The 57671-nt window shown below is 68.6% G+C and carries 47 protein-coding genes (2 of these 47 running past the window's edge); 33 read left to right on the top strand and 14 right to left on the bottom strand.

The genetic code is table 11. The features are described from left to right. Nucleotides 1-124 carry the 3' end of a TOBE domain-containing protein gene (locus ACX1D0_RS12305; RefSeq protein WP_459020440.1) on the top strand. 332 nt of this gene lie to the left of the window's left edge, so the window shows 124 of its 456 coding nt (coding positions 333-456); its start codon lies beyond the left edge, outside the window; it ends in the stop codon at nucleotides 122-124. A gap of 101 nt (nucleotides 125-225) precedes the next feature. Here the strand turns inward: ACX1D0_RS12305 and mmsB are convergent, their stop codons facing one another. The 3 genes from mmsB to chvE form a co-directional block, all read right to left on the bottom strand. Next, a complete protein-coding gene (gene mmsB, locus ACX1D0_RS12300; protein ID WP_459018218.1) occupies nucleotides 226-1401 on the bottom strand; it encodes a multiple monosaccharide ABC transporter permease in 1176 nt (391 codons plus the stop codon). Beyond that, nucleotides 1401-2939, bottom strand: coding sequence for a multiple monosaccharide ABC transporter ATP-binding protein (gene mmsA, locus ACX1D0_RS12295; protein ID WP_459018216.1), 1539 nt, complete (start codon nucleotides 2937-2939; stop codon nucleotides 1401-1403). Before mmsA ends, mmsB begins: the two co-directional genes overlap by 1 nt. A 78-nt stretch (nucleotides 2940-3017) precedes the next feature. Further along, on the bottom strand, nucleotides 3018-4169 hold the full coding sequence (chvE, locus tag ACX1D0_RS12290) for a multiple monosaccharide ABC transporter substrate-binding protein (protein ID WP_459018214.1): 1152 nt from the start codon (nucleotides 4167-4169) through the stop codon (nucleotides 3018-3020). A gap of 286 nt (nucleotides 4170-4455) precedes the next feature. Between chvE and ACX1D0_RS12285 the strand changes: the two genes are divergently transcribed. The 6 genes from ACX1D0_RS12285 (at nucleotide 4456) to ACX1D0_RS12260 (ending at nucleotide 12262) form a co-directional block, all read left to right on the top strand. Then, complete coding sequence (locus tag ACX1D0_RS12285) at nucleotides 4456-5670, top strand: TIGR04053 family radical SAM/SPASM domain-containing protein (RefSeq protein ID WP_459018212.1); 1215 nt, start codon at nucleotides 4456-4458, stop codon at nucleotides 5668-5670. A 276-nt stretch (nucleotides 5671-5946) separates the two neighbouring features. After that, the gene (locus ACX1D0_RS12280; RefSeq protein ID WP_459018211.1) at nucleotides 5947-7527 is read left to right on the top strand and encodes an ABC transporter substrate-binding protein; all 1581 of its coding nucleotides are present in this window, start codon (nucleotides 5947-5949) and stop codon (nucleotides 7525-7527) included. A gap of 70 nt (nucleotides 7528-7597) precedes the next feature. Further along, a complete protein-coding gene (locus ACX1D0_RS12275) occupies nucleotides 7598-8539 on the top strand; it encodes an ABC transporter permease (protein ID WP_459018210.1) in 942 nt (313 codons plus the stop codon). After that, nucleotides 8536-10356, top strand: coding sequence for a dipeptide/oligopeptide/nickel ABC transporter permease/ATP-binding protein (locus tag ACX1D0_RS12270; protein ID WP_459018209.1), 1821 nt, complete (start codon nucleotides 8536-8538; stop codon nucleotides 10354-10356). The genes ACX1D0_RS12275 and ACX1D0_RS12270 overlap by 4 nt, the downstream gene beginning before the upstream one ends. After that, the gene (locus tag ACX1D0_RS12265; RefSeq protein ID WP_459018207.1) at nucleotides 10353-11201 is read left to right on the top strand and encodes an ATP-binding cassette domain-containing protein; all 849 of its coding nucleotides are present in this window, start codon (nucleotides 10353-10355) and stop codon (nucleotides 11199-11201) included. The genes ACX1D0_RS12270 and ACX1D0_RS12265 overlap by 4 nt, the downstream gene beginning before the upstream one ends. A gap of 809 nt (nucleotides 11202-12010) precedes the next feature. Beyond that, nucleotides 12011-12262, top strand: a complete 252-nt coding sequence (locus ACX1D0_RS12260) for a VOC family protein (RefSeq protein WP_459018205.1) — start codon at nucleotides 12011-12013, stop codon at nucleotides 12260-12262. Between the two features lie 337 nt (nucleotides 12263-12599). Here ACX1D0_RS12260 and ACX1D0_RS12255 read toward each other — a convergent pair whose 3' ends face one another. Genes ACX1D0_RS12255 through ACX1D0_RS12240 form a run of 4 tightly spaced genes read right to left on the bottom strand, consistent with a single transcriptional unit; the run spans nucleotide 12600 to nucleotide 16350 of the window. Continuing rightward, nucleotides 12600-13517, bottom strand: a complete 918-nt coding sequence (locus ACX1D0_RS12255; protein WP_459018203.1) for a D-hexose-6-phosphate mutarotase — start codon at nucleotides 13515-13517, stop codon at nucleotides 12600-12602. A gap of 45 nt (nucleotides 13518-13562) precedes the next feature. Continuing rightward, on the bottom strand, nucleotides 13563-14420 hold the full coding sequence (locus tag ACX1D0_RS12250) for a sugar phosphate isomerase/epimerase family protein (RefSeq protein WP_459018201.1): 858 nt from the start codon (nucleotides 14418-14420) through the stop codon (nucleotides 13563-13565). A gap of 23 nt (nucleotides 14421-14443) precedes the next feature. Next, on the bottom strand, nucleotides 14444-15526 hold the full coding sequence (locus ACX1D0_RS12245) for a Gfo/Idh/MocA family protein (RefSeq protein ID WP_459018199.1): 1083 nt from the start codon (nucleotides 15524-15526) through the stop codon (nucleotides 14444-14446). After that, on the bottom strand, nucleotides 15523-16350 hold the full coding sequence (locus ACX1D0_RS12240) for a sugar phosphate isomerase/epimerase family protein (RefSeq protein WP_459018198.1): 828 nt from the start codon (nucleotides 16348-16350) through the stop codon (nucleotides 15523-15525). The genes ACX1D0_RS12245 and ACX1D0_RS12240 overlap by 4 nt, the downstream gene beginning before the upstream one ends. A gap of 289 nt (nucleotides 16351-16639) precedes the next feature. Between ACX1D0_RS12240 and ACX1D0_RS12235 the strand changes: the two genes are divergently transcribed. Both ACX1D0_RS12235 and ACX1D0_RS12230 read left to right on the top strand, forming a co-directional pair. Further along, the gene (locus tag ACX1D0_RS12235) at nucleotides 16640-17809 is read left to right on the top strand and encodes a Gfo/Idh/MocA family protein (protein ID WP_459018196.1); all 1170 of its coding nucleotides are present in this window, start codon (nucleotides 16640-16642) and stop codon (nucleotides 17807-17809) included. Then, nucleotides 17806-18984 (top strand): MFS transporter, encoded by a 1179-nt coding sequence (locus tag ACX1D0_RS12230; RefSeq protein WP_459018194.1) that lies wholly within the window; start codon nucleotides 17806-17808, stop codon nucleotides 18982-18984. The genes ACX1D0_RS12235 and ACX1D0_RS12230 overlap by 4 nt, the downstream gene beginning before the upstream one ends. Nucleotides 18985-19004: 20 nt before the next feature. Here ACX1D0_RS12230 and ACX1D0_RS12225 read toward each other — a convergent pair whose 3' ends face one another. Next, nucleotides 19005-20348 (bottom strand): MFS transporter, encoded by a 1344-nt coding sequence (locus tag ACX1D0_RS12225; RefSeq protein WP_459018192.1) that lies wholly within the window; start codon nucleotides 20346-20348, stop codon nucleotides 19005-19007. A gap of 145 nt (nucleotides 20349-20493) precedes the next feature. Here ACX1D0_RS12225 and ACX1D0_RS12220 point away from each other — a divergent pair, with 145 nt between their 5' ends. From ACX1D0_RS12220 to ACX1D0_RS12205, 4 genes are all read left to right on the top strand, one after another. Next, the gene (locus tag ACX1D0_RS12220; RefSeq protein ID WP_459018190.1) at nucleotides 20494-20736 is read left to right on the top strand and encodes a DUF6458 family protein; all 243 of its coding nucleotides are present in this window, start codon (nucleotides 20494-20496) and stop codon (nucleotides 20734-20736) included. Between the two features lie 175 nt (nucleotides 20737-20911). After that, a complete protein-coding gene (locus ACX1D0_RS12215) occupies nucleotides 20912-22198 on the top strand; it encodes a citrate synthase (RefSeq protein ID WP_459018189.1) in 1287 nt (428 codons plus the stop codon). A gap of 72 nt (nucleotides 22199-22270) precedes the next feature. Further along, complete coding sequence (locus ACX1D0_RS12210; protein WP_459018188.1) at nucleotides 22271-23323, top strand: LacI family DNA-binding transcriptional regulator; 1053 nt, start codon at nucleotides 22271-22273, stop codon at nucleotides 23321-23323. Continuing rightward, entirely contained in the window at nucleotides 23320-24339 is a 1020-nt protein-coding gene (locus tag ACX1D0_RS12205; RefSeq protein ID WP_459018187.1) for a LacI family DNA-binding transcriptional regulator, read from the top strand. The genes ACX1D0_RS12210 and ACX1D0_RS12205 overlap by 4 nt, the downstream gene beginning before the upstream one ends. A gap of 117 nt (nucleotides 24340-24456) precedes the next feature. Here the strand turns inward: ACX1D0_RS12205 and ACX1D0_RS12200 are convergent, their stop codons facing one another. Next, nucleotides 24457-24954 (bottom strand): hypothetical protein, encoded by a 498-nt coding sequence (locus tag ACX1D0_RS12200; RefSeq protein ID WP_459018186.1) that lies wholly within the window; start codon nucleotides 24952-24954, stop codon nucleotides 24457-24459. Between the two features lie 136 nt (nucleotides 24955-25090). On the opposite strand from ACX1D0_RS12200, the gene ACX1D0_RS12195 reads away from it, so the two are divergent. The 8 genes from ACX1D0_RS12195 (at nucleotide 25091) to ACX1D0_RS12160 (ending at nucleotide 35877) form a co-directional block, all read left to right on the top strand. Continuing rightward, nucleotides 25091-25756 (top strand): TetR/AcrR family transcriptional regulator, encoded by a 666-nt coding sequence (locus ACX1D0_RS12195; protein ID WP_459018185.1) that lies wholly within the window; start codon nucleotides 25091-25093, stop codon nucleotides 25754-25756. 155 nt (nucleotides 25757-25911) lie between these two features. Beyond that, complete coding sequence (locus ACX1D0_RS12190) at nucleotides 25912-27765, top strand: glycoside hydrolase family 127 protein (protein WP_459018183.1); 1854 nt, start codon at nucleotides 25912-25914, stop codon at nucleotides 27763-27765. Nucleotides 27766-27791: 26 nt separating this feature from the next. After that, complete coding sequence (locus ACX1D0_RS12185) at nucleotides 27792-29375, top strand: type 2 periplasmic-binding domain-containing protein (protein WP_459018182.1); 1584 nt, start codon at nucleotides 27792-27794, stop codon at nucleotides 29373-29375. Between the two features lie 61 nt (nucleotides 29376-29436). Continuing rightward, nucleotides 29437-30405 carry an ABC transporter permease gene (locus tag ACX1D0_RS12180; RefSeq protein WP_459018181.1) on the top strand — a complete coding sequence of 323 codons (969 nt, stop codon included), beginning with the start codon at nucleotides 29437-29439 and terminating at the stop codon, nucleotides 30403-30405. 9 nt (nucleotides 30406-30414) lie between these two features. After that, nucleotides 30415-31329: a carbohydrate ABC transporter permease gene (locus tag ACX1D0_RS12175; RefSeq protein ID WP_459018180.1), complete on the top strand. Its 915-nt coding sequence runs from the start codon at nucleotides 30415-30417 to the stop codon at nucleotides 31327-31329. Beyond that, nucleotides 31329-31991: a YesL family protein gene (locus ACX1D0_RS12170; RefSeq protein WP_459018179.1), complete on the top strand. Its 663-nt coding sequence runs from the start codon at nucleotides 31329-31331 to the stop codon at nucleotides 31989-31991. The genes ACX1D0_RS12175 and ACX1D0_RS12170 overlap by 1 nt, the downstream gene beginning before the upstream one ends. Nucleotide 31992: 1 nt before the next feature. Next, a complete protein-coding gene (locus ACX1D0_RS12165) occupies nucleotides 31993-34011 on the top strand; it encodes a glycoside hydrolase family 31 protein (protein ID WP_459018177.1) in 2019 nt (672 codons plus the stop codon). A 57-nt stretch (nucleotides 34012-34068) separates the two neighbouring features. Beyond that, nucleotides 34069-35877, top strand: a complete 1809-nt coding sequence (locus tag ACX1D0_RS12160) for an ABC transporter ATP-binding protein (RefSeq protein ID WP_459018175.1) — start codon at nucleotides 34069-34071, stop codon at nucleotides 35875-35877. Here the strand turns inward: ACX1D0_RS12160 and ACX1D0_RS12155 are convergent. After that, the gene (locus ACX1D0_RS12155; protein ID WP_459018173.1) at nucleotides 35867-36574 is read right to left on the bottom strand and encodes a Crp/Fnr family transcriptional regulator; all 708 of its coding nucleotides are present in this window, start codon (nucleotides 36572-36574) and stop codon (nucleotides 35867-35869) included. The genes ACX1D0_RS12160 and ACX1D0_RS12155 overlap by 11 nt on opposite strands. Nucleotides 36575-36696: 122 nt before the next feature. On the opposite strand from ACX1D0_RS12155, the gene ACX1D0_RS12150 reads away from it, so the two are divergent. Together ACX1D0_RS12150 and ACX1D0_RS12145 are read left to right on the top strand one after the other, a co-directional pair. Further along, nucleotides 36697-36930, top strand: a complete 234-nt coding sequence (locus ACX1D0_RS12150; protein WP_459018172.1) for a heavy-metal-associated domain-containing protein — start codon at nucleotides 36697-36699, stop codon at nucleotides 36928-36930. Between the two features lie 9 nt (nucleotides 36931-36939). Beyond that, nucleotides 36940-38781, top strand: a complete 1842-nt coding sequence (locus tag ACX1D0_RS12145; RefSeq protein WP_459018170.1) for a heavy metal translocating P-type ATPase — start codon at nucleotides 36940-36942, stop codon at nucleotides 38779-38781. A 12-nt stretch (nucleotides 38782-38793) separates the two neighbouring features. On the opposite strand, the gene ACX1D0_RS12140 is transcribed toward ACX1D0_RS12145, so the two are convergent. From ACX1D0_RS12140 to ACX1D0_RS12130, 3 genes are all read right to left on the bottom strand, one after another. Continuing rightward, nucleotides 38794-39072 carry a hypothetical protein gene (locus ACX1D0_RS12140; protein WP_459018169.1) on the bottom strand — a complete coding sequence of 93 codons (279 nt, stop codon included), beginning with the start codon at nucleotides 39070-39072 and terminating at the stop codon, nucleotides 38794-38796. 193 nt (nucleotides 39073-39265) lie between these two features. Continuing rightward, the gene (locus ACX1D0_RS12135; protein ID WP_459018168.1) at nucleotides 39266-44791 is read right to left on the bottom strand and encodes an ATP-binding protein; all 5526 of its coding nucleotides are present in this window, start codon (nucleotides 44789-44791) and stop codon (nucleotides 39266-39268) included. A 457-nt stretch (nucleotides 44792-45248) separates the two neighbouring features. Then, nucleotides 45249-46949: a fumarate hydratase gene (locus tag ACX1D0_RS12130; RefSeq protein ID WP_459018167.1), complete on the bottom strand. Its 1701-nt coding sequence runs from the start codon at nucleotides 46947-46949 to the stop codon at nucleotides 45249-45251. 114 nt (nucleotides 46950-47063) lie between these two features. On the opposite strand from ACX1D0_RS12130, the gene ACX1D0_RS12125 reads away from it, so the two are divergent. Beyond that, entirely contained in the window at nucleotides 47064-47792 is a 729-nt protein-coding gene (locus ACX1D0_RS12125) for an SDR family oxidoreductase (protein ID WP_459018166.1), read from the top strand. Between the two features lie 30 nt (nucleotides 47793-47822). Next, nucleotides 47823-48239, top strand: coding sequence for a hypothetical protein (locus tag ACX1D0_RS12120; RefSeq protein ID WP_459018165.1), 417 nt, complete (start codon nucleotides 47823-47825; stop codon nucleotides 48237-48239). Nucleotides 48240-48255: 16 nt separating this feature from the next. Here ACX1D0_RS12120 and ACX1D0_RS12115 read toward each other — a convergent pair whose 3' ends face one another. Continuing rightward, complete coding sequence (locus ACX1D0_RS12115; RefSeq protein ID WP_459018164.1) at nucleotides 48256-49335, bottom strand: LacI family DNA-binding transcriptional regulator; 1080 nt, start codon at nucleotides 49333-49335, stop codon at nucleotides 48256-48258. A gap of 178 nt (nucleotides 49336-49513) precedes the next feature. Between ACX1D0_RS12115 and ACX1D0_RS12110 the strand changes: the two genes are divergently transcribed. The 8 genes from ACX1D0_RS12110 to ACX1D0_RS12075 form a co-directional block, all read left to right on the top strand. Beyond that, nucleotides 49514-50761: an ABC transporter substrate-binding protein gene (locus tag ACX1D0_RS12110; protein ID WP_459018162.1), complete on the top strand. Its 1248-nt coding sequence runs from the start codon at nucleotides 49514-49516 to the stop codon at nucleotides 50759-50761. A gap of 90 nt (nucleotides 50762-50851) precedes the next feature. Continuing rightward, nucleotides 50852-51784 (top strand): carbohydrate ABC transporter permease, encoded by a 933-nt coding sequence (locus ACX1D0_RS12105; protein WP_459018160.1) that lies wholly within the window; start codon nucleotides 50852-50854, stop codon nucleotides 51782-51784. A gap of 1 nt (nucleotide 51785) precedes the next feature. After that, nucleotides 51786-52607 carry a carbohydrate ABC transporter permease gene (locus ACX1D0_RS12100; protein ID WP_459018159.1) on the top strand — a complete coding sequence of 274 codons (822 nt, stop codon included), beginning with the start codon at nucleotides 51786-51788 and terminating at the stop codon, nucleotides 52605-52607. A 98-nt stretch (nucleotides 52608-52705) separates the two neighbouring features. After that, a complete protein-coding gene (locus tag ACX1D0_RS12095; protein WP_459018158.1) occupies nucleotides 52706-53029 on the top strand; it encodes a fibronectin type III-like domain-contianing protein in 324 nt (107 codons plus the stop codon). Further along, nucleotides 53026-55290, top strand: a complete 2265-nt coding sequence (locus tag ACX1D0_RS12090; protein WP_459018157.1) for an alpha-L-rhamnosidase — start codon at nucleotides 53026-53028, stop codon at nucleotides 55288-55290. The genes ACX1D0_RS12095 and ACX1D0_RS12090 overlap by 4 nt, the downstream gene beginning before the upstream one ends. A 54-nt stretch (nucleotides 55291-55344) precedes the next feature. Continuing rightward, entirely contained in the window at nucleotides 55345-56421 is a 1077-nt protein-coding gene (locus tag ACX1D0_RS12085; RefSeq protein WP_459018156.1) for a branched-chain amino acid aminotransferase, read from the top strand. 7 nt (nucleotides 56422-56428) lie between these two features. Continuing rightward, nucleotides 56429-56974, top strand: coding sequence for a hypothetical protein (locus tag ACX1D0_RS12080; protein ID WP_458995337.1), 546 nt, complete (start codon nucleotides 56429-56431; stop codon nucleotides 56972-56974). A 69-nt stretch (nucleotides 56975-57043) separates the two neighbouring features. Then, nucleotides 57044-57671, top strand: partial view of an LLM class flavin-dependent oxidoreductase gene (locus ACX1D0_RS12075; RefSeq protein WP_458995336.1) — the 5' portion only. The gene runs 527 nt beyond the window's last position; 628 of the gene's 1155 nt are visible here — the first part of the coding sequence; the start codon lies at nucleotides 57044-57046; its stop codon lies off the right edge, out of view.

Below are 57671 nucleotides of genomic sequence, written 5' to 3'. Positions count from 1 at the left end.
TGTCACGCTGCACGACGACACCGAGTTGCAGGCATACCTGCATGCCCGCGCGGCGCAGCCCCTGGCTCAGGGGGACCGCGTGCTGGTGACAGTGGACCAGGCTCCGGTGTTGGTCATCGAGTAGAGCCGGGAAGGTCCCGACACGAAGGGCGCTGCGCGCCCCGTCGGCCCACTCAACGCGAAACGGCGCCCGGGGGGACCCGGGCGCCGTATCAGCGTTGAGGATCAGGCCTTGGCGGCCGCGGCCCGACGCTTGTTCCAGATGTCGAACGCCACAGCCAGCAGCAGCACCAGACCCTTGACGATCTGCTGGATCGACGTCTGCACGCCCATCAGCTGCATGCCGTTGCTCATGACGGCCATGACCAGACCACCGATCATGGCCCCCACCACGGTGCCCACACCGCCGGTGACGGCAGCGCCACCGATGAAGCAGGCCGCGATCGCGTCCAGCTCGAACATGTTGCCCGCGCCAGGCTGGGCGCCGTTGGTGCGGGACGAGAACACCACGCCGGCGACGCCGGTGAGGAGACCCATGTGGACGTACACCCAGAAGATGGTCCGCTTGACCTTGACGCCCGAGAGCATGGCCGCGTTGATGTTGCCACCGATGGCGTAGACGTGACGGCCGTAGATTGAACTCTTGGACAGGAACGAGTAGATCAGCACCAGGACCGCCAGGATGATCAACACGATCGGGAACCCACGCGCGGTGGCGAGCTTCCAGGCGAAGAACATGATCACCACGGCCAGCAGGACGAGCTTGGCGACGAAGAGCGGCATGCCCTCCACCTCCTGCTCGTAGCGGATCCGGGCCCGACGGCTGCGCCACTGCGTCCATGCGAAGCCGGCGACGGCGAACACGCCGATGAGCAGCGTGAATAGGTCATAACCCATGCCGCCCAACAGTCCGTTGAGGAACCCGTTGGCGATCCGCTGGTACTCCCCGGTCATCGGCGACAGCGACACCGAACCCAGCACCAGGAAGGTCATGCCGCGGAACAGCAACATGCCCGACAGGGTCACGATGAAGCCGGGGATACCGACGTAGGCCACCCAGAACCCGTGCCACGCGCCGATCATCAGGCCCACGACGAGTCCGGCGAGGACACCGACGAACCAGGGCATGTCCATCTTGATGATCAGCGTGGCCGACACCGCGCCGACGAGCGCGACGACCGAGCCCACGGACAGGTCGATGTGGCCCACGACGATGACGAACAGCATGCCGATCGCCAGGATCAGGATGTAGGAGTACTGCAGGATCAGATTGCTGACGTTGGTGGGATCGAGCAGCATCCCGTTGGTCAGAATCGTGAACAGCGCCACGATCGCGACGAACGCGATGACGATGCCGGATTGGCGGAGGTTCTTCGAGAACAGATCCTTGATTCCGGTCATCAGGCGGCCTCCCTTTCTTTGGTCATGAGCTTCATGAGCTTCTCCTGGTCTGCCTCTGCCCGAAGGAGTTGGCCGGTGATGCGGCCGAAGGCCAGCGTGAAGATGCGATCGCAGATGCCGAGGAGCTCCGGGAGCTCCGAGGAGATCACGACGACGGCCTTCCCGGCGTCAGCGAGCGCGTTGATGATGGTGTAGATCTCGTACTTTGCCCCGACGTCGATGCCACGGGTGGGCTCGTCGAGGATCAGCACCTCGGGGGAGGTCATCATCCACTTGGACAGGACCACCTTCTGCTGATTGCCGCCGGAGAGCTGGCCCACGACGTTCATCACCGTGGGGGTCTTGATGCGCATCTCCTTGCGGTACCGCTCAGCGTTCTTGATCTCCTCATTGGAATTGACGACGCCGTTGCGCGCGATCCGGTCCAGCGACGCCGCCGAGATGTTGCGGCGGATATCGTCGATGAGGTTGAGCCCGTACCGCTTGCGGTCCTCGGTGGCATAGGCCAGCCCCGCCTCGATGGCCTGGTCCACCGAGTGGAGGTGGACCTCCTTGCCCTTGAGGAGGAGCCTGCCGGAGACCTTGCGCCCGTAGGCGCCTCCGAAGATGCTCATGGCCAGTTCGGTACGGCCGGCGCCCATGAGGCCGGCGATGCCGACGATCTCGCCCTTGCGGACGTCGAACGCCGCGTTGTCGGAGACCTTGCGACCGGCGACGGTGGGGTGCAGGACCGTCCAGTCCTCTACCCGCATCATCTCCTCGCCGATGTTGGGCGTGTGATCCGGGAACAGGTTGTCCAACTCACGGCCGACCATGCCTTTGATGATCCGTTCCTGGGTCATCTCGGGGCCCCGCTGCAGCGTCTCGATGGTCATGCCGTCGCGGATCACGGTTGTGGCGTCCGCGATGGCGATGATCTCGTTGAGCTTGTGCGAGATCATGATCGAGGTGATGCCCTGCCCCTTGAGGTGCCGGAGCAGGTCGAGCAGGTGGGCCGAATCTGTGTCGTTGAGGGCTGCGGTGGGCTCGTCGAGGATGAGCAGCTTGACCTGCTTGGAGAGCGCCTTGGCGATCTCCACGAGTTGCTGCTTGCCCACGCCGATCTGGTTGATCGGCGTCACCGGGTTCTCGTCCAGCCCGACGCGGGCCAGCAGCTTGGCCGCCTCCGCGTTGGTCTTGTGCCAGTTGATGCGCCCGCCCTCGACCTGTTCGTTGCCGAGGAAGATGTTCTCCGCGATCGACAGCAGGGGCACAAGCGCCAGCTCTTGGTGGATGATGACGATGCCGGCGTGCTCGGAGTCGTTGATCGAGCCGAAGCTGGACGGCTGGCCCTCGAAAATGATGTCACCCTCGTAGGTGCCGTGCGGGTAGACACCCGAGAGCACCTTCATGAGGGTGGACTTGCCGGCCCCGTTCTCGCCACAGATGGCGTGGATCTCGCCGCGCTTGACCTCAAGCGTGACGTCCGAGAGCGCCTTGACACCGGGGAATGTCTTGGTGATGTTGCGCATCTCGAGGATGGTTGAGGTGTCGTTCATGCGTCGCCTTTCGGGAAAGTCACACTTGGCGAGCGATGGCCCGGCTCGCGGGGAGCCGGGCCATCGTGGGTGCCTCGATCAGGCAACGCCCTTGTCGATCTGCTCCTGGGTCCAGTAGCCGGTGTCGACGAGAGCTTCGCCGATGTTTTCCTGCGTGACGGTGGCCACATCGAGGAGGTAGGACGGGACGACCTTCACGCCGTTGTCGTAATCCTTGGTGTTGTTCGCCTCGGGCTCGTCGCCGGCCAGCAGCGACTGGGCGGCCGTGACGGCCTGCTCGGCCAGCAGACGGGTGTCCTTGAAGATCGTCGAGTACTGCACGCCGTCCTGGATGAGCTTGACGGAGGCGATCTCGGCGTCCTGGCCGGTCACGATCGGGAAGCCGTCAGCGACGGTGCCGGAGTAGCCGTTGTTCTGCAGGGCGGTGATGATGCCGCGGGACAGGCCGTCGTAGGCCGACAGCACGCCGTCGATCTTGGTGTCGCCCTGGTAGTTGGCGGTGAGGAGGTCTTCCATGCGCTTCTGCGCGGTCTCCTGCTGCCAGCGCAGCGTGGCGGCCTGTTCGATCTTCGTCTGGCCGGAGACGACGGTCATGGTGCCGTTGTCGATCTCGGGCTGGATGACGCTCATGGCGCCGTTGAAGAAGAAGTGGGCGTTGTTGTCGTCGAGCGAGCCGGCGAACAGTTCGATGTTGAACGGGCCTTCGCCGCGGGCCTTGAGGCCGTCGATGAGGGATTGGCCCTGCGCGACGCCGACCTTGAAGTTGTCGAACGAGACGTAGAAGTCCACGTTGCCGCTGTCGCGGATCAGGCGGTCGTAGGAGATGATCTTGATGCCCTGGTCGGCGGCGGTCTGCAGCTGGGGGGCGAGGGCGGTGCCGTCGATGGCGGCGATGATCAGGACCTTGACGCCCTGGGTGATCATCTGGTCGATCTGCTGGCTCTGGGTGGGGATGTCGTCGTTGGCGAACTGGAGGTCCACCTCGAAGCCGGCCTCTTCGAGCTGGGACTTGACGGCCTCGCCGTCGGCGATCCAACGCTCTGAGGTCTGGGTGGGCATCGAGACGCCGACGGAGCCGCCCTCTTCGCCTGCGGGGGCGCTGGTGCTGGCGCTGGGGTCAGCGCCACCGGAGGTGGCAGGGGCGGTGGTGCTGCCGGCGCCGCCGCCACCGCATGCGGTGAGGGCGAAAGCCATCAGCACGCCCGCGGTTGCGGTCATGAGCTTGTTCATTTTCATTCGTTCCTCCTGAGAACGTTCACTTCGAGCGGTCCGACGCCGCCCTGTGGGTGCATGTGGAAGCGTGTGGCGGAGCGCTGAACGCGCGGGCTGAACTCGACCGAAGCCCACGGCAGGGGCGGATTTCAGGACGGCGTTGTCGCTCCGTTGGGCCCGAGTCTGTCGGTCGATGGCAGCGCTGTCAACCGATTCGGCAGCCGGACATGGTTGCAGATTTGTAACGATCCGAAAGCGCTCTCAGGTGGTGTTTCGTCGAGGTGGGGTGCCCGGGTGCGTCGAAATGACGGCGTGTAGTATTCGGGCGGTGACTCCGCACCCTGGCACCGTTCCGCACGAGGCCCGCAAGGGCGTCGTCCGCACCCTGCATCACGACGCAGGCGAGCGCCCACACGTGCTCGTGTGGGAGGTGACCCGCGCGTGCCAGCTGGCGTGTCGCCACTGCAGGGCGGACGCCTTCACCCGGGCGGACCCCCGGCAGTTGACCACGGCTCAGGGCAAGGCGCTGTTGGACGACTTCGCCGCCTACGGCACGCCCAAGCCCATCGTCATCCTCTCCGGTGGGGACGCGTTCGAGCGCGACGACCTCGAGGAGCTCATCGCCTACGGCACCGGCATCGGCCTGCCCATCGCGCTGTCGCCGTCGGTCACGCCACTGCTCACCGACGAGCGGCTCGCCTCGGTGCGCGAGGCCGGGGTCAAGGCGTTCTCGCTGTCCCTCGACGGCGCCACGGCGGAGACGCACGACTCGTTCCGCGGCATCGAAGGCACCTTCGACGACACCATGGCCGCCGCCGAGCTCGTCGTGAAGCACGGCTTCCGGTTCCAGGTGAACACCACCATCTGCCGAAACAACCTGCGCGAGCTGCCTCAGCTACTGAAGCGGACCATGGAGATGGGCGCAGGCATGTGGTACGTCCTGTTCCTGGTGCCCATGGGTCGCGGCTCCAACCTCGAGCCGCTCGATCCCGACGAGATGGAGGACGTGCTGCACTGGCTGCACGACGTCTCGGACCGGATCGCGGTGAAGGTGACAGAGGCGCCCAACTACCGCCGGGTCGCCATCCAGCGCGACGACGCCCGCGCGGCCGGCGAGCCGCTGCCGGTGCGCGGCGAGCTGCACGCCTGGCTCACCGCGGAGACCGAGGCCCTGCTGGGCGAGGTCCTCGAGCGCCGGCCGCCGCGGCCACCGATCGGCGTGAACAGCGGTCGCGGCTTCGCGTTCGTGGACCACATCGGCGACGTCTATCCCTCAGGCTTCCTGCCGCACCGTTGTGGCTCGGTGAAGGAGCAGAGCTTCCGCGAGATCTACGCCGAGGCGCCCATGATGAAGGCGTTGCGCGACCCGTCGTCGTACTCGGGCAAGTGCGGGGTGTGTGAGTTCAACTGGATCTGCGGCGGGTCGCGGGCGCGCGCCCACGCCATGCTCGGCGACCCGCTGGCCTCGGACCCCACCTGCGTCTACCAGCCTGAGGCCGCTCCCGCCCCTGAGCTCTGAGGGTCTCGTTGGGGAGCGTTGCCTACGCGCTTCGGGGGTGGGGCTCCTGAGGATCTGCGGTGACGCCCACGCGCGTCGCGGTGCGGTCGTAGGATCAGGATCAGCTGCGGCAACAAGCTGCAACTTGTTGTCGCCCGGGCAACAGAATGGCGTACTTAGCACACCCGCACTGACGGCTCGGCCCCCTGAGTCCTGACACAGCAGCGCGGAGAAGTCCGACAGCTGGTCCCAGACAGGCCTCGCGCCGCAGGGGACCCCTTCTCGAAGGAACCGACAATGAAGTCACGCATTCTCTCGGCCACGGCGCTCGCCGCCGTCGCCGCCCTGGCCCTCGCGGGATGCTCCGCGCCTGCCGACGACCCCGCGCCTGCTGGCGACCCCTCCTCGACCGGCGCGGCGGAGTCGACCACCGCCGGTACGTCCGAACGGGGCGAGCTCCTGACGCTCGGCGTCCTCGACGAGCCCGCCTCCTGGGATCCGGCGCAGGCGCACGTCGGCCACCGTCTCCAGCCCTACCAGACCGTCTACGACTCGCTGATCCTGCGCGAGCCCGACGGATCCTACGCCCCCATGCTCGCCACCGAGTGGGGCTACACCGACGAGACCAACCTGGTGTTCAGCCTCGACCTGCGCACCGACGTCACCTTCTCCGACGGAGCCGCGTTCGACGCGGCGGCCGTCGTGGCGAACATCGACCACTTCAAGACGGCGAACGGCCGCCAGGCCGGCCAGGCCGCCGCGGTGGCCTCCGCCGCTGCCGTCGACGAGGACACCGTGGAGATCACGCTGTCCCAGCCCGATCCCGCGCTGGAGTACTACCTGAGCCAGGCCCTCGGCCTGATGGGCAGCCCCGAGGCGCTCGGCACCGACGAGCTCGACCGCATGCCCGTCGGCACCGGCCCCTACGTCATGGACGCCGCGCAGGCCGTCGTCGGCTCGCAGTACGTGTTCACGGCGCGGGAGGACTACTGGAACCCCGAGTTGCAGAAGTGGGACCAGATCACCCTCAAGCTGCTCGCCGACGTGACCTCCCGCGTCAACGGACTCGTCTCCGGAGAGGTGGACGCCACCCTGCTCGACGCCACCACCTACCAGCAGGCCCAGGGCGCCGGCTTCGAGCTCCTCGAATACGCCACCGACTGGCAGGGTCTCCTGCTCCTCGACCGCGACGGCGCCGTCAACCCCGCGCTGGGTGATGTCCGCGTCCGCCAGGCGATCAACTACGCCTTCGACCGCGAGGCCCTCCTCAAGGAGCTCGGCGGCGGCTTCGGTGACATCACGAGCCAGGTGTTCGGCCCCGACACCAGCGCCTTCCTGCCGGAGCTCGAGGACTACTACACCTACGACCCCGACAAGGCCCGCGAGCTCCTCGCGGAGGCCGGGTACGCCGACGGCCTCACGATCGAGATGCCGATCCTCACCCCCGGTGCCGAGACCATCATGACCTTCGCGACGCAGCAGCTGGCCGACATCGGCATCACTGTCAAGCAGACCTCGGTTCCGGGAGCCGATTACGTCGGCATGCTGGGCCAGGGGAAGTTCGCCAGCGCATGGTTCAGCCTCTTCCAGGGCCCGTCGTGGGTCGCCTACAGCCAGCTGCTCTCCACCGACGCCCTCTACAACCCGTTCGACTCCACCTCGCCCGAGATCGAGGCGGCCGTCGAGCAGCTGCGCCTCGAGGGTGACGACGCGGTTGAGGCCGCGCAGGCCATCAACCGGTACGTGACCGAGAACGCCTGGTTCAGCCCTTGGTTCCGCCCCTCGCAGCTCTACTTCGTGAATGCGGAGAAGGTCAGTGCGGAACCGCAGACGCAGATGGCCGTGCCCTCCATCTACAACTACTCGCCGGCCTCCTGACCGACGTGGCCGGGGGACGGCTCAGCCGTCCCCCGGCGCCCCCCATCCCTGTCTGCAACGGAGCTGACTCATGCTGACCATGATCCTGCGGCGCATCGCGTCTGGAATCGCCGTCCTGTTCGTCGTGGCCGTCCTCACGTTCACGATGCTGTACGCGTCGTCCGGCAACATCGCGCGAAACATCCTCGGCGACCAGGCCTCTGACGAAGCCATCGCTGCCAAGGAGGCCGAACTGGGCCTCGACCAGTCCCTCTCCACCCGTCTCGTGGCGTGGCTCGGCGACGCCGTCCGCGGCGAGTTCGGCAAGTCCTGGTTCACCAACGAGCCCGTCTTCTCGGCCATCGGCAGCCGCCTGCCGGTCACCCTGGTGATGATCGGCATTTCGATCCTCCTCATCGCCCTCGTGGCCACGGGGCTCGGAATGCTCGCAGCCGTACGGCGCGGAGCCGCCGACCGCACGGTCCAGATCGGCGCCGTCATCGGCAACGCCGTTCCCGGCTTCATCATCGGTGTGCTGCTCGTGTGGTTCTTCGCCATCCAGTTGGGCTGGCTCCCCGCGATCTCCCGGATCGCGCCCGGCGCCGACGCGGGGGTGTGGGCCGCGTCGCTTGCGCTCCCCGTCCTGGCCCTTGTCATCAACGGCGTCGCCAGCGCGGCGCAGCAGATCCGCAGCGCCTTCATCAAGCAGCTCGAGATGGACTACGTGCGCACTCTCCGGAGCAGGGGCATCAGCGAGCGAGAGATTCTCTTCAAGCATGTCCTGCGCTCGGCAGCACCCGCCGGGCTCACGGTGCTCAGCCTGCAGTTCATCGGTCTGCTCGGCGGTGTGGTGATCATCGAATCCATCTTTGCGATCCCTGGCCTCGGTCGACTCGCCGTGACCGCCACCACCATGAGCGATCTCCCCTTGGTGATGGGCGTGGTCATCTACACAGTCGTGATCGTCATCCTCGTCAACCTCGTTGTGGACATCCTCAACGGTTGGCTCAACCCGAAGGTGCGTGTCTCATGAGCGAGATCACCCCCACGGTGACGGTGGGGCAGGTGGGCGCGGTCGTCCGGGCCTCCCTGGTGCGCCGCCTCCTCAAGAACCCCATGGGCCTCGCGGCCATCATCTTCCTCGTCGCGGTGACGCTGGTGGCGGTCCTGGCGCCCCTCCTCGCGCCGCACGACCCTAACTTCGCCAGCCTCAGCAACGTGCTGCTCGGCCCCGGTGGGGATTACCCACTCGGCACCGACAGCGCCGGCCGCGACATCGCGTCGCGGTTGATCTTCGGCGCTAGGGTGACCCTGGTGTCCGCGGCCCTGGCCGCCGGGGTCGCCATCGCGGTCGGCCTCCCCTCCGGCCTCATCGCCGGGTACTACGGCGGGAAGTTCGACGGAGTCGCGAGCTGGATGACCAACATCCTGCTCGCCCTGCCCGGCATGATCGTCCTGCTGGCGGTGCGCGCCGCCGTCGGCCCGTCCGTGTGGGTCTCCATGATCGTCTTCGGCCTCCTGCTCAGCCCGGGCTACTACCGCCTGACCAGGACCGCCGTGCAGTCGGTCCGCAACGAGCTGTACGTGGACGCCGCGCGCGTCTCCGGCCTGTCGGACTCCCGCATCATCGCCCGGCACATCTTCGCCGTGGTCCGGGCCCCCATCATCATCCAGACCGCCATGGTCTCCGGTGTGGCCATCTCCATCCAGTCCGCCCTGGAGTTCCTGGGACTGGGCGACCCCACCGTCCCCACCTGGGGCGTGATGGTCAGCGACGGCTTCCGCAGCATCTACCGCCAGCCGCTCAACCTGCTCTGGCCCACGATCGCCATCGCCCTGACCATCGGGGCCTTCGTCCTGTTGGGCAACGCGGTGCGCGACTCGCTCGAGGACCTGGAGAAGACCAAGGCGGTCCGCGCCAAGCCCGTCCCCGACGCCCGCGTGGCTGAGGAACACGCCGCCGGCATCGCCGATGCCGCGCACCACCTGCTGACAGTGACGAACCTCGGCGTCGGCTACCCCCAACCCGACGGCTCCACCAAGACGGTCGTCGACGGTGTGTCCTTCCATGTTGACCGCAACGAGGTGGTCGGCATCGTCGGCGAGTCCGGATCCGGCAAGTCCCAGACCGCGTTCTCGATCCTCGGGCTCCTGCCCGACAACGCCATGATCACCGGCGGCTCCATCCTGTTCGACGGCGCGTACACCGTCGCGCCGGGCGACGACCACGTGCGGCAATCCAAGATGCGCGCCCTGCGCGGCAAGCGGATCTCCTACATCCCGCAGGAGCCGATGAGCAACCTGGACCCCGCCTTCACCGTCGGGTCCCAGCTCTCCACCCCGATGGTGAGGGTGCTGGGCGTCACCAAGGCGGAGGCCAAGCAGCGGGCCCTGGAGCTACTGGCCAGCGTCGGCATCCCCGACCCCCAGCGGACCTACGACGCCTACCCGCACGAGGTCTCCGGAGGCATGGCGCAGCGCGTCCTTATCGCCGGTGCGATCTCCTGCGAGCCGGACCTGATCATCGCCGACGAGCCGACGACAGCGCTGGACGTCACCGTGCAGGCCGAGGTCCTGGACGTGCTCCGCGAGCTGCAGCGCAAGCTGGGCCTGGGGATCATCCTGGTGACCCACAACTTCGGTGTGGTGGCCGACATCTGCGACAGGGTGCTCGTCATGCAGAACGGCCGGCTCGTCGAAGGCGGTCCCGTCAGGCAGATCCTGCGCACGCCCCAACATCCCTACACCCAGATGCTGCTGTCCTCGATGCTCGAGGGCAAGCCGCCGATGACGCCCCTGCTTGGCGCGACCACCCCGAATCCCGACGCCCCCGTGGAGGTGGCCCCGTGAACGCTCCCAAGAAGGAACTCCTCACCGTCGATGACCTCGTGGTGGAATACCCAGGAAAGGGCTGGTTCGCCAAGCACTTCCGGGTGCTGCACGGCGTGTCGATCCGGATCGGGGAGGGCGAGACGCTCGGACTGGTCGGCGAGTCTGGCTCCGGCAAGACGACGCTCGGCCGGGCGGTGCTCGGCCTGGCGCCGGTGACCGATGGCCGGATCGTCTTCCGTGGCCAGGACATCAGCCACGCCAGCCGCTCCGACCGGCGCAAGCTGAGCCAGGACCTGCAGGTGGTCTTCCAGGACCCCTACAGCTCGCTCAACCCGTCGCTCACCGTCGGCGACATCCTCGCCGAACCGCTCGGCATCCAGGGCGTCACCGGCGCCGACGCGCGGAAGAGGGTGCGCGAGCTGCTGGACCGCGTGCACATGCCGCAGGATGCCATGGGACGGCTGCCGCGCGAGTTCTCGGGCGGTCAGCGACAGCGCATCGCCATCGCGCGCGCGCTTGCCCTGCGTCCGAAGCTCATCGTGTGCGACGAGCCGGTCAGCGCGCTGGACCTCTCCACCCAGGCCCGGGTGCTGGACCTCCTGCTCGAGATCCAGCAGCTCACCGGGGTGGCATACCTGTTCGTCTCGCACGACCTCGATGTGGTGCGGCACGTGAGCCACCGGGTCGCCGTGATGTACAAGGGCGAGCTGGTGGAGCAGGGGGAGGCGGAGCAGGTCACGACGCGCCCCGAGCACCCCTACACGCAGAAGCTCCTCCTCGCCTCGCCGGTTCCGGACCCGGACCGACAGGCCATCCGTCGGGAGGAGCGTCGGCGCCACGCCCGTGAGACGGCGGCGGCCTGACCTGACTCAGGTCGGCATGGCCTGCAGGATGCTATCCATGGGGCGGTTTCTGTGTATATGCACAGAAGCCGCTCTCTGGATAGCAAGTTGCAGCCTGACACGGAGCTGAAAGGGCAAAGTGAGGCACCTCGAGACTTCACCCACGGGAGGAACTGCATCCTGGGTGGCGTGCACGAAACGCCGTCGGATCCCGCGTCGGTGCCCGCATAGGTCCCCGAGGGTGCATCGCGACGGCGTGTCGTGCCGATTGGGGGTGGTGCCGATCGACGCGCTGGCCGCCCAATCGGTGCCGGTATTCCTCCCTCGCACTCAGTCCGTGAAGCGGCGCGCCCACAGCCTCCACTGCCACAGCGTGAGTGCCATGAAGATCGCGGTGCCGGCGATCGCACCGATCGGCCTGCGCCTGTGGGCGGCCACCATGGCGCACACGAGTGACTCGCTGGCTACGCCCGACAGGGCCAAGGGGTGTCGGCTCAGACGTCGGATCCCGGGTCCAGGACTCCTCGCCCAGGATGGCCTGCGTCGCAAACGACGACATGTCCTGGGCCGGCGGGGTGATCACCGGTTGACCGCAAACCAGACGCCGATCGGCACGTACAGCCACCAGCGCCGTGTTCACAGCGGAACCAGCAGCAGCGGTGTAGTCAGGAGCCTCGACCAGGCGCTGAACGGATGGGCGTGTCGCCGGAACATGCGAGCGTAGGAGCCGTCGTTGGTGGCCACACCTCCAGCTTGACACCCGATCCCTGTGACGGCCGCCAATCGCACGACTCTGCCGCACACCGTCGGCCCCGCCAGCAGTGGAGGTGATGCTCCGATGGGTAGGGTCCGCTCCAAGTCCGTACCTCTTCCTGCCCGGCGCTGCCCGTGTGGCGTTGGCGTTCTATGCCGACGTCTTCGGCTGCACCGCCCAGCTGCACACACTCGAGGAGTTCGGCAGGACTGACGGTCCGCCGGAGGCGATCGCCCACGGCTTCCTCGCCGATGGTCCGGTCGCTCTCTTCGTCGCCGACGCCACTGGCGATCGGCCGTCGTTCCGTTGCGAAGGCATGATGCTGTGACTGCTCGGCGCCGCCGCCCCCGCGACCCTGCGTGAGTGGTTCCGGGGCCTTGCCCAGGGAGGGCGGGTCATCGACGACCTGCAGTCCAGACCATGGGGCGCCACCGACGGTCAGGTCCTAGACCGGTATGGCCTGCACTGGCTGATCGGGTACGAGGGGGAGGACGTCGCCTGAGCCGCTCGCCGTGACCGCGATGCTGACCGCGGCCCGCCAGGCCGTGCCGCTCTCGAGGCTGACCGACCAGGAACGCCGCGCCCAACCGCCGTCGCCTTTCCTCCACGCCAACCGACGCTGACCGCGGGGCGCCTCTCCAACTCCCAGAGTCAGGGGCGATCTCTCAGTCCAGCGCGTCCACCGTGAGTGCGGCGGTCATCGTGTGGGTCGTGCCCGGGGCTACCGCGATGCGGCCGTCGGCGACGTTGCAGGTCTCGACGCAGATCATTTCGGTCCACTCGTCGTCGCCGAAGTCGGGCATCGCGGCGGCCTTGACCGGGCCGGGATTCCAGACGACCGCGTTGGCGGAATCGATCGCCCGGACGGTCAGCGACCGCGAGCCGGCCGGGTCCTCGACGACGATGGTGCCCGGCTGGGGGACGAGGCGGTCGGTCTCGCCGTGAAGCGTGAGCGCTTCGCCCGTCGGGGGGAGGGTTTCGCCGGTGAGGCGGTCCAGCGACTCCACGGCCTCGATGCCGCGGACCGACACGAGCCGTGCGTCGCCCACCGCCAGGTAGGTGTGGAACGACTCCTCGACGCTCAGAGGCAGGCTCCCCTTGTTCGTCACCTCGAGCGCGAGCCGGAGCCCTGTGCCGACGGTGACGGTGTAGCGGAGCAGCGCCGGGCCGTGATCGACGCCGGGCACGGAGGAGGTGTCGAGAGTGAAGGTGAGGACGACCTCGCCGTCGGCCTCATGGGCCGACTCCAGCTCCCACGTGGCCACGCGCGCGAACCCGTGAAGGGGCGCGGCGCCGTCGGTGGGGTGGGGCCCGAACCATGGGTAACAGAGCGGGACGCCGCCACGGATGGGGGCGCCGGGCGCGAACGCGCTGCGGCGGCTCACCCAGAGCACGTCCCGCTCACCAGCCGGCACCCACGACGTCACGTGCGCACCCTGGAGGTGGACCACCGCCGACGCCGCCGGCGTGCTGACGACCACCCGGCGCAGCCCGTCGGCAGCCTCCTCGAGCTGGACGGAGTCCGGCAGAGCGAGGGTCGCGGTCCGCGACGTCGTTTCGGTGGCCGGGACGGTGGCGCCCATGGAGTTCTCCTGCGGGGGTGGGTGTGGGTGGTGGGGTGACGAGAATCAGAGAAGGTGGCCGTAGCCGAGCTCGACCAGGTTGGCCCGCGAGATGGCCAGCGACTCGAACGGGTCGCGGCCGTAGGTGTCGTCCTGTTCGACGAGCAGGTGTTCCGCACCGCTCGCGATGGCCTGCTCGATGATGGGCTGCCACTCCAGGTTGCCCTCACCCACCTCGGCGAACTGCACCACGCCGTAGAACCCCGACATGAAGCCCGCGAAGTCGCCAGCGGCGATGGCGTCGCGGGCGGAGTCCGGCAAGAGGCCGATCCGGTAGTCCTTGAGGTGGACCAGTCGCACGCGCCCGGCGTACTTGGCGAGCACGGAGACCGGATTGAGGCCGCCACGCTGGACCCAGTGGACGTCCACCTCCAGCCCGATGCTGGGCGCCAGGTCGGCGATGACGTCGAGCATGTAGCGGCCGTCCAGGCGGGCGAACTCGACGTGGTGGTTGTGGTAGTACAGCGCGATACCGTCGTCGGCCAGCCGCTTCGCGTACTCCTCGGCGCTGCGTGCGAAGTTCATGACACCGTCGGGCGAACCCATGGCGTCGATCGGCAGCATCCCGATACGCAGCATGGAGGTGCCGAGCGTGCGGCAGTCGGCGACGATCTTGTCGTAGGTGGTGCTGAGCGAGTCGCCGCCGCCGGGGGGCGGGGTCAGGCCGGCCGACAGCGCCACCATCGTCACCCCCAGTTCGTCCCGGGCCCGCCGCATCTCCGCGACGTTCTCAGGCGTCATGGCCACCTGCGACATCTCGATGTCGCGGTAGCCGACGTCGACCATCCTGCGCAGCGTCTCGAAGGTGCCGTGCTCGACGAACGAGCCCTTGATGGTGCTTGCCTGGACACCGATGCGTGTCATGGAGGTTCCTTTCAGGGGGGTGGTCACAGCTCGACGACTTTGCCGGTCCGTGCGGATTCGTAGATCGCGAGTACGAGCTCGAGGCTCTGCCTGCCGCTGACACCGTCGACCAGCGGGTCGCGGCCCTCGACGACGGCGTCGACGAAGTCCAGCAGCTGAAGCCGGTGGGCCTCGCCCCAGACGTCGGCGGGATCGGCCGGGAGGTCGGAGGCCTCGTCGACGGCGCGCGTGGCCGCGCGCGTGCCCCCGCTGGCCACCTGCTGCGCGTGCGCGGTGGTCCCCTCGCCGCCCACGGTAGGTCCGTCGATCAGCGTCAGGGTCGCGAGGCGGTCGCCGTGGATCACGGCGCCTCCGGCGCTGCCGTGCAGAGAGAGGGACGCGGGAAACCCGGGGTACGCGCTCGTCGACGCCATCACGGTGCCGATGGCGCCGTTGGCGAACGTGAGGGTGGCGCAGACGACGTCCTCGACCTCGATCCGCTCGTGCGTGGCTGTCCGCGCCTGCGCGTACACCGAGACGACGGGGCCGCACATCCAGCGCAGCAGGTCGACGGTGTGGATGCCCTGGTTGATGAGCGCACCTCCGCCGTCCAACTCCCACGTGCCGCGCCATTGGCCCGAGTCGTAGTACTCCTGGGTCCGGAACCACGGGACCCTGCACTCGGCCAGCACCAGGGTGCCGAGCCGCCCCTCGCTGACGGCCTCGTGCACCAGCTGGGCCGCCCGATCGAAGCGATGCTGGGACACGACGGCCAGCGTGCGGCCCGAGGTCCGTTGGGCCGCCAGAAGCCGGTCGCACGCCTCGAGCGTCACCTCCATGGGCTTTTCGATGATGACGTGCTTGCCGGCGAGGAGCGCGGGCACGCCGACCTCGGCGTGGCGTCCGCTGGGAACGCACACCGTGACAGCATCGATGTCGGGGTTACTGAGGATCTCCTCGAAGCTCATCACGGTGAGGCCGAACTCCGCGGCCAGGGCCTCCGCCCGGTCCGGCAGGATGTCGCTGCACGCCACCAGGTCAGCCCGCCCGGCGAGCTGCTGCAGCGCCCTGACGTGCGTCGGAGCGATGGACCCGCAGCCCACGAGGGCGAACCGGACGACGTTCATCGGTACGAGATGCCCTGGGCGTCCAGGATCGCGGTGAACGCGCGCGTGGCCCGGGCGAAGTTGTCCGGCCCGGAGAAGCCGCCGAGGTGGTGCGCCGACGCGAGGTGCGGCTCCATCGAGAAGAACCCGTCGAACCCGTCAGCCGCGAGGGCCCGGATGGTGTCCGGGAGCCGGCCGTCACCGTCGCCGGCCACGACGACCTCGCCGGTGCCGAGCCGGGCGTCCTTGATCTGGATGTAGTCGGTGTAGGGGCGCAGCAGGTCGTAGGCCTCGGGGAAGGGGACCACACCCACCTGCACGTAGTTGGCCGCGTCCCAGGCGAGGCGGAGCGCGGGCGAGTCGACGGCCGTGACGAGGTCGTGCACCCGCTCGGGGATGTCGCCGAAGATGTCCTTCTCGTTTTCGTGCAGAAGCACGACGCCCCCGGCCTCGGCCCGGGCCGCGAGGGCGGCCATGCGTCGGACCACCTCGTCGCGGTGATCCTCGGGCCGCTGGTCGGCGGTCAGGAAGAACGAGAACACCCGGATGTAGGGGGCCCCGAGGTGCTGGGCCACCCACACCGCCCGGTCCATCCGTGCCAGGTGCGCGTCGAAGTCGTCGGTGATGTTGACCTTGCCGATCGGCGAGCCGATGGACGAGACCCGGATGCCGTGGCTGCGCAGGATGTCGCGGGCCCGCTCCACCTCGTGGTCGTCGAGGTCCAGGACGTTGACACCCCAGGCGCTTCGGAACTCGATGAACCTGATGCCGAGCTGGTCCAGGAGGGCGCACTGCACCTCGAGGTCGTTGTCGATCTCGTCAGCGAAACCGGACAGGGTCCACATGGGTGAGCTCCGATCAGGGGGTCTGGGGTGCACCACTGCACCGTCGTGGCGCCCTCCCGCTGGGCGGACCCGGGGTTTCGGGTGGGCGCTGATGACGACGCTACGCACGGAGCTCCTCGTGGCCAATGGATTGCCATATGTTGCCGTGCCATGGTCGTCCCCGAGGCAACTGGGGGCAACACAGTGCGAGGCGTGCCGTTTGGCTGTTCTACTCGTAACCTCGGGTGACCCCCGGACAGCCCGCCGACGTAGGCGGGCGCGGACGCTCAACACGCTCAAGGAGACGCACATGACGAAGCAGGTGAGGCTCGGGATCATCGGGCTGGGACAGCAGGGCGGGCTGTACGCGTCGCTCATCAAGGACGGGCGCGTCCCGCACATGACCATCGGGGCGATCTGCGACACGGACCCCGCCAAGCGCGACCTCGCCCGGTCGACGTACCCCGGCGTCCCGGTCTACGAGGACCTCGACGCGCTGCTGGCCGGCGGTGACGTCGACGCCGTGGTCACCACCACCCCCCACTACCTGCACCCGGAGATGGGGATCGCCGCACTGAAGGCCGGCCTCCATGTGCTGGTGGACAAGCCGGCAGGCGTCTACACCAAGCAGGCCCAGGAGCTCGTCGACTTCGCCGCCTCCGAGCCCGAACTGACCTTCGGGATCATGTTCAACCAGCGGATGAATCCGCTCTACCGGAAGCTCAAGGAGATCGTCGACGGCGGCGAGATCGGCGCCATCCGACGCTCCACCTGGACCATCACCACCTGGTGGCGGCCGCAGGGCTACTACGACTCCAGCGCATGGCGCGCGACGTGGGGCGGAGAGGGTGGCGGCGTGCTGGTCAACCAGGCGCCCCACCAGCTCGACCTGTGGCAGTGGATCTGCGGCGTGCCGCAGACGGTGTTCTCCAAGCTGGGCTACGGCGTGAACCGGAACATCGCCGTCGAGAACGAGGTCAATGCGATGGTGGACTACGGCGACGGGGTGACCGGGTCGTTCATCACCTGCACGTACGACATCGCCGGAACGGACAGGCTCGAGATCCTCGGCGACGCCGGGAAGATCGTCGTCGAGGACAGCAAGCGGGCCATCATCACCAGGCTCCGTAAGCCGGAGCAGGAGCTCTCTGCCGGCATGGGCATGGACGACGTGATGCGACTGTTCACCGGCAAGGTGGACCTCGACACGCTCTACACGCAGGAGACGCTGGAGTTCGAGTCGGTGTTCGGCAGCCAGCACGCCGACGTGCTGGAGAACTTCGCCCTCAACGTCCTCGACGGCACCCCACTGGTCGCGCCGGGGGCCGACGGCATGCACGGGGTCCGGCTGGCCAACGCCATCCACCTGTCGAGCTGGAAGGGCGAAGAGGTCCCGCTGGCGTTCGACGAGGACGAGTACCTCTCGCTCCTCAACGACCGCATCCGCGAGGAGGGTACGTTCGCCGAGCGCACCGCGTGACGATCTGGACGCGCACCTTCATCCTGGCGACGGTGGTGAACTTCCTGGTGTCGCTGGTGTTCTTCATGCTGATGGTCACCATGGCCACCTACGCGGCGGAACGCTTCTCGGCCGCGGACAGCATGGCCGGACTGGCGGCGAGCATCTTCATCGTCGGAGCGCTCGTCGTCCGGCCGTTCGCCGGCCGGTTCCTCGACGTGATGGGGCGGCGCCGGATGCTGCTGCTGGGCCTGGGGGTTTTCACCCTCGCGTCGTTGCTCTACATTCCGGCCGACAACCTGAGCCTGCTGCTCGCGGTGCGGATGCTGCACGGCGCAGGCCTCGGCGCGGCCCACACCGCGATCTCCGCCTCCATCATGACGGTGCTGCCGCGGGCACGCCGCTCGGAGGGCATGGGCTACTTCACGTTGAGCGGGACGGTGGCAACCGCCGTCGGCCCGATGATCGCCCTGGCGGTGCTGCAGTTGGGCGTCGTCGAGTGGCTCTTCGCGCTCTCCACGGCACTGTCGACGGCGGCCCTGCTGCTTGCGCTGGGGCTGAGGCTGCCGGGTCCCGGGGGCGACGGCGCGGAGACCGGGCCAGCCAGCGTTCGGACGGGGGGCTTCATGGAACGGTCGGTGCTGCCGATCGCGTCGATGATGCTCCTGCTCGGTGTTGCCTTCGCGGGCGTTCTGACCTTCGTGTCGACCCACGCCGCTGCGCTTGACCTGGCGGGCGCCTTGGGCGGGTTCTTCCTGGTGTACTCGGCGGTCATCGCGGTGTCGCGGCTGTTCGTCGGACGGCTGCACGACGCGCGGGGCGACAACGTGATCGTGTACCCCGCGCTAGTCAGCATGGCTGCTGGGCTGGTGGTCCTGGCGCTCGCCTCGACCAGCGTCGCGCTTCTTGTGGCAGGGGGGTTGCTGGGGCTGGGCATGGGCACGCTGCAGTCCTCGGCGCACGTCATCGCGGTGTCGGTCGCACCGCTGCACCGGGTGGGGCTGGCAACCTCGACCCTGTTCATCATGATGGACCTCGGCGTCGGTCTCGGCCCCCTGGCTCTCGGCGCCGTGATCGGGCAGTGGGGCCTTCCGGCGATGTACCTCGGGCTCTCCGCGTTGGTCCTGGTCGCGGCGGGGGTCTACCACCTGGGGCACGGTCGGCGCCTCGGCGGGGCCGGAGTGCCGAGCCACTGAACCCGTCGGCGTCACCGGCCTCAGGCCTGGGCGGGCGCCGAGCGTCGTGGCTGCTTCACGAACAGGGCGACGATGAAGCCGGCCAACAGGACCAGGACCACCCCGAGGATGCCCCAGTACTGGCTGGACTCCTCCCCGGAGCCCGTGACGGCCACGCCGACGGCGATGGCGAGCCCGAACATCAGCGGCGCCAGGAAGCTGACCGACCTTCCCGTCGTGGCGTAGAGCCCGAACATCTCCCCGCTCATGCCCTCGGGGATGAGCCGCGCCAGGAAGGAGCGGCTGGCCGACTGCGCCGGCCCCACGAACAGCGTCATGCCCAGGCCGAACGCCCAGAACACGGGCTTGCCGCCGTCGTGGAAGAAGAAGATGCCCAGACCGAGCCCGACCAGCATTCCCAGGGAGATGAGGATGACGGTCTTGGGGCCGAGTTTGTCGTCGAGCAGGCCGAACGCCATCGTCGCGAGGCCGGCGACCACGTTGGCCACCACGCCGAAGATCACCACCTCGCCGAAGGTGAATCCGAACGTGCCGGCAGCCAGCACGCCGCCGAAGGTGAACACGCCGGCCAGCCCGTCGCGGAACAGCGCCGAGGCGATGAGGAAGAACAGGGTGTTGGGACTGTCGCGCCACACCTTCCTGATCGAGCGGAAGAGTGCCACGTAGGAGCCGACGATGCCCAGGGCCGGTGCCACGTGGTCTGGGCGGCGGTCCTTGAGCGCGAGGAAGATGGGGATGGTGAACAGCACGGTCCAGGCGCCACAGATGAGCATGGCGAGCCGGACGTCGTCGGGTGTGAAGTCGGAGCCCAGGACGACGATGATGACGAGCAGGATGGTGATGCCGCCGAGGTAGCCGAGGCCCCATCCCAGGCCGCTGACGCGGCCGACGTTCGACGGCGTGCTGACCTGGTCCAGCGCCGCGTAGTAGTTGACGTTGGCGATCTCGGAGACCACGTTGCCCGCGCCGAGGAGCACGGCGCCGAGCAGGAAGTACTCGGGAGCGGGCGCCACGAAGTACATGGCGGCGCAGATCGCTGCCAGGAGCCACGTCTGCCAGCGCAGGTGGAACATGCGCTTGCCCGTGCGGTCTGCGCCCTGGCCCAGGACCGGTGCCAGCAGGGCGATCAGCAACCCGGCGGACCCCGTCGCCCAGGCCAGCTTCATGGTGACGTCGTCCTTGTCCCCGAAGGCCGCGCTGGTCAGGTAGACGGAGAACACGAAGGTGGTGATCACGGTCGCGAACGGCTGGGTCCCCCAGTCCCAGAACGCCCAGCTCACCACCTTCCCCCGCGGTGCCGGGATGTTCGACAGGGCGCCGGCGTGTGGGAGTCCGTCGACGGCGGGAGGCTGCTGGATCGTCACGCGAGCAATCTATTCCGAAGAGGTCGACGGCGGGTGTCTTCCAGGCAAACGGACGGGTGCTCCGCCCGGCGCGCCTCCTGTTTGAACGAGGCGGGATCTGGGTACGGTGAAGATGTCACATGTGCCCACAACCCAAGGAGTCATCATGCGAATCGGATCGTCCGTCTTCCTCATCGCGCTCGGCGCCATCCTCACGTTCGCCGTCGAGGCCGACATTCCCTACATCAGCCTGGACCTCGTGGGCTACATCCTCATGGCGGCCGGCGTCATCGGCCTGATCTGGGCTCTGCTGGCGTCCAACCGCAGCCGCACCACCGAGACGCGCATCGTGAACGACCCCAACACCGGCGAGACCATTCGTCGCTCGGAGTCCTCGGACGGCATCTGAGCCACCGTCCCAGCAGCCCCCATCCTCAGGGGTGGGGGCTGTTTTGTGTGGTGTCGACAACGGGACTGGACTCTTTCCGGAGGTTCCTTCCAGCGTTGTATGGTGGGGGCGCAGGCCATTGAACAGGCATCGACGGCGCCCATGAAGGTCGCCGGGACCACAGAAAGGCAATCGCATGACCGACAGCGGAGTCCTCAAGTACGGGGATCTCGAACTTGAACTGCCGATCGTGGAGGCCACGCAGGGCAACAACGGGTTCGACATTGGCAAGGTCCTGTCGTCCACCGGCACCACCACCCTGGACCCCGGCTTCGTGAACACCGCCTCATGCACCTCGTCGATCACATTCATCGACGGTGACGAGGGCGTCCTGCAATACCGCGGCTACCCCATCGAGCAGCTCGCCGAGCAGGCCACCTTCATCGAGGTGACCTATCTCCTCATCTACGGCCACCTGCCCTCGCAGGACGAGCTCGAGGAGTTCAACCTCAAGATCTCCCGCCGCATGATGCTCGACGAGCGCATGCGTGAGCTGTACCGCTGCTTCCCCCGCGGGGCCCATCCCATGCAGGTGCTGGCCGCGGGCATCATGGCGCTCGGTTCCTTCCACCGCGACACGCTGTCGGTGCACGACACCAACCAGGTGGAGGAGGCATCGCTCCGGCTGCTGGGGTCCATGCCCACGCTGGCCGCCTACGCCTACAAGAGCTCCGTGGGCGAACCGTTCCTCTACCCGCAGACCAAGTTGGGCTACGTCGAGAACTACCTGCGCCTGTCCTTCGGCACGCCGCAGGAGGAGTACCAGATCGACCCGGACATCGTCCGCGCGTTCGAGACGCTGTTCATCCTGCACGCGGACCACGAACAGAACGCGTCCACATCGACGGTGCGCCTGGTCGGCTCGGCCGACGCCAACATCTACGCCTCGGTCAGCTCCGGCGTCAACGCCCTGTCCGGGCCGCTGCACGGCGGCGCCAACCAGGCCGTCCTGGAAATGCTCTCGCGCATCCAGGACGAGGGGCTGGACATCAAGGAGTTCGTGAGTCAGGTCAAGGACAAGAAGTCCGGCGTGAAGCTGATGGGCTTCGGCCACCGGGTGTACAAGAACTACGACCCCCGCGCCAAGATCATCAAGGGCCACGCCGACGCGCTGCTGCGAATCTCGGGACGCAACAACCAGCTGCTGGACATGGCACTCGAGTTGGAGGAGACGGCGCTCAACGACGACTACTTCATCGAGCGCAAGCTGTACCCCAACGTGGACTTCTACACCGGCCTGATCTACGAGGCGATGGGCTTCCCCTCGCAGCACTTCACCGCGTTGTTCGCGCTGGGCCGGCTGCCGGGCTGGATCGCGCAGTGGCGCGAGCAGCACGCCGATCCGCACCGCAAGATCGGGCGTCCGCGCCAGATCTACGTGGGCGAGACCCAGCGAGACTACGTGCCGATCAGCGAGCGCTGACCCGACGAGCTTGGCCGACGGGCCCATCCCTGCGGGGGTGGGCCCGTCCCCTTTGCCGGCCCGGACTCCGTCATGAGCAACCGGGCTATCCTGAGCGCCATGGCGACGACGATGCGTGAGGTGGCAGCGCTCGCCGGCGTGTCGATCAAGACCGTCTCCCGCGTCGTCAACGGCGAACCACACACCCGTCCCGAGGTGGTTCACCGCGTCCGCGCCGCCGTCGCCGAGCTGGGCTGGACGCCCAACACCAGCGCCCGCAACCTTCGCACAGGACGCACCGGCACCATCGCCATCGCGGTCCCCGGGCTTCGACGGCCCTACCTGGCCGCGTTGGTCGAGGTTCTGGTCGACGAGGTGTCCCGGCGCGGGTTCGACGCAGCCGTCGAGCCCACTCGCGGCGATGCCTTCCGCCTCAGGGCCGTGCTGTCCGCCACGGGCCGGACCCACGACGGCGTGGTGATCATCGGGGACCTGCCCCCGGGGATCGCGGCGTCTGGTGCCGAACCGCCGCCGGTGGTCGTCATCCAGGGCGCGCGCGTCGACGTCGCACTCGACAGGGTGGACGAGGACGTGGCGGTCGCCGCCGCGCTGCTGTCGCGGCATCTGGTGGTGATGGGCAGATCGTGCCCCGTGGTGCTGGGGGCGGACCGCGGCCACGGCCTGGAGCGCGGCGGCGAGGCCACGCGCCCCTCGCAGGCGCTGCGCGCTGCGCTGGCCGCCGTCGACATCGACGTCGAGCAGGTGCCGTTCGTGGCGTGCGGCCCCGCGTTCGACCGGGCTGCCGGCATGGCCGCAGCGCTCACAGCACTTGAGAGGCATCCGGAGGCCGATGCCTACCTCTGCGCCAACGACGAGGTGGCGCTCGGCGCGCTGGTGGCGCTCGCTTCGCGCGGCGTCCAGTGCCCGGAGGTCGTCGCGGTGCTCGGCAGCGGCAACCTCGTCGACGGCCGCTTCTCGTCGCCGTCGCTGACCACGGTCGACCCTCACCCGAGGGCGATGGCCCGGGCGGCGCTGGATCTCCTTGCGGACCGGATCGAGGGCCGCCAGCACGAGGGACCGCGGGCCGTCACCATCCCGGTGGATCTTGTTCGGCGCGAGTCCACCATGGGACGGCGCAGGCCGTGACCCCGCGCCCTACTCTGCAGGACGTCGGTGCCATCGCGGGAGTGTCCGCCAAGACGGTCTCGAACGTGCTGCTCGGGCGGCCCAACGTGTCGGAGGTGACGCGCGCCCGGGTCTGGGAGGCGGTCGCCGCCACGGGTTACGTCGTCAACGCAGCCGGGCGCGGGCTCGCGTCCGGACGCACGGGCCGCATCGCGCTCGTGGTGCCCAACCTTCACCAGCCGTACTTCGCCGAGATGGCCGAGCGCCTCATGGCGGAGCTCGCCCCGCGCGGGCTGACCTCGACCCTGATCATCGCCCAGGCCGGGGCGGACGAGCGGCGCGTCGTCGTCGGCGACGCCGCCCCGGGCGTGGATGGTGTGATCATCCTGCCGCACGCCTTGAGCTGGGAGATGCCCGACGTCGCGCCGCCCCGTCCGGTGGTGCAGCTGGGTGGCGCCAGGACCGCCGGCCTTGACTGGGTGGCGATGGGCGAGCGCATCGGCATGCGACTCGTCACCGAGCACCTGCTGGCGCAGGGGCACCGTCGGTTCGTGGCGCTGTGGAACGGCGAGATCGGGGTGGATCCTAGTGAGCGGTTCGGCGGGATCCTCGACGCCCTGGGAACCGTGGGGTTGGGCCGCGACGACGTCACCATCGTCACCGGATCGGATTGGGACAGGCGGGAGTCCGGTTACGAAGCGATGGCCGGACTGCTGCGCACCGGTCAATCGTTCGATGCCGTGGTCAGCGTCAACGACGCCTTGGCCGTCGGCGCGATGCGGGCGTTGCGCGACGCCGGGTTGCGCATTCCTGAGGATGTCGCGGTGACGGGCTTCGACGACACCGAGGAGGGCGCCTTCCTCCTGCCTGCTCTCACCTCCGTGTCTCCCGAGGCCGCCGCGATGGCGGGCCACGCGGTGCGGCTGCTCGTCGACCGCCTCGACGGTTACGCCGGCCCACCCCGCGAGGTGCACACCGGCGCGCACCTCGTCGCGCGCGCGTCGACGGGACATCCTCCCGGAGGACCAGGCGACTGAGGTGCCGAGCCCGGTCGATCCGGCTGCTCACTCCTCAAGCGATGATCTGGCTTGCGATCTGAATGATCCATGGCCTGCTGATGGACTGATCCGGGTGCTGCGACGTGTGTTGGCCGCTCATGGTTCAGAGACCGAGGCGGGCTCGGCGGCACGACGCCCGCGTGGGGGGACGCTGGCGAGCAGGGCCCACCCGAGCCAGGCGTGTGCGGCGGAGAAGACCACGCCAGCGAGCTGACCTGCTATCGGCACGAACGGAACCGCGAAGGCGGCAACGAGCAGAGTGGCGACGGTGAGCAGTGTCCCGGTGCTGCCCGGCAGGACCTTTGCCTTCTCGACGGCAATGCCGACGACGACCATCCCGACCAGCCAGAGAGGAATCACGCCTCCGGCCAGCCGGAAAGGTGCCGAAGCCAGCAGGGGGCCGTCGAGGTCGAGCAGCGCAGCGTCCTCCTGTGCCAGCACCGGGAAGACCAAAGCCTCGGTCAGGAAGAGGCCGGCTCCGACGACGATGCCGGGCACGGCCAGCACCGTACCCACGATGCCAAGCCTGCCCCACGCTGTGCCGTGGCGGACCGCCAGGCCCGCCAGACCGAACAGCGTCAGGATCAACGTCATCACCGTCACTATGTGAATCGTTGCCCACAACGGCAGACGCGACGACTCGGCAAACCCTGTGGGTACATCTTGGCCTCCACTAAAGTTGGTAACTAGTGAGTGTCACTAGTCAATTTCTTCTATAGTGATCACAGCCATGACCGAAGTCAAGAGTTTTCCTCGAAAAGAGCGTGCCGCCCGCACCCGGCTCAAGATCGTCCAAGCGGCGACGCAGGAGTTCCGCAGGGGCGGCTATCACGGCACCACGATGGCCGCTATCGCCAAGGCGGCGGGGGTCGCTGTGCAGACGGTCTACTTCGTCTTCCATACCAAGGCGGCGCTGCTCACCGCGGCGATCGACTCGGCCGTGATGGGTGAGGAGGAGCCTGTCCCGCCCGAGATGACGCCGTGGTGGCGCGAGGCGACCACGACCATGGATGGCCCCCACGCGATCGGCTTGTTCGTCGCCAACGTCGCCACGATCCTGTCCCGGTCGGCCAGCCTCGACCGAGTTGTCCTGGCAGCCTCGACGACCGATCCCGAGATCACCGATGTGATCGCACACCACGACGCCCTCCGGGTTCGGAGTTACCGCAGCTACGTCGACGCCCTCGCCGCCAACGGGCTGCTCAGGAACGGACTCGACCCGACGGAGGCCACCGAGGTGCTGCTCACCCTTGTCGGCTCTGACGTCTTCCTCAACCTCACCGAGCAACGTCATTGGTCCGTCGACAGGTACACCACGTGGACGACCGACACTCTGTCCACCCTGTTCCTCGAGCGCCCCGGTAACCCGCCACTACCCGCGCAGGCACCTGTGTAGCGAAGCCCGCAGGGCTCGGGCCCCCTGGTGCGTTGACGCCGCCGATGAGAGTCTTGATGGAACTGTGATCTTGCCCATTCTTGTCCCGCTCTTGACAACGCTGAATCAAGGACGCATGATCCTCCTAAGAGATTTCATCGTTGAAAGGGTCACAGGTGACCATCTCGTACTCGCCGCCCCTCGTCGCCCCCGCGGCGCCCGTGGCGGCATCCTCCCGCCTCCCCATGGCGATCTCCGCGGTCCGCCTGGACCCCGCCTCGCGTCTGGGCGCCTGGCAACAGCGCAACGCCTCCGCGACCATTCCGCACTGCATCGCCCAACTGGAGGAGGCCGGAAACCTCGACAACTTCCGCCGGGTGATCGGCGAGTCCGAGTCCGAGTGGCGCGGCTTCTGGTTCGCCGACTCCGACCTCTACAAGACCATCGAGGCCGTCGCCTGGGAGATCGCCCGCACAGGCACCACCGAGTTCGACGCCTGGCTCGATGACGTGATCGGACTCGTCGCCCGCGTGCAGGAGCCGGACGGCTACGTGATGACCTGGATCCAGGGCGTGCACCCGGAGAAGAAGTTCAACGAACTGGACTGGACACACGAGATGTACGTGCTCGGCCACATGGTCCAGGCCGCCGTCGCCCTGGCCCGTGCCGGGCGCCGCGACCTTCTCGACCTCGCGATCCCCTTCGTCGACCTCGTCGACGCGACCTTCGGGCCGCAGGCGGACCAGGTGGGCTACTGCGGGCACCCCGAGCTGGAGACCGCGCTGGTGGAGCTGTACCGCCACACCGGGGAGCGCCGCTTCCTGGACCTGGCCCGCCATCAGGTGGACCATCGCGGCTCCGGCCTGCTCAAGGTGGGTTCCCTCGGCGCCCGCTATTTCCAGGACCACGCGACGGTGCGTGCGTCGACGAGCGCAGTCGGCCACGCCGTCCGCCAGCTCTACCTCAACGCCGGTGTCACCGACCTGGTCCTCGAGGGCGGCGACGATGAACTCCTCCACGCGATGCGCGCGCAGTGGGACAGTGCCCACGAGCGCAAGATGTACATCACGGGCGCCTTCGGATCACGGCACCGCGACGAGGCCTTCGGCGACGACTACGAGCTCCCCTCGGACCGCGCCTACGCGGAGACCTGCGCCACCATCGCCGACCTGCACTGGAACTGGCGGATGTACCTCGCCGAGGGTGGTTCCCGTTACGCGGAGACCATCGAGCGGGAGCTCCACAACGCGCTGGCGGCGTCGCTCGACGAGACCGGCACCCGGTTCTTCTACTCCAACCCCCTGCAGCTGCGCCCGGACCGCTACTCGGAGGAGAACGCCCCCCGAGAGCGCACCCCCTGGTACGCGTGCGCCTGCTGCCCGCCCAACATCGCCCGCGTCTTCGCGCAGCTCAGCGGCTACGTCGCCTCGGTCGATGGCGACGCGCTGGCCATCCATCTCTACACGGCCTGTGAGGTCGACATCCCTCCCGCGCTCGGTGGCGGCACCGTGACGGTGCGCACCAGTTACCCCGACGACGGCCGCGTCGAGATCTCCGGCCCGGCCGGCCTCACCGTCGCGCTCCGGATCCCCAGCTGGGCAGTCGCGGCCACCGTCGACGGCGCCCCCGCCACCCCCGATGCTGACGGCTACTCCAGGGTCACTCTCCCGGACGGCCCGCTGGTTCTCGAGCTGCCGATGGCTCCCCGCTGGACGCAGGCCAACCACCGCGTCGACGCGGTCCGTGGCTGCGTCGCCCTGGAGCGCGGCCCCCAGGTGTACTGCGTCGAGCAGGTGGACCTCCCCGACGGGGTCCGCCTGGACGACCTCGTCGTCGACCCCACCACGCCGCCCCTCCAGTCCGACGACGGCCTCGAGATCGCGGTCACCCCACGACTGCAGCAGGGCCCGCTCTACGGCGAGCCCTCCACGGTCGCCACCGGGGAGCTCGTCACCGTGCGCGCCATCCCCTTCCACACCTGGGGCAACCGCGCCTCCGGTGCCATGCGCGTTTGGCTCCCCAGCGCGTGACCTCAACGAAGAGAGGAAACACCGACATGAAGATCAGGAAGATTGTCGCTGCCACCGCGGCCCTGGCCACCAGCGCAGTGCTGCTGGCCGGCTGCGGCGGCGAACAGCAGGACCCGGAGACGCTGCGGATCCTGGCCATCAAGCATCCCCTGACCAAGCCCATGGCCGAGATGGAGTGGGTGAACAAGATCCAGGAGGCCACCGGCGCCACCATCGAGTGGGAGGAGGTCGCGGCGGACTGGCCCGAGAAGAAGGCCACGATGCTCGCCGCGGGTGACGTCCCCGACATCATCATCGGCGGCAACGCCATCACCGACACTGACCTTGCCACCTACAGCTCGCTGTTCCTCAACCTGGCCGAGCACATGGAGGCCATGCCCAATGTCGCCGCCATGTTCGACTCGGATCCCCGCCTGGAAGCGTTGGCGACCCTGCCCACCGGTGAGGCCTACGCGCTTCCGTCGTACAAGCGGTTCTGGCCCCTGGCGATCACGCACCAGTACATCAACCAGCAGTGGCTGGACAACCTCGGCCTTGAGGCACCCTCCACGTGGGACGAGCTGTTCGAGGTGCTCTCGGCGTTCAAGACGCAGGACGCCAACGGCAACGGTGACCCGAACGACGAGATCCCGTGGGACTGGTCGCCTGTGGGAACCGGTGGTTTCGGCTACTTCCAGCCCTCGGCCCTTCTCGGCTCCACCGGCCTCCCGATCAACAACGGCGGCGGCCAGGGCTACTTCGTCGAGGACGGCGAGGTGTCCAACTTCATGGTCGACGAGCGCTATCGCGACCTCGTCTCCTTCCTGCACAAGGCCTGGGCCGCGGGCCTGATCAGCGAGCAGGCGTTCACTCAGGACTACTCCGCCTACCAGTCGGTCGGCCGCGGCAACGGCGACGATGCGGCCGTCGGCTTCTCATGGGGGTGGACCTCGTCCGACCGCTTCGGCGCCCAGCTGGCGCCCCAGTACGCCGCGCTGCCCCAGCTGCAGGCGGAGGCCGGTCAGTCCGAGCCCGTGACCTGGAGCTACGACGACGAGAACTACACCGCCAACCACATCATCGTGGCCGCCGAGTCCAACAACCAGGAATTGGCGCTGAAGGTGGTCAACGAGTTCTACGACCAGACCCGCTCCGTCGAGGTGCTGTTCGGCGACATCGGCGAGTACGTGGAGGAGACCGGCGACAACGCCTACAAGGTGCTGCCGCCCTCCGACGGCACGTCCGATCCGTCGTCCTGGAAGTGGACCAACACCATCGCCGACGCCGGTCCGTTCTGGATTCGCGAGTCGATCGAGCTGGAACTTCCCACTGACGTCGCGGAGGCCGTGGAGCAGTCGGTTCCGCTCCAGCCGGCCCTGGACGCCGTGGATCCCGAAGCCGACGTCTACCCGTTCAAGTTCGTCAAGATGACGGCCGAGGACCTCAACACGCTCAACCTCAACAACACCAACGTGCTGTCGCTCACCATGGCGAAGTTCGCCGAGTGGGTCACCCAGGGCGGCGTCGAGGACCAGTGGGATGACTACGTCACCCAGCTCGACGGGCTCGGCATGCCTGAGAACGTGGAGATCTACCAGCGCTACTACGACGAGTTCGTCGCCAACCAGTGATCGGCCGACCAATGGGCGCCGAACTCCGGCGCCCATTGGTCCCACCCCTAAGGACCGAATCATGACGACACTGACCCGCGAGGCCACCACGGTTCTCGCGCCCGGGGCACGGCCCAAGCTGTCCCCTCCTGCCAGGCTGCGGCGCCACGTCTCGCGGCAGTGGCAGCTATGGGTGATGCTGCTGCCCGCCATCGCGTTCGTGGGGCTCTTCTCCTACGTGCCCATGTACGGCATCCAGTTGGCCTTCCGCGAGTTCGACTTCCAGGCCGGCCTCACCGGCGGCGACTGGGTGGGCCTCAAGTACTTCGTCCAGTTCTTCGAGAGCCCCCTCTTCTGGAACCTGCTGCGCAACACCTTCGTGATCAGTTTCTCGACCCTGGTGTTCGGCTTCATCGCCCCGATCATCCTGGCTCTCGTGGTCAACCAGATCTTCCGCCCGGGCCGCAAGCGGTTCATGCAGACCGCCACCTACCTGCCTCACTTCATCTCCGTCGTGGTGATGGTGGGCATGCTGCAGGTGTTCCTCAACCCGACGTCGGGCGTCGTCGCGCGGCTGTTCTACTTCCTCGGCTTCGAGGGCAACTTCCTGGGCGACACCGCCTCCTTCGTGCCGGTGTACGTCATCTCCGAGGTGTGGCAACACGCAGGCTGGAACTCGATCATCTACCTTGCCGCCTTGTCCTCGATCGACCCGCAGCTCTACGAGGCGGCCCGCGTCGACGGCGCCAACCGCTGGAGACTGATCCGCCACGTCGACATCCCTGCCCTGGTGCCGACGATGATCATCCTGCTCATCCTCACGATGGGCGGCATTCTGGCCACCGGCTTCGAGAAGATCTTCCTGATGCAGAACACGCTGAACCTGCCGGTCTCGGAGGTCATCGCCACCTACGTCTACAAGATCGGCATCGTCAGCAACCAGTTCAGCTACGGCACCGCCATCGGCCTGTTCAACACCGCCATCAACTTCGCGTTCCTGGTGGGCGCCAACTGGCTCGCCAAGCGTTACTCCAACACGAGCCTCTGGTAGGAGCGGATCATGTCAACAACCCGATTGGCGCGGCTCAGAAACCAGAGCCCCAGCGACACCCTCTTCGTCGTCACCCTCGTGGTGGTGTGCCTGGCGATCCTCTTCGCCATCATCTACCCCGTCTACTTCGTCCTCATCGCCTCGATCAGCGAGCCCCGGCTCGTCTCCACAGGGCGGGTGGTGTTCCTCCCCGAGGGCATCAACTTCTTCGGCTACGCCCAGGTGTTCGCCGATACCCGCATCTGGATCGGCTACCGGAACACCATCGTGTATGCGGTGGTGGGAACCGCGCTGAACCTGCTCGTCACCCTGCCGGCCGCGTACGCGCTGTCCCGGCCGGAGTTCCGGCCGCGACGGTTCCTCACGCTGTTCTTCGCGTTCACCATGTTCTTCAGCGGCGGGCTCATCCCCACCTACCTGCTCTACCGCGACCTCGGGCTGATCGACAACTGGCTGGTGTTCATCCTCCCCGGCGCCGTCAACGTCTACAACCTCATCATCGCGCGCGCGTTCTTCGAGAACTCACTGCCCAACGAGCTCTACGAGGCTGCCATGCTCGACGGCCTCAACCACTTCCAGTACTTCCTGCGGGTGGCGCTGCCGCTGAGCAAGGCGATCATCTCCGTGATCGGCCTCTACTACCTGGTGGCCCGATGGAACGACTTCTTCACGGGCCTGGTGTTCGTGCGCACCTACGACAAGCAGCCCCTCATGATCGTGCTGCGTGACATCCTGCTGCAGAATCAGGCGTTCGCCGGGGGAGCGGGAACCGCCGGCGGGACGGGCGGCGCGTACGGGCAGGACTACGCGGACCAGATCAAGTACGCCGTCATCGTGGTGGCCACGCTGCCGGTCATCGTGGTCTACCCCTTCATCCAGAAGTACTTCGAGAAGGGCGTCATGATCGGGTCGGTGAAGGGCTGATGCGCCGCGTCGTCGGCTGGCACACCGGCCTGGGGGAGACCACTCTTCGCCTGTCCCTCATCAATCTGCTGTGGATCGCCTTCACGCTCGCCGGCGCCGTGGTGCTCGGGATCTTCCCGGCCACGTCTGCCGCGATGGGGGTGCTGCGTCGCGACGCGATGGATCGGCGGGCCGAAGCCGGCGGGGCGCCTGCGACGCCCCGCGCACCGCTGCACCGCGAGTTCGCGGACCTGTGGCGCCGGGAGTTCCGAAGCGCCAACGGGCTGGGCTGGGTGGTCACCCCGGTGTGGGCGCTGCTGGCCTACGAGTACTGGATCCTCGGCAACTTCCAGCTCGGCCTGCCCGGTGGAGCGGTCGAGGCCGTCCTCCTGCTGGCGATGCTGGTGCTGTTCGTGATGACCAGCAACCTGTGGGTGCTCCAGGCCCACTTCGCGGAGGGTCCCTTCGCCCTGCTGCGGCGAAGCCTCATCCTGACGGTGGGCCGGCCGGCCTCTGCGCTGCTCGTGGCCGCCGGGGTGCTGGGGGTCGCGGCGGTCTACGTGATGATGCCGGGGCTGGGCGCCGTCTTCGGCATCGCGGCGGCCGCCTTCCTGGCCACCGGCCACCTGTGGGGGGCCGGGATCCTGGCCCCGTCGCCGTCGCACGCCGCGTCGGGGGTGTGAGGTGCTCGAGGTCCGCGACTGCGGGTTCCGGTGGCTCGGCGGTGGCGAGTCCCTGACGGTCGAGGCGTGGGGTGAGGGCTCGGTGCGCGTGCGGTCGGCCATCGGAGAGGTGGGCGACGCCGACTGGGCGTTGCTCCCCGGTCCCGCGGCTTCGGCCGAGGTCGTCGTAGACGGCGACACCGCGACTCTGACCACCGGCGGGCTCACCGTGGTGGCGCACCAACACTCCGGGCTGGACTGGCAGTACGGCCAGACCCGGTTCGACTGCCGTCTCGAGTTCCGCGACAGGGACGGCCGGCTGCTGTTCCGCGAGGTGACCTCAGGTGGAGCGCTCAAGCGCGACGCCCGGCGCTACGAGCCATTGCCGGGCGGAGGCTACCGTGCGACGCTTGCGCTGGAGGCGCCGTCGGACGAGCGGCTCTGGGGAATGGGGCAGTACCAGGACGGCGTCGGCGACCTGAAGGGATCCACCCTCGAACTCGCCCACCGCAACTCCCAGGCGAGCGTCCCCTTCGTCCTGTCCAGCGCCGGCTACGGATTCCTCTGGCACTGCCCTGCCATCGGCCGGGCCACCTTCGCGGCCAACCGGACCGAGTGGGTGGCCGAGTCCGCCACCCAGCTGGACTACTGGGTGGTGGCGGCCGACACTCCGGCCGAGATCCACCGTCGCTACGCCGACGCCACCGGGCACGCGCCGATGATGCCCGAGTTCGGGCTGGGGTTCTGGCAGTGCAAGTTGCGCTATGCCAGCCAGGACGAGCTGCTCGAGGTGGCGCGGGAACACAAGCGTCGCGAGCTGCCGCTGGACGTGATCGTGGCCGACTTCTTCCACTGGCCGCACATGGGCGACTACCGCTTCGACGACGAGTTCTGGCCAGACGTCGAGGCCATGACGGCCGAGCTGGCCGGCCTCGGCGTCGAGCTGATGGTGTCGGTGTGGCCGCAGGTGTCGCTGGAGTCCGAGAACTTCGACGAGTTGGCCGAACGCGGTTACCTCGCCCGCACCAACGCCGGCATCGACGTCCAGATGTGGTTCCAGGGGCCCAGCCGGTTCGTCGACGCCACCAACCCGGGGGCCAGGCAATGGCTGTGGGACACCTGCCGGCGCAACTACGCCGACCGCGGGGTGCGGCTGTTCTGGCTCGACGAGGCGGAGCCGGAGTGGGGCGCCTACGAGGCGTCTGCCTACCGGTTCCATGCCGGCCAGGCGCTCGCGGTCGGCAACCTCTATCCGGCTGCGTTCTCGCGGGCGTTCGCGGAAGGCCAGGCCGCAGACGGCGTCGACGGGGTGGTCAACCTCGTCCGGTGCGCCTGGGCCGGCTCCCAACGCCACGGGGCCCTGGTGTGGTCCGGTGACATCGCGTCCACCTGGGCATCGCTGCGCGCCCAGATCACTGCAGGCATCCACATCGGGGTGGCCGGCATCCCGTGGTTCACCACCGACATCGGCGGCTTCTACGGCGGCCACGTCGACGACCCGGCGTTCCACGAGCTGCTCGTGCGCTGGTTCCAGTTCGGCACCTTCCTGCCGGTGATGCGGCTGCACGGGGACCGGGCGCCGGGTGTCGCGGTGGTCGGGGCCGACGGTTCGGCGCGCCTCCCGTCGGGCGCTCCGAACGAGGTGTGGAGCTACGGCGAGGAGGTCTACGGTGTCCTGCGCGAGCACCTGTTCCTCCGCGAGGCGTTGCGTGACTACACCCGCGCCGCGATGGCCGAGGCGCACCGCGACGGCCAACCCGTGATGCGGGGGGTGTTCCACGGCTTCCCCGACGACGACGTCGCCTGGACGCTCACCGACCAGTTCCTCTTCGGGCCGGACCTGCTGGTTTCTCCGGTGGTGGAGCAGGGGGCGAGGTCGCGGCGCGTCTACCTTCCTGCCGGAGCGACCTGGACCTCCCTGGCCACCGGGGAGCGCCTCGACGGCGGGGCCTGGGTGGACGTCGAGGCTCCGCTACGCGCCATCCCGGTGTTCGCCCGGAACGGCTCCTGCGCCCACCTCGTGGGCCGACGGTGGGGCTGAGCGGCCGCTTCGGCGCCCAGAGTCGACGCGGGTAGAGTGCCCCCGAAGGAGTCATCCGTGCGCAGCATCGTCACCATCATGGCCACAGCCAGAGAGCTGTGGCCCCTCTACCTCACCGTCACCCTCGGCGCGATCGCCACCTCCGCCACCGCGCTGCTGACGCCGTTCGTCATCGCGCGGGCCACCGACACGGTGGTCGACATCGCGGAGGGTCGAGGCGGGACCGTCGCGGACCTCATGTGGCTGGCGGTGGTGCTGCTGATCATCGCGCTGGCCAACTCGGCGATCACCAACGTCTCGGGCTACTTCGGCGACCTGATGTCCGTGCGGCTGCGCGCCATCCTCTCGGCCAACTACTACCGCAAGCTCCTGCGCCTCCCGCAGCGCTACTACGACAACGAGCTCACCGGCACCATCATCTCCCGGCTCAACCGCTCCATCACGTCGATCACAGACTTCCTCCAGACCTTCAGCAACGGCTTCTTCCCGACGGTGGTGACGCTGCTCGCGGTGCTCGTCATCACGGCGTTCTACTCGCCGTGGCTGACGATCCTGCTCATCCTCATCTACCCGACCTTCGTGTGGCTGACGGCCAGGACGTCGACGAAGTGGCAGGTGTGGGAGAAGCAGAAGAACGACCACTACGACATCTCCGGCGGCCGCTTCTCCGAGGTGATCGGGCAGATGCGGGTGGTGAAGAGCTTCGTCACCGAGAAGAGCGAGCTGGAGTCGTTCAAAGGCCACTACCGCGACGCCATCGGATTGTCGCGGCAGCAGTCGCGGTTCTGGCACACCATGGACCTCTGGCGCAGGGGGGCGCTGGACGTGGTGTTCTTCGGGATCTACGCCATCATCTTCTACCAGACGGCCAGCGGTCAGTACACCGTCGGCACCATGGTCCTCCTCATCCAGCTCACCACGATGGCGCGCATGCCCGTCACCTCCATGAGCTACTGGGTGGACATGACGCAGCGCGCCGTCGCCGGAAGCCGCGAGTACTTCAAGGTGATGGACGAGACCGACGAGCCCAACAACGCGCTGGAGGCCGCGCCGTCGGCCGTGGTGCAGTGGGTGGAGTCCGATCCCGTGATCGAGTTCGACCACGTGGACTTCGGCTACGGCGACGGTGACGGCACCGACGACCTCGTCCTCAGGGACATCGACCTCACGGTGAACCGCGGCGAGCGGATCGCGTTCGTGGGCGAATCCGGAGGCGGCAAGACCACGCTGGTCAACCTCATCATGAAGCTCTACCCGGTGACCTCCGGGACGCTTCGCGTCCACGGCCAGTCCGTCGACGACGTGCCGACCGTGGCGCTCCGCCGCGAGGTGGGCGTGGTGTTCCAGGACGCCAGCCTGTTCTCCGGCACCATCCGCGAGAACATGGCCTACGGGCAGGACGGGGTCACCGACGAACAGTTGGCGGTCGCGGGGCGGCGCGCCAACGCGATGACGTTCATCTCGCACCTCCACAACGGCTTCGACACCGAGATCGGCGAACGGGGAGTCAAACTCTCCGGCGGGCAGAAGCAGCGGCTCTCCGTGGCGCGGGCCCTGCTCAAGGACGCCCCGATCCTCATCCTCGACGAGGCCACCAGCTCCCTGGACACCAAGTCCGAGCGCGCGGTGCAGGCCGGGTTGGAGGAGCTGATGGAGGGCCGGACCACGCTGATCATCGCCCACCGGCTCTCGACGATCTCGACGGTGGACCGGATCGTGACGCTGCGCGACGGCCGCATCGACGAGATCGGTACCCCCGCCGAGTTGGCCGCCACCGACGGCATCTACGCCGAGCTGCTGGCCCTGCAGGGCTCCACGCGGAAGGCGGACAAGGCCCGCCTCCTGCGCTACGACATCACCCAGTAGCGTCGGCGCGGCGCTCGAGCGCCTCAGCGTCGAGGATCCGCACCTCGCGGCGGCCCGCCAGCTCCACCACGCCGTCGTCGACGAGGTCGCGCAGCCGGCGGCTGAACGTCTCCGGGGTGGTGCCCAGGTAGCTCGCCACGTCCTTCTTCGCCATGGGCAGCTCGACGACCGCGCCCTCGGGGTCGCGGCGGGCCGGGAGGTCCAAGAGGTACGCCGCGACCCTCGCGCCCACGTCCCGCCCCCCGAAGGCGGCCAGCATCCGCTCGGCCGCGGCCAGCCGCTCCGCCTGCATCTGCAGCATCCGCACCGCGATGTCCGGGTAGCGGGCGACGAGGCGCGCGAGGTCGGCGTGGTCGAACGAGCACAGCTCGGCGTCGGTCTCGGCATAGGCGTAGTTGTCCGGGCGGCGTCCCAGGATGAAGGAGGCCTCGCCGACGACACTGCCCGGTCCTATCACCCGCACGACGCGCTCATGGCCCGTGTCCAGGAGGTGCACCACCCGGACGCTTCCGCGGTGGATGACAAGGAGGCGTCTGGTCCGGTCGGTCGGGGCGAGCAGCTGCTCACCGGCGGCGGCCCTGATCGGCCTCGCGAATCCTGCCACCTCCTCCTGCTGGCCGGCGTCCAGCCCGCGAAACACCGGGACCAGCGCCACGCAGGTGTCGCCGGCGTGATGGACCTGCACGTGCTGAGTCATGTCCCCACCCTGCCCCAGGCTTGCCCGCCGCGGCTTGATCCACGTCAAGGAGACGTCGGCGGTACCCCCGTAGCGTCGAGACATCGCCGCATCCAGCGGCATCGACCCTCCAGGAGGAGACCATGTCCACCGCGACCATCACCCACACCACCCTCCGCGCCGAAGGCTTCAGCTGCCCGTCGTGCGTGGCCAAGATCGAGAAGGCACTCAGCGCGCTGCCCGGGGTGACGACGGCGAAGGTCCACTTCGCCTCCTCCCGCATCGAGGTGGATCACGACCTCAGCCGCACCAGCGTCGACGAACTCGTGGCCGCCGTCGCCAAGGCCGGCTACACCGCCCGCCCGTCGGCGTTCTGAGGACCTGCCATGACACTCCTGTCCCACCGCTGGCGAGTGCCGGCGCTCTCCGGGTTCCTCATCCTGTCCTCATGGGTGGCCGGCGCGCTCGCGTGGCCGGCGGCCGACTGGCTCATGCTGACCGCCGCCGTCGTGGCCGGCGCACCGGTGGCCCGATCCGCGGTGCGGGCGCTTCGGCTGCGGGTGATCGGGATCGACCTGCTGGTCGCCGTCGCCGCCGTGGGCGCCATCGCGATCGGCAACTACTGGGAGGCTGCCGCGGTCACGTTCCTCTTCGCCGTCGGCCACGCGCTGGAGGACGCGACCCTGGCCAAGACCCGCTCCGCACTGGCCGAGCTGGTGGCCCTGGTGCCCGACACCGCCACCGTCGTCCGCGACGGTGCCCAGGTGGAGGTGCCGGCCGGTGAGGTGAGGGTCGGCGAGACCGTGGTGGTCAAGCACGGCGGGCGGGTCCCCGTCGACGGAGTGGTGACCTCCGGGCGGGCGGCCGTCGACGAGGCCGCGATCACCGGCGAATCAATCCCCGCCGAGAAGTCCGCAGGGGACTCCCTGTTCGCCGGCACGATTGTCGCGGACGGATTCGTCACCCTCGACGTCACCGGCGTCGGCGCCGACACCACCCTCGCACGCATCGTCCACCGGGTGGAGGAGGCGCAGGACGCCAAGGCCCGCACCCAGCAGTTCATGGAGCGCTTCTCCCGCTGGTACACCCCGGGGATCATCGCCCTGGCCGTCGTGGTGGGGCTGCTCACCCGCGACCTCGAACTGGCCCTCACGCTCCTGGTCATCGGCTGCCCCGGCGCCCTGGTCATCTCCGTGCCGGTGGCGCTGGTGGCGGGCATCGGCCGCGCCGCCCGCGACGGCATCCTCATCAAGGGCGGCGAATTCCTCGAGACTGCAGCCCGCGTCGACACCGTCGCGCTGGACAAGACCGGCACGCTCACCGTCGGCCGGCCCGCGCTGACCGACGTGGTGGCCCGCGGTGACTGGACCGCCGACGAGGTGCTCGGCTGGGCCGCGCGCGCGGAGGCCGGCTCGGATCATCCGCTGGCCCTCCCCGTCGTCGAGGAGGCGGTGGCCCGCGGGCTGGACGTGCCCGCCATCCCCGACGGTGTGCGCACAGTGCCCGGACATGGCGTGGTCGCGATGGTCGGTGGGCGTGAGGTGGCCGTCGGCACCCTCGCGTTGGTCGCGCCGCAGGGCGACGCGTGGGCGGCCCAGGCGGCCGCGACGCTCGCCGACGCCGGCCACACCCCGCTCATGGTGGCCGTGGACGGCGACGTCGTCGGCGCCATCGGGGTGGCCGACGCCGTGCGACCCGAGGCCGCTGAGCTGGTGGCAGCCCTGCACCGCGTCGGTGTGACTCGCGTCCTCATGCTCACCGGCGATCAGGCGAGGGTCGCGGCGGCGGTCGCGGGGACGGTGGGGATCGCCGACGCCCGCTCCGGGCTCCTGCCCGAGCAGAAGCTCGACGTGGTGCGGGCCCTCCAGGCCGAGGGCCGCGTCGTCGCGATGGTCGGGGATGGTGTCAACGACGCCCCGGCGCTCGCCCTGGCCGACGTCGGGATCGCGATGGGGGCGGCGGGCTCGGCGGTCGCGGTGGAGACGGCCGACATCGCCCTGATGACCAGCCGGCTGGACCGGATCCCGCAGGCCATCGGTTTGGCGAAGCGCACCGTGATGGTCATGAGGCAGAACATCGTCATCGCGCTCCTGACGGTGGGGACGCTGCTGGCGGGTGTGTTGTTCGGTGGGGTGACGATGTCGATCGGGATGCTCGTCCACGAGGCGTCCGTGCTGATCGTGATCGTCAACGGCATGCGCCTGCTGCGCCGGGCGCGTGGGGAATGACCGCGCGATCGCTCACCCGGTGTAACGGTCGAGCATGCGGCGGACGTCCCCCACGGTGGAGCCTTCGCCGCCGGTCCAACGCGGCTCGTCGTCCGACAGTAGAGCGAGCATGCCGGTCAGCTCGTCGGTGGCCAGGTGGTGGAGGCGTTCGAGGTCCTTACGTGCCGACGGGCGGGTGGGAAGCGCAGCCTCGACGGCGGCCGCTCCCTCGTCGGTGGTCACGCCGTTGGCCAGGATCCCGGCCCAGAAGAGCCGGGTGCGGGTGAGCTGCCACAAGTCGTCGTCGGTCACGGCCCGAGCCTACTGTCAGCGATGTCCTGAGGCCGGGTGGGAACGTCGTTCACGGTGGTCGACGCGCGCTGCGCGCCGCTGTGGCGGCTCGGCGCGGCTCGACCCGAGGGGTCCGAGGCCTCCGGCGGCAGGGTCGATTTCAGTGGTGGATCCTGGACGGTCTTTCATCCAGGATCCACCACTGAAACGGGGGTCAGCCCCGGTGGGCCTCGATCACCCCAACGATCGCCGGGCGGAGCTCGGACGGGGCGATCACCCGGTCCACCGAACCCACCTGAACGGCCCGATGGATGTTGTGCACGCCGTCGAACTCGGCCGCGATCTCCGAGATCTTCTCGGCGCGGACCGCGGCGCGGACGTCCGACAGCTGCACCTGCAGATCGGCGCGCTGCTCCGGTGCCGCCACGCGCAGACGGGCCTCCAGATCCGCGACCCTCGCGTCCGCGGCCGTCCGCTTCGCCACATCCCCGGCGAACACGACCGCCGCGGCGGGCGCGCCGCCGATCACCGAGGCGAACGAGCCCTCGATGGCCAGCACCGTCATGTTCTCGTTCAACCGCTTGGAGAACACGACGAACGCCCCGCCGTGATAGCGGGAGATGACGACGAACACGATGGGCCCGTCGAAATTGACAATGGCCCGGCCGATCTCGGCGCCGTACTCCAACTGCAGGTTGCGCATCGACTCCGGCGAACCGTCGAAGCCGGACAGGTTCGCCAGCACCACCAGCGGCCGGTTGCCCGACGCCGCGTTGATCGCGCGGGCCACCTTCTTCGACGACCGCGGGAACAGCGTGCCGCCCGTGAATGTGTCAGGGCCGTCGGTGGGAGGGAATCCTGCGCGCGGCACCGGCGTCGACTCGATGCCGACCACGCTCACCGAGTGCCCGCCGATCCGGGCGTCCACCACGACGGCGGTCTCCGCCTCTGCCATGCCCGCCCAGCGCTCGACTCGCGGGTGATCCTGGTCGCAGACCGCCGCGATGACGGTGCGGATGTCGAACGGCTTCTTCCGGTCCGGGTTGTGCTCACGGGAGAAGATCTGGCCGACGGTGGCGAAGTCGGTGCCGATGTTGTGCGGGTAGTCCGACACGTCGCGGTCGACGGCGTCGCCGGTCACCGCCCGACGGGGCCCGGTCTCGCCCGGGGCCACGTAGGTGTGGTCGTAGTGCGAGAGCAGGAGCGCCATCGCCGCGCCCAGGTCCTTGGCCCAGTACTGCGCCTGCCCGTTGGGGCCCATGACGCGGTCGTAGCCGCCGATCCCGAAGTTGTCCTCCGCCGAGACGCCGCCGGAGAAGTCCAGCGACTGCTTGCCGGTGAGCACCATCGCCGAGTCCGGCGTCATCACCAGGATGCCCTTGGTGTGCATGAGCATGGTGGCCTCGGCGTTCCAGTACGGCTGGGCGCCCACGTTGATGCCGGCCACCACGACGTTGATCTCGCCGCCGGCCTGCGTGAACTCGACGATGCGCCGCAGCGCGGCGCCCACCCAGTCCATGTTCTCCGTGCCCGACTCCATCGAGATCCTCGCCCCGGAGCTGAGCGTGAACCACTCCAAAGGGACGCTCGTCTCCTCGGCGAGGTCCAGGGCTGCCATGATCCGCGAGCACTCCGGCTCGGCGACGGCGCCCAGGCCCTTCGTCGGATCGCCCGACAGCACGATGCGCGTGACGCCCTCGGGGTGCAGCGCCGTGGGGGTGGTGACCCGGGCCACGATGATGCCCGCCTTGTTGCGCCCCGGAGCACGGTCCACCTCGACGAGGCGGCCCGAATCGTCGAGGTCGAGCTCGACGAGGGACCCGCCGGGACCCGCGAGGGACGCAGACAGCTCGTACGGGTAGACCAACCCGCGACGGCGGGCGCGCAGCACCTTGCCGGCGTAGTCGTCGAGCGGCTTGAGGGGCTCGGTCGGCGGGGAGCTGACCGTGGTGGTCACCCCGGCGCCCGGTTGGGCGTGGAAGCGGACTGCCAGCGGGATGGTGCGGTCGGGGCGGACGAAACGGCCCTGGCACAGGACCTCCTCGATGCCCGCGCCGTCGGACAGCGGCGTGATCCGGTCCTGCAGCGGCTTGATGTCCTCGATGTCGAGGTCGATCTCCGGCCACACATGCACCCACACGTGATTCATGTCCAGCTTCGAGCCGGCCTTACCCCGCGACGACCGGGTTCGCCGGATGGCCTCGAGACAGTTCGCCACGGCGCGCTCCGCGTGCGGCAGCCCGATCAGCCGGCCCTCCGCGTCGCGCACCACGGCCAGTTGGCGCACCTGCGCCATGGCCACCAGGCGGCGATCCTCCGGGTTGGTCTTGGCGACGCACTCGAACAGCAGCACGTCTACGGGGGCGGGCAGGCGCGTGGTGTCGAAGTCGCGCAGGCGCCAGAGGTCCAGCCGGCGGCCGGCCATCGGCGGAAGTCCGCGGATCTTCTCGTCCTCGACGATCGCGCCCTCCGTGAACCGGAACGTGCGGTACTCGACGGCGCCGTCGGCCGTGCACACGGCCACCGCGACCCGCTGCACCGCCGGGTCCCACGCCCAGGACCGCAGCCTGTCGAGGAGTTCCGCGCCGAGCGCATCGGCGTCGGGGCGCTCCGGCCACAGCACGTACAGCTCGACGACCGCGTCGTACCCGGCCGTCCGACCCGCGATCTGCGCGGCCACCACCTGCTCCAGGGGGCCACCGGAGGCCAGCTCGTCGGCTTGTCCGACGGTGAGGACGATGCGGCGCGGACGCCCGCTCAGCTCGTAGTGACCGAGCACCACCGAGCGCCCGTCCACCGTCAGGCGCTGGACATCGGTCAGGCCGTAGTCGGTGTAGTACTTGCGCAGCAGAACCTCCAGCATCGGTTCGTGCGCGGGAACGCCGCGACCCAGCCGTGCCGCCAGGAAGTTGGCCGTCCACTCGGGGATGGCCGCCAGCCGTGCAATACGTGCGTCGTAGTCAGCAGCATCCGGGGTCGCGGCCAGGGCCTCCACTTCGTCGCCGACGCCCGCGACGATGGCGGAGCGGTCAGCGTCCACCTGCGGCTGGTCGAACCACCGGAAGCGCACCGAGCGGGCCAGGTCCCCGACGGCGGGGAAACGCAGCTGTGTGGCCCGCACGAGCCGCTCCAACTGGGCGCGGGCCGCGACGGCGAGTTCGGCGTCGGGCGCCGGCTCGCTGATCCACCGGTCCAGGATGCCCAGGATCAGCGGTACGTCGGAGGCCACCCGCTTCTGTGCGAGGAAGATCCGGAAGACGGCGGCCTCGAGCGCCGGCGTGCGGTCGAGCGAGTCCACGCCGTAGTGGCGCAGCGCATCGGCGAGGCGGTCGACGAAGTGCCCGGGCAGCCCGGCCCGGTCCGCGTCGAGGGTGGTGAGGTAGCGGTGGAAGTGCTCGCGGTCCGAATGCACCCGCAGCTCGGTGTTGGCCTGTTCGCCCAGCGGGCGGTTGCGGCTGAGCTCGGCGAGGTCGGCCACCAGGGCGAGCAGCTCGGTCTCGGCCGCCACCACGTTCACACCCGCGTCGCGGGCCTCGTCGCGGGCCTCGAGATACCGGCGCAGCGTCGTGGCCGACGGGTCCACGTCGAAGCCCATCAGGGTCGCGGACAGGTCTGAGAGCAGGCGACCGGCCCGTGCGGCGGGATCCGCGACAGGCGGGCAAACCGGGATGTCGACGGGCGGCTTGTCCTCGGCCGCGACCGTGGCGCCGCCGTTGCCCAACGGCTCCAGGCGCACCAGCGGGGCCATGGACTCCACCTGCGAGCCCGTGATCACCATGAGCTCCTTCACGCGCCCGGCGAACGGGGCGTGCACGGCCGTCTCCATCTTCATGGACTCCAGCACCACGACGGCGGCGCCCGCCTCCACCTCGTCGCCCACCTTCACCGGTGTCGCCACCACGAGGGCCGGCGCGGGGGAGCGCAGCACGCCGCCCTCGTCACGCGAGACGCGGTGGGTGACGCCGTCGACCTCGATGAGGTGGATGGGGCCGTGGGTCGCGGTGACGATGCGGTGCCGCTCGCCCCCCACCGTCACGCGGCCGTGGACGTCGTCGAGGCGCTGCAACTCTGCCTCGGTGGCCTGCCCGTCCACGACGACGCGGTAGCGCCCGGGAGCGACGGCGAAGGCGGTGACGCTGTGGGTGGTGCCGCGGAGCTTGAGGTCCACCTGCGCCCCGGACTTGTGCTGCGTCTGCGGGCGGCCGCCGTGCGCGGTGGTGAGCAGGCGGTCAGTCTCGATGGCGGTGCTCTCCTCGTAGGCCTCGATCGCGGCCACCACCAGGGCCACGCCCGCGTGCTCGTCGGCGATGAGCCCGCCGTCGGCGCGGGTGCGGTCGATCCAGCCGGTGTCGGCCCACTGCACCGTCTCGGCGGTCGTACCGGCGGCGGCGCGGCGCGGCGCCTCCTGCCTGGCCGCCCGGCCCGTCACCTCGGGTTGCTTCAGCAGTTCCAGGACGAAGCTCTTGTTCGTGGCGCCGCCCTCGATGACGACGGTGGTCTCGGCCATGGCGCGACGCAGGCGGCCCAGCGCCTCGTCGCGGGTGCGGCCGTAGGCGATGATCTTGGCGATCATGGAGTCGAAGTCCGCGGGGATCGAATCCCCCTCGGCCACGCCGGTGTCGACGCGGATGCCGGGGCCGGCGGGCAGGTCGAGGCGGGTGATGAGGCCGGGAGCGGGGGCGAAGTCGCGGTCCGGGTCCTCGGCGTTGAGCCGGGCCTCGACGGCGTGTCCGAACTCGACCGGCCGCTCGGTCAGCGTGCCGCCGGCGGCCACGTGGATCTGGGCCTTGACCAGGTCGAACTCGTTGGTGACCTCGGTGATGGGATGCTCCACCTGCAGGCGCGTGTTGACCTCCAGGAACGCGAACATCCTGTCCCCGGGGTGGTAGAGGAACTCCACCGTGCCGGCGCCGCGGTAGCCGACGGCCAGCGCCAGCCGCTCCGCGGAGGCCTTCAGCTCCTCGTTCTGGTCGACGGTGAGCAGCGGGGAGGCGGACTCCTCGATGATCTTCTGGTTGCGGCGTTGGATGGTGCAGTCGCGCACGCCGATCGCCCACGCGGTTCCCTGGCCGTCGGCGATGACCTGCACCTCGACGTGGCGGGCGCCGGTGACGAGCTTCTCCAGGAACACGACGCCGGAGCCGAACGCGCGCTCGGCCTCGTCGCGGGTTCGCTGGTAGGCATCCGCCAGTTCCTCGCCGGTGGTGACCATGCGGATGCCGCGACCGCCGCCGCCCGCCGTCGCCTTGAGCATGAGCGGGTAGCCGATGCTCTCGGCCGCCGCGAGTGCCTCGTCGAGGGTGTCGACGCCGCCGCGCGACCACGGCGCCACCGGCACGCCCACCTCCTCCGCGATCAGCTTGGAGCCGATCTTGTCGCCCAGCTTGCGCATCGCGTCGCCGGAAGGGCCGATGAACGTGATGCCGAGGGATTCGACGAGGTCGGCGAACGCGGCGTCCTCCGCGACGAAGCCCCACCCCACCCACACGGCGTCGGCCCTGGCCTCGGTGAGGACGCGGGCTAGGAGCTGGTGGTTGAGGTAGGGGCGCTCCGATGCCGGACCCAGCGGGAGGGCCTCGTCGGCCTCGCGGGCGAACATGGCGGAGCGCTCGGCGTCCGTGTACAGCGCGATCGTGGTGATGGGGTCGCGGTCCGAGTGCTCGGCGTTGAGATCCCTTACCGCGTGGATGAGCCGCATGGCGGCTTCTCCGCGGTTGACGATGGCGATGCGTTGGAACACCGGTTCCTCCTCAAGGTCGACGAGCACCCGCGGGCGACGCACGCAGGGGCTGAGTGTCAATGTCGCACCATGGGGACCTGCTGCGCGACTCGACGCGACGGTGACCGCCGGATTGGGTGTGGGAGCGCGCGCGGCGCTCAACCGTGCGCAGAAATCCTTGTGGGAATCTCACAACAGGGAGCCGATGCCTCCGGCCTGTGGGCGTGAGCGCCATGATGGGCTGCTCTCACGGTGTCGGTCACCATCAGACCGCGCCCGCGGAGGGCCACCACCGGGATGGCAGAGACCACTCTCATCACAGTTGCGGTAATCGTTCCTCCAGGCTGGTGCTCGGCGCCCCGGCGGCCCCGAGACCGTGCCTGGAGGAACAATAACCGCGCGGACAGCCGTGGCCCGCGCGCGAGGGCGACCTCGCAGCCGGGATGGGTGGGTCGCGGCTGCTGAGGTCTTCAGCGGGTCAGAGTCCTTCGCGCTTGGGGATGGTGAGCGCGATGGGCTTGTTGACCTCGGCGAAGAAGTCGTTGCCCTTGTCGTCGACGATGATGAACGCCGGGAAGTCGACCACGTCGATCTTCCACACCGCCTCCATGCCGAGCTCCTCGTATTCGACCACCTCGACGTGCTTGATGCAGTCCTGCGCGAGGCGCGCGGCGGGGCCGCCGATGGAGCCCAGGTAGAAGCCGCCGTGGGTGTGGCAGGCGTCGGTCACGGCCTTGGACCGGTTGCCCTTGGCGAGCATCACCATGGAGCCGCCGGTGCCCTGGAACTGGTCCACGTAGGAGTCCATGCGCCCCGCCGTCGTGGGGCCGAAGGATCCGGACGCCATGCCCTCGGGCGTCTTGGCGGGGCCGGCGTAGTAGACGGGGTGGTCCTTGAGGTACTGGGGCATGGGCTCGCCGGCGTCGAGGCGCTCCTTGATCTTGGCGTGCGCGATGTCGCGGCCGACGATGAGGGGCCCGTTGAGCATGACGCGGGTCTTGACGGGGTGCTTGCGCAGCTCGTCGAGGATCTCGGGCATGGGGCGGTTGAGGTCGATGCGCACGGCCGCGCCCTGGCCGGTGCCGGTGATGCCGTCGGTCTGCGCGTCGAGCTCCTCGTCGACGTGCTCGGGCATGAAGCGGGCCGGGTCGAACTCCAGCTGCTCGATGAACACGCCCTCGGGGGTGATCTTGCCGAGGCACTGGCGGTCCGCGGAACAGCTGACCGCGATGGCCACGGGCAGCGACGCGCCGTGCCGCGGGAGGCGGATGACGCGGACGTCGTGGCAGAAGTACTTGCCGCCGAACTGCGCGCCGATGCCCAGCTTGCGGGTGAGCTCGAGGACCTCGTTCTCCAGCTCGATGTCGCGGAAGCCGTTGGCCGCCATCGACCCCTCCGTCGGGAGCGTGTCGAGGTACTTTGCGGAGGCGTACTTGGCCGTCTTCATGGCGAACTCGGCCGAGGTGCCGCCCACCACGATGGCCAGGTGGTACGGCGGGCAGGCCGCGGTGCCGAGGGAGCGCAGCTTCTCCTCGAGGAACTTCATCATCGACGCGGGGTTGAGCACCGCCTTCGTCTCCTGGTACAGGTAGCTCTTGTTCGCCGAGCCGCCGCCCTTGGCCATGAACAGGAACTTGTAGGAGTTCTCGTGACCCTCGGCGGTATCGGCGTACAGCTCGATCTGCGCGGGCAGGTTGGAGCCGGTGTTCTTCTCGTCCCACATCGTCAGCGGCGCGTTCTGCGAGTAGCGCAGGTTCAGCCTGGTGTAGGCGTTGAACACGCCCTCCGACAGGGGCCGCTCGTCGGTGCCCTCGCTGAGGACCTGCTGGCCGCGCTTGCCCATGATGATCGCGGTGCCGGTGTCCTGGCACATGGGCAGGATGCCGCCGGCGGCGATGTTCGCGTTCTTCATGAGATCCAGCGCGACGAACTTGTCGTTGGGGCTGGCCTCCTGGTCGTCGAGGATGGTGCGCAGCTGCTGGAGGTGCGCGGGGCGCAGGTAGTGGGCGATGTCGTGCATCGCGGTCTCGGCCAGCAGGGTCAGCGCCTCGGGAGCCACCTTGAGGAACCGGCGACCTTCGGGGCCCTCCACGACCTCGACGCCCTCCGTGGTCAGCAGGCGGTAGGGCGTCTCGTCGTGCCCGATCGGCAGCATGTCAACGTAGCGAAACTCCGGCATTGGACCTCCTAGAGAGCGGGTCCGACCAGTTTCTCAGACCGGTGTGGCGCGCCGGGGGTGGGGGTGGGCGTTCGGGGTCTATTGCTGCGCCGACGTGCGGAGTAGCGTCGTCTCATGGCCATGTTCAGGATCGACGGGAAGCGCGCCCTCGTGACGGGCGCCAGCAGGGGGATCGGGTTCGCCACGGCGAAGGCGCTGCGCGAGATGGGGGCCGAGGTCACCATCGCGGCGCGCAACGCGGCCGAGTTGAAGGCGGCCGCGGTGCGGATCGGCGCCTCCTGGGTGCCGGCGGACGTGAGCCATGAGGCTGACGTGCTGCGCCTCGTCGACCGGGCCGGCGATGTCGACATCCTCGTCAGCAACGCGGGCGGCCCGCCGCCGGGGCTGCCCAGCGAGGTCACCGAGGACGCCTGGGACGCGGGGTTCGAGACCACGTTCATGTCGACGGTGCGGCTGGTCGACGGCGTCCTGGCCGGCATGCGGTCGCGAGGATGGGGGAGGATCGTCGCGATCACGAGCCTGACGGTTCGGCGGCCGGCGCTCACGCTCCCGGTGAGCAACGCCATGCGAGCGGCCGTGACCAATCATCTGCGGACACTGGCGATGGAGGTAGCGGCAGACGGGGTGACCTGCAACACTGTCGCTCCCGGCTACACGGCCACCGAGCGGCTGAAGCGACTGCACACCGACGCGGCGGACGCGCAACGGCTGATGTCGACGATCCCCGCGAGGCGCTTCGGGGAGCCGGAGGAGGTCGCGGCGGCGGTCGCGTTCCTGGCCACGAACGAGGCGGCCTACATCACCGGCCAGGAGATCCTCGTCGACGGTGGCTTCACCATCTGATCGAGGGGTGCTGAGCATTAGGCTGGGGGCGTGGCAGAGGAACTCAGCGAGCGGCAGAAGGCGGCCAGGATCAGGCACGAGCTCACCGAGGGGCACGCCCGCGCGGAGGCAGCCCGGGCGAAGGTGCTCATCGACGAGTTCATCGTCGCCGCGCGCGGCCAGGGGCTCGAGCCGCGGCCGCTGCAGGCGAAGACGCTGAGCGGGCACGTGGTGAAGACCGACAAGATGGGGTGGTACCTGCGCACCAACCACTCCGTCGGCATCGACACCGAGGGCAACTACTACTCGCTGACAGTTCCGGGTGGCTGGATGGAACGTCTCCGCGGGGTCAAGCTGGAGCCCACGCTGGCGCCGCTGGTGATCGGGCGAGGTGGCCGCGACGGCGAGACCGGCGACCTGAAGGAGTTCCTGGCCTGGGCGCTCGAGGGCCGGATCCCGCAGGACTGAAGCGCCCTGCTGGGGCTCAGCGGCCGCTGATGCGCCTTCTCATCACCCGCGTCGACGACCGCACCCTCAGTTCCGGCTGCAACTCGCGGTGACGGGCGGTGGTCCGGCCCCCCCGGATGCGCTCCATCAGCAGGTCGATCGCCACACCGCCCATCGACTCTCCGAACTGAGCCACGGTGGTCAGGGAGACCAGCGGGTGGCCGGCCATCCGGATGTCGTCGTAGCCGACGATCGAGACGTCGTGGGCGGTGAGGCCCAGGTCGGCGACCGCCCGGAGCGCGTCGATGGCGAGGTCGTCGTGGCCGGCGAAGATCGCGGTGATCGTCGGGTCGTCGTCGAGGAGCTCGCGGGTGGTCACGTACGCGTCGTCGTAGTCGCCCTGGCAGTAGACGACGATGGGATCGAGTCCCGCCTCCCGGAGCACCGACTCGTAGGTGGAGCGGCGGATCGAGTGCGGCGGCTGGGCGTCGGCCGACTCCCTCGTGACCTTGATCGTGAGATGCGCGATGCGTTCGTGCCCGAGGCTGAGTAGATGGTCCAGGGCCAGTCGCGTGCCGGACTCGTCGTCGTCGGTCACGGTGTCGTAGTTCTCAGACTTGTCGTGGCGGCCGATGAGAACGACGGGGATGTCCCGCGCCAGGTCCTCCAGCCAGTGCGGCGTGACCTCCGGCGAGATCGCGATCAGCCCGTCGACCTGCCTGTCGACGAGGCTCTCAAGGATGGTCGTGCCGCCTGATTCACCCAGCCCGGGCGTGATCACCAGTTGGTAGCCCGTGCCGACGAGTCGCGACGCCGACCCCTGCATGATCTGGGTCAGGAACTCGTTGCCCAGGTTGGGGATCTCCAGGCCGATGCTGAAGCTCGATCCGCGCATCACACGCGCCGCGGTGCGGGGCCGGTACCCGAGCTCCCGGATGGTGGCCTCCACCTTCTCGCGCATGGCGGGGCTGACTCCGTAGGCGTCGCGGATGACCTTGGAGACCGCGCCCTTGGACACACCCGCGGCGCGGGCGACATCGTCCATCGACGGGCGCCGGCGGGGCGAGGCGGGCCTGGCCGACCCTTGATGGTCGTGGACGGCTGTGTCAGAGGTCATGCAGGAATCATAGCAACCGACGTCAACCGGTTTATGTGAACCGGTTGACACATGCGCACACCGGGCGTACGGTTCTCCCAGAGCCAACCGTCGACAGTTTCGTCAATCGGTTGACTCGATCCGACGGGGGTGACCCGCGGTCCTTACAAGGAGGTAAACGCAAATGTCCAGAATGGCCATGAGGAAGGTCGCCCTCATCGCGACCGCGGCAGCAACGGGCTTGGTCCTCGCCGGATGCTCAACCGACGCATCGACCGACGGTGCAGAGGGCGACACCGTGCTCACCATCTCGGGGTGGGCCGACGACAGCACCGCAGCCGCGCTGATCGAGAAGTTCGAGGCCGACAACGAGGGGGTGACTGTGAAGTACACGGGCCTGCCGTGGCCGGGGATTCTCACGCAGATCAACACCGAACTCGTCTCGGGCACCGCGTCCGACGTGGTCGTGGCCTTCCCTGGCACGGGGAACCCGATCACGGTCCAGACCCTCGACAAGGGTGGCTACCTCGCCGATCTCAGTGACTCGCCGTGGGTGTCGAACTACTCCGACTCGACACAGAGCGTCATGGGCAAGGGGGGCACGATCCTCATGGGCGCGAACGCCTTCACCCTGATCCCGGCCATCTACAACTCCCAGGCCCTGGAGGAGGTGGGCGCAGCCGTGCCCTCGACCTTCAGCGAAGTGCTCGACCTGTGCGCGACGGCCGCCTCCCAGGGCAAGGTGGCGTACGCCCTTGCCGCCGTGGCGGGGGGAAACTACCCCCACACCGGATACTCGATGTGGGGCACGATCGGGACCGCGTCGGATCCGGATGCCGGCGCCGCACTGGCCGCGGGTGACCAGTTGTTCGCAGAGTCCGCGTGGACCGACGTGCTGGAGAACTACGGCGAGATGGCGGATGCCGGATGCTTCACGCCTGACGCGACCGGCACCGCCCTCGATATCGCGCAGACGCAGGTGGCCAACGGCGAAGCGCTCGGCATTGTGACGGTCAGCCCTCAGATCAGCACCATCCAGGAGATGGCACCCGAAGGCACCGTCTTCCAGACCGCGCCGTTGCCGGCCACCGACGACCCCTCCGAGACCAAGCTCACGGTCGCACTCGGTGCCGGCTACGCCGTCAACGCGAAGTCGAAGAACATCGACCTCGCCAAGAAGTTCGTTGATCTCTACATGTCCGATGAGGGCCTGCAGATCGCCCTGGAGCAGTCGTCGATCTACCCGAGCGCTCCTGTCGATGGGTGGTCGCCCCCCGACTACCTCGCTGGCGCGGCAGAGTTCGTCGTCAACGAGCAGACGGCTCCCATCATCTACATGGAGGCCACCGTCGAGAAGGCGTACCTGGACGGACTGCAGACCTTCATCAGCGGACAGAACTCAGCCGCCGATCTGCTGGGCCAGATGGACGCCGCCCAGCCCAAGTGAGCTAGCCCCACGCTCGGGCGTGGCGCGCAGTCCGCAACTCGCACCGCCGCGCCACGCCCGGGTCCACCGGTCCGATACAGGAGTCTGATCATGGTCCTCGCACCTGCCGCCATCGGCGAAATCGACGCGCTTGCCTCAAAGCGGCCCAAGCGCCGCTATCGCGGCTACGCACACACCGTCTGGTGGTTCGTGCTGCCTGCCGCGCTCTTTTACCTCTTCGCCGTGGTGGTCCCCAGCGTTCGCGGCGGAGCGTTCGCGTTCACCGACTGGGACGGCGTCACCCCCGAGCAGAACCTGGTCGGGATGGAGAACTTCGTCGCCATGTTCAGCGACCCCAACGCGGCGGTCGCCATCCGCAACACCATGCTCATCGCCGTAGCGGTCACCGTGATCCAGAACCTGCTCGGCCTGTTGATCGCCCTCGGCGTCAACTCCCGCATCAAATCCCGCAACGTCCTGCGGGTGCTGATCTTCGCGCCGGTGGTCATCACGTCGATCGCTGTCGGGTTCCTGTGGCAGAACCTCTACGCACCCAACGGCGGCATCAATGCGGCGCTTGACTCGATGGGGTTGGGGGCACTCAAGCAGAACTGGCTCGGCAATCCCGACATCGCCATCTGGTCCGTCATCGGCGTCGTGATCTGGCAGTTCGTCGGCTATTCGATGGTGATCTTCCTGGCAGGACTGCAGGGAGTCCCCGCGGAGGTGCTCGAGGCCGCTGCCATCGACGGAGCCGGTCCCGTTCGCAGATTCTGGTCCGTGGTCCGGCCGATGCTCGCCCCGGCGATCACCATCAACGTCATGCTCTCGGTGATCGGCGGTTTCAAACTCTTCGATCAGGTGTTCGTGATGACGCAGGGAGGCCCGGGTGGGGCCACCGACACGATTTCGACGCTCATCTACTCGAACGCCTTCCAACTCGGCAGGTTCGGCTATGCGGCCGCTCTCGCGGTCGTCCTCACCATATTCGTCGCGGTGGTTTCGGCCATCCAGTACAAGCTGCTCGCAGCACAGGAGCGTTGACATGTACCGCTACACGTGGCGAACGGCGATCCTCGAAGTGGTCATGATCCTCGTGGGAGTCGTGTTCCTGTTTCCCATCTACGTGCTCGTCATCCTGGCGCTGAAGGCGCCTGAGGATCAGAGCGCCACTCTCGCGCCCCCGGCGCAACCGACGCTGCAGAACTTCGTCGACGCCTGGCAGCAAGGCGCCCTCGGCAACGCTCTCCTGAACAGTGCCATCGTCACGATCATCACCATCGCGTTCATTGTGATCTTCTCGGCGTCTGCGGCCTACCCGCTGTCGCGGCTCGGGGCGCGCTGGTCAAGATTGACCTACCTGGCGTTCCTCGCCGGGCTGCTGCTTCCCGTCCAACTCGCGCTGCTCCCGCTCTACCAGATGATTCGAGATCTCGGCCTCCTCGGCACGCTGGCCGGCGTCATCATCGTGAATGTCGGGCAAGGGATGCCGTTCTCGATCTTCCTCTACGCCGGCTTCATGCGCGAGCTTCCGCCGGACTACGAGGAGGCCGCCTCGCTCGACGGCGCCAGCGCCTTCAAGGCCTTCTGGCAGGTCGTCTTCCCCCTCGTCCGGCCGATCACGGGGACAGTGATCATTCTGAACGCCGTGTTCACATGGAACGATTTCCTGCAACCGCTCCTCTACCTTTCGGGGAGCAATCAGAAGACGATCACCGTCGCCATCTACTCGTTCGTGGGCCAGTTCGGCGCTCAGTGGAACCTGATCTTCGCGGGCATCATCATCAGCATCTTCCCCGTGCTCCTGGCCTACTTCTTCATGCAGAAGTACATCGTCCAGGGATTCGCAGGCGGACTGAAGGGCTAGCTGGTCAGCCCCTTCGCCACTCGACCATCCAAGTCCTGTGGGTGACGCAACCCGATCGCGTCATCCGCCGGATCCCAGACGAAAGAAGTGAACTCCCCATGACCGTCGATGCACCCAGCGCCCGCTATCTCGATTCGACACTTTCCGTCGCAGAGCGGGTCACCGAGACCGTCCAGGTCTACGTCGGCGACGTCGTCACCTGCGGCACATGGACCGACAAGGAGCTCAAGGCCTTCACGCAGGTCGAGCCCGGGCCGGGAGAGCAGGAGGACGTGCTGATGGAACTGCCCATCAGCGCATGCAGCATCGTCAAAGCGCACGGAGCCCGCGTCGTGGAGCCCGGGACGTTCGAACTGCTCGTCGGGCGGAGTTCGAAGGACGCGGACCTCGTGCGCGCCCTCTTCGAGGTGAGCACGTCATGACCGAGCGATCAGGTCGATTCATCGCCGCAGACCTCGAGCCCGACAGCGCCCCTCTGTTCCGGCAGGAGTTCACCCTGCACGAGGGCCATGGCGCTGTGACCTCGGCCACTCTTGCGCTGAGCGCGCTGGGTGTCGTGGAGGCCTGGATCAACGGCACTCCTGTCTCCGCCGATCTCCTGTCGCCCGGTTGGACGAGCTACGAGTGGCGCCTCCACCACGTCGACTACGACGTCAGCAGCCTCATCCAGCGCGAGACCGCCATCGGCATCATCGTCGGAAACGGCTGGTGGAGGGGTCGCCTCGGATGGATCGAGACGCAACGCTATGGCGAGGAGCTCGCCGCCTTCGCGGAGCTGCGGGTCGTGTTCGCCGACGGACACGAGCAACTCGTCGTCACTGACCCCTCGTGGCGGGTCGGCCCGAGTGATGTCGTGGCCAACGACCTCTACGACGGGCAGTCCATCGATGCGTGCCGGCGGGATCCGCAGTGGATGAAGCCGGGCTATGACGATGCGTCATGGGGCAGCGTCCATGAAGTGGGTCATACCCCCGCGCAGTTCGAACTCGATCCCGCGCCACCTGTCCGCCGGATAGCCGAGATCCCCCCGGTGAAGGCATGGGAGAGTTCGTCTGGGAGCGTGCTCCTGGACTTCGGCGTGAACATCGTCGGCTTCCTCCGGCTCACCGTCACCGGGGAACGCGGTTCGATGCTGACGCTTCGTCATGCCGAAGTCCTCGAACACGGCGAACTGGCCCTGCGCACGCTGCGGAGCGCGCAGGCCACCGACCGATTCATCCTCAGTGGCGGGGAGGACACCTTCGAGCCGACTCTCACATTCCACGGATTCAGATACGCGGAGATCGCGGGATGGGCCGGATCTCTCGACGAGCTCTCGGCGGCCGTTGTCGCCGTCGTGATCTCGTCCGACCTTCGGCGCACCGGCACCTTCGAGTGCTCGGTTCCCGACCTCAACCAGCTGCACGCCAACGTGGTGCGCGGGATGCGCGGCAACTTCATCGACATCCCCACCGACTGCCCCCAGCGCGACGAGCGCCTGGGCTGGACCGGCGACATCTCTGCCTTCGCGCCGACGGCGGCGTTCCTCTTCGATGTGAAGGACTTCCTCGCCGACTGGCTCCGGGACCTCGCGCTGGAACAGGCCGACCGCGACGGCGTCGTCCCCTTCGTCGTGCCCGACATCCTCAAGTACGCCACTGGGGCCGAGGCCGGCATCGGCGGCACCGAGGCGGCGGCCTTCTGGAGCGACGCCGCCGTCTGGGTGCCGTGGGCACTCTGGGAGGCCTATGGCGATCCTGCGGTGCTGGAGGAGTCTTTCGACTCCATGACGGCCCACGGCCGGCGCGTGCGCTCACTGCTGTCCGACTCGGGCGTGTGGGACACCGGATTCCAGTACGGCGACTGGCTGGACCCGGACGCACCCGCCGACGACCCCGGCGCCGCCAAGGCGGACAAGGGCGTGGTCGCCACCGCCTGCGCCTTCCGCACGGCCGACCACATCCGTGCGGCGGCCGAAGTCCTCGGCCGCGCCGCCGAGGCGGCGGAGTTCACCCGGATGGCTGCGGGGCTAAGGGCGTCATTCAGCCGCGAATACATCGACGGGGAGCGCATCCTCAGCGACTGCGCCACCGTCTACTCGCTGGCCATCGCGTTCGGCCTCCTGGGCCCGGCGCAGCGCGTGTGGGCAGGCGCCCGGCTCGCCGAACTGGTGGAGCGGAGCGGCTTCCACATCTCGACGGGCTTCGCCGGCACCCCGTTCATCGCCGACGCCCTGACCTCCACCGGCCACGACGACGCGGCCTTCAGGCTGCTCCTGCAGCGGGAGTGCCCCTCCTGGCTCTACCCCGTCACCATGGGCGCGACGACGATCTGGGAGCGCTGGGACTCGATGCTGCCCGACGGCTCCGTCAACCCCGGCGACATGACCAGCTTCAACCACTACGCCCTCGGGGCGGTCGCGGACTGGCTGCACCGCGTCGTCGGAGGGCTGGCACCCCTCGAGCCCGGCTACCGCCGCATCCTCGTCGCCCCTCATGCCGGTCAGGGGATCGACTGGGCGCGCACCGAGCTGGACACGCCCCACGGCGTCGCCTCCGTCGAGTGGGAGCTGTGCGGTGACGAGGTCCGGCTCGGGATCCTGGTGCCTGAGGGCGCGACGGCTGTCCTGCGGTGGCCGGGCACGCCCGACGCCGAGCTTCAGCCCGGGGGTCACTCCGTCGCACGCCCAGCATTCACCGACTGAGCCGAGTGTGGACACCGAGGACGGCGGAAAATGGGGGGTCTACCATCAGTGACCATGGCCATGTTCTCGCTCACCCGCACCACCACGCCCACGTCGGACGCCGCCCGCCTGGCAGCGCTCGCGGACCCTGGATTCGGCCGCTACTACGTGGACCACATGACCGTCATCGACTTCCAGGCCGGCGACGGCTGGCAGGAGCCGCGGATCGTGCCCATGACGGAGTGGGCCCTGCACCCCGCGGCCGCGGTCCTGCACTACGGGCAGGAGATCTTCGAGGGCCTCAAGGCCTACCGCCGCGATGACGACTCCATCTGGCTGTTCAGGCCCGAGCGCAACGCCGCCCGCTTCGTGCAGTCCGCCAAGCGGATGGGCATGGCGGTGCTGCCCGAGGAGCTGTTCCTCGATTCGGTCACCGAGCTCGTCAAGCTGGAGCGCGACTGGGTGCCGGTGGGCGAGAACGAGCAGAGCCTCTACCTGCGCCCGTTCATGATCGCCTCCGAGCCCTACCTCGGCGTCCGCGAGGCCAACAGCTACCGCTTCGCCGTCATCGCCACCCCGGCAGGCCCGTACTACTCGGAGCCGGTCAAGCTCTGGATCACGCCCAACTACACGCGCGCGGCCCCCGGCGGCACCGGCACCGCGAAGTGCGGCGGCAACTACGCCGCGAGCCTCGTCGCCACGCAGGAGGCCTACGCCAACGGCTGCAGCCAGGTGCTGTGGACCGACGGGGCCGAGCACAAGTGGGTGGAGGAGTGCGGCACGATGAACGTCATGTTCGTCACCGCCGACGACGAGCTGGTCACCCCGGCCCTCGGCTCCATCCTGGCCGGCGTGACACGCGAGTCCATCCTGGCGCTGGCCTCCGAGCACGGGCTCACCCCCGTCGAGCGTGCCATCTCCGTCGACGAGGTGCTCGACGGCGTCGAGTCCGGCCAGATCCCCGAGGTGTTCGCGTGCGGGACGGCCGCCGTCGTCACGCCGATCACCGGCTTCAACTCGCCCCAGCGCGGCGTGCAGACGGTGGCCGACGGCCGGCCCGGCCCGAAGACGCGCGCCATCCGCCAGCACCTGGTCGACATCCAGTTCGGGCGCGCGGAGGACAAGTTCGGCTGGACCCGCAAGGTCTGCTGAGGCGCCCATGAGCACCCTGCAGCCGCACGGCAAGGTGGCCCCGATCCTCGCCCTCATCGGGTCGCTGCTCCTGTTGGCGGGGATCCTCTGGGGTGTCACCGCAGGCCAGGGGCTGACGCGGGTGGTGCCCGAGGCGGCCGGGGTGATCCGGGTGGACGGCGACACCGTCGTCCCCGTCACCGACGGCGAGATCCAGGTGGTCTACGCGCCGGCCGGCGTGGTGCCCACCTGTGACGTATACGGTCCCACCGACGCGGTGCCGAACCTGGCGCTCGAGGGCTTCTTCACGTTCCCGCTCAACGACGTCACGTACGAGTCGATCGGCAAGATGGGCGGCCCCGGTGAGCTGTCGGGCGACTACATCATCGTGTGCCAGGAGGGCGACGGCGTCGTCGTCGCCCCGCCCCTGGACGTGCGCAACGACGTCGGCGCGGTGCGCGCGCTCATCGGGGCGATCATTCTCGGCGGCACCGGGGCGGTGCTCATGGTGACCGGCGGGGTCATGTGGCTGATGGCGCGCCGCGCGGCCTCAGCGCAGTATCAGGCCGCCTGACGGGAATAGTTTCGTTTTCAACTTGTTTGGGTTACCGTAGAGGTAAGCAATCGGAGTTGGGAGCAGAGAATGCAGTTCGGCATCTTCACCATCGGGGACGTCACCACGGACCCCACGACCGGCCGCACGCCGACGGAGCAGGAGCGGATCCGGGCGACGGTGGAGTTGGCGAGAAAGGCCGAGGAGGTGGGCCTCGACGTCTTCGCGACGGGGGAGCACCACAACCCGCCCTTCGTCGCGCCCGGCAACCCGCCCGTCCTCATGGCCTACCTGGCCGCGGCCACCGAGCGGCTGATCCTCTCGACGGCCACCACCCTGATCACCACCAACGACCCGGTGCGCCTGGCCGAGGACTACGCCTACGTGCAACACCTGTCCGGCGGCCGCGTCGACCTCATGATGGGTCGCGGCAACACCGGGCCGGTGTATCCGTGGTTCGGTAAGGACATCCGCGACGGCATCGCTTTGGCGGTGGAGAACTACTCGCTGCTCCACCAGCTGTGGCGCGAGGATATGGTGACGTGGGAGGGGAAGTTCCGCACGCCGCTCCACGGCTTCACGTCTGCGCCCCGCCCGCTCGACGGCGTCCCACCGTTCGTGTGGCACGGCTCGATCCGCTCCCCCGAGATCGCGGAGCAGGCCGCCTACTACGGCGACGGCTTCTTCCACAACAACATCTTCTGGCCCCCGAGCCACA

It is taken from the genome of Tessaracoccus pujii (assembly GCF_054483895.1).
Note: the sequence above shows the minus strand (reverse complement) of the source record. Positions and strands in the feature narration are given on the sequence as shown.

Coding starts and splice junctions, on each gene's coding strand:
- mmsB (WP_459018218.1), bottom strand. CDS start 1,401: ATGACCGGAATCAAGGATCTGTTCTCGAAGAACCTCCGCCAATCCGGC.
- mmsA (WP_459018216.1), bottom strand. CDS start 2,939: ATGAACGACACCTCAACCATCCTCGAGATGCGCAACATCACCAAGACA.
- chvE (WP_459018214.1), bottom strand. CDS start 4,169: ATGAACAAGCTCATGACCGCAACCGCGGGCGTGCTGATGGCTTTCGCC.
- ACX1D0_RS12285 (WP_459018212.1), top strand. CDS start 4,456: ATGACGGCGTGTAGTATTCGGGCGGTGACTCCGCACCCTGGCACCGTT.
- ACX1D0_RS12280 (WP_459018211.1), top strand. CDS start 5,947: ATGAAGTCACGCATTCTCTCGGCCACGGCGCTCGCCGCCGTCGCCGCC.
- ACX1D0_RS12275 (WP_459018210.1), top strand. CDS start 7,598: ATGCTGACCATGATCCTGCGGCGCATCGCGTCTGGAATCGCCGTCCTG.
- ACX1D0_RS12270 (WP_459018209.1), top strand. CDS start 8,536: ATGAGCGAGATCACCCCCACGGTGACGGTGGGGCAGGTGGGCGCGGTC.
- ACX1D0_RS12260 (WP_459018205.1), top strand. CDS start 12,011: ATGCTCCGATGGGTAGGGTCCGCTCCAAGTCCGTACCTCTTCCTGCCC.
- ACX1D0_RS12255 (WP_459018203.1), bottom strand. CDS start 13,517: ATGGGCGCCACCGTCCCGGCCACCGAAACGACGTCGCGGACCGCGACC.
- ACX1D0_RS12250 (WP_459018201.1), bottom strand. CDS start 14,420: ATGACACGCATCGGTGTCCAGGCAAGCACCATCAAGGGCTCGTTCGTC.
- ACX1D0_RS12245 (WP_459018199.1), bottom strand. CDS start 15,526: ATGAACGTCGTCCGGTTCGCCCTCGTGGGCTGCGGGTCCATCGCTCCG.
- ACX1D0_RS12240 (WP_459018198.1), bottom strand. CDS start 16,350: ATGTGGACCCTGTCCGGTTTCGCTGACGAGATCGACAACGACCTCGAG.
- ACX1D0_RS12235 (WP_459018196.1), top strand. CDS start 16,640: ATGACGAAGCAGGTGAGGCTCGGGATCATCGGGCTGGGACAGCAGGGC.
- ACX1D0_RS12220 (WP_459018190.1), top strand. CDS start 20,494: ATGCGAATCGGATCGTCCGTCTTCCTCATCGCGCTCGGCGCCATCCTC.
- ACX1D0_RS12215 (WP_459018189.1), top strand. CDS start 20,912: ATGACCGACAGCGGAGTCCTCAAGTACGGGGATCTCGAACTTGAACTG.
- ACX1D0_RS12210 (WP_459018188.1), top strand. CDS start 22,271: ATGAGCAACCGGGCTATCCTGAGCGCCATGGCGACGACGATGCGTGAG.
- ACX1D0_RS12200 (WP_459018186.1), bottom strand. CDS start 24,954: ATGACGTTGATCCTGACGCTGTTCGGTCTGGCGGGCCTGGCGGTCCGC.
- ACX1D0_RS12195 (WP_459018185.1), top strand. CDS start 25,091: ATGACCGAAGTCAAGAGTTTTCCTCGAAAAGAGCGTGCCGCCCGCACC.
- ACX1D0_RS12185 (WP_459018182.1), top strand. CDS start 27,792: ATGAAGATCAGGAAGATTGTCGCTGCCACCGCGGCCCTGGCCACCAGC.
- ACX1D0_RS12180 (WP_459018181.1), top strand. CDS start 29,437: ATGACGACACTGACCCGCGAGGCCACCACGGTTCTCGCGCCCGGGGCA.
- ACX1D0_RS12175 (WP_459018180.1), top strand. CDS start 30,415: ATGTCAACAACCCGATTGGCGCGGCTCAGAAACCAGAGCCCCAGCGAC.
- ACX1D0_RS12170 (WP_459018179.1), top strand. CDS start 31,329: ATGCGCCGCGTCGTCGGCTGGCACACCGGCCTGGGGGAGACCACTCTT.
- ACX1D0_RS12155 (WP_459018173.1), bottom strand. CDS start 36,574: ATGACTCAGCACGTGCAGGTCCATCACGCCGGCGACACCTGCGTGGCG.
- ACX1D0_RS12150 (WP_459018172.1), top strand. CDS start 36,697: ATGTCCACCGCGACCATCACCCACACCACCCTCCGCGCCGAAGGCTTC.
- ACX1D0_RS12145 (WP_459018170.1), top strand. CDS start 36,940: ATGACACTCCTGTCCCACCGCTGGCGAGTGCCGGCGCTCTCCGGGTTC.
- ACX1D0_RS12130 (WP_459018167.1), bottom strand. CDS start 46,949: ATGCCGGAGTTTCGCTACGTTGACATGCTGCCGATCGGGCACGACGAG.
- ACX1D0_RS12125 (WP_459018166.1), top strand. CDS start 47,064: ATGGCCATGTTCAGGATCGACGGGAAGCGCGCCCTCGTGACGGGCGCC.
- ACX1D0_RS12115 (WP_459018164.1), bottom strand. CDS start 49,335: ATGACCTCTGACACAGCCGTCCACGACCATCAAGGGTCGGCCAGGCCC.
- ACX1D0_RS12110 (WP_459018162.1), top strand. CDS start 49,514: ATGAGGAAGGTCGCCCTCATCGCGACCGCGGCAGCAACGGGCTTGGTC.
- ACX1D0_RS12105 (WP_459018160.1), top strand. CDS start 50,852: ATGGTCCTCGCACCTGCCGCCATCGGCGAAATCGACGCGCTTGCCTCA.
- ACX1D0_RS12100 (WP_459018159.1), top strand. CDS start 51,786: ATGTACCGCTACACGTGGCGAACGGCGATCCTCGAAGTGGTCATGATC.
- ACX1D0_RS12095 (WP_459018158.1), top strand. CDS start 52,706: ATGACCGTCGATGCACCCAGCGCCCGCTATCTCGATTCGACACTTTCC.
- ACX1D0_RS12090 (WP_459018157.1), top strand. CDS start 53,026: ATGACCGAGCGATCAGGTCGATTCATCGCCGCAGACCTCGAGCCCGAC.
- ACX1D0_RS12085 (WP_459018156.1), top strand. CDS start 55,345: ATGGCCATGTTCTCGCTCACCCGCACCACCACGCCCACGTCGGACGCC.
- ACX1D0_RS12080 (WP_458995337.1), top strand. CDS start 56,429: ATGAGCACCCTGCAGCCGCACGGCAAGGTGGCCCCGATCCTCGCCCTC.